Origin of the sequence: Streptomyces sp. NPDC005423 (genome assembly GCF_040606415.1) — a bacterium.
Lineage (GTDB): Bacteria > Actinomycetota > Actinomycetes > Streptomycetales > Streptomycetaceae > Streptomyces.
Genome location: NZ_JBEXET010000001.1, coordinates 478,359 through 534,283 on the forward strand (window position 1 = coordinate 478,359; position 55,925 = coordinate 534,283).

Consider the following 55,925-nt stretch of genomic DNA (forward strand, 5'->3'; position numbering starts at 1 on the left):
GCCGTGGTGGCCGGGGTCGCCGTCAGGCTCACGGCCGCGTGGACGTCCTCCCGGGTGATGACTCCGTCCGGGCCCGACGCGGTCACCGTCGCCAGGTCGACGCCCAGGTCCTTCGCCAGCTTGCGCACGGGCGGCTTGGCCAGCGGGCGCTCCGTGGCGGGGGCCGCCGCCGTGGTCGGCGCGGGTGCGGAGCCGTGGCCGTTCAGCTCGGCCTGGACGCCCTGCTGAGCGGGCGACGGTTTCCGGGCCGGTGTCTCCGCGCCCCTGCGCGGGCGGCGCTTCGTGGAGGAGACGGCGACGCCGTAGCCCACCAGTACCGGGGTACGGGTCTGGGGCTTCGCCTCCGGCTCCGGTCGCGGCGCTTCCTGGGCGGGGGCGGCCGGTGCCTCCGCCGGGGCCGCGCCTCCCGCCACGGCCACCGTGATGATGGATGTGCCCACGTCCACCGTGGTCCCCTCGGGGAACCGCAGTTCACGGACCACTCCGTCGTAGGGGATCGGCAGTTCCACCGCGGCCTTCGCCGTCTCGACCTCGCAGACGACCTGGCCGTCGGTCACGGTGTCGCCGGGCCGGACGTACCACTTGAGGATCTCTGCCTCGGTGAGTCCCTCGCCGACGTCCGGCATCTTGAACTCGCGTACGGACGCGTCAGTCATCGTCGTCACGTCCCTCTCCTCAGTACGCCAGGGCGCGGTCGACAGCGTCGAGCACCCGGTCCAGGCCAGGCAGGTACTCGTCCTCCAGGCGGGCCGGGGGATACGGGGCGTGGTAGCCGCCGACCCGGATCACCGGGGCCTCCAGGTGGTAGAAGCAGCGCTCCGTGATCCGGGCCGCGATTTCCGCGCCGGAGCCGAAGAACACCGGCGCCTCATGGACCACGACCAGGCGCCGGGTCTTCTGGACCGAGGTCTGGATCGCGTCGAAGTCCATGGGGGAGATCGAGCGCAGGTCCAGGACCTCCAGCGACCTGCCCTCCTCGGCGGCCGCGTCGGCCACCTCCTGGCAGAGCTTGACCATGGGGCCGTAGGCGACGAGCGTGAGGTCCGTGCCCTCGCGGACCACGCGCGCCTTGTGGAGCGGGCCCGGGATCGCCTCGGCGTCGACCTCGCCCTTGTCCCAGTAGCGGCGCTTGGGCTCGAAGAAGATCACCGGGTCGTCGCTCAGGATGGCCTGCTGCATCATCCAGTAGGCGTCCGACGCGTTCGACGGCGAGACGACCTTGAGGCCGGCCACGTGCGCGAAGAGCGACTCCGGGGACTCCGAGTGGTGCTCGACCGCGCCGATACCGCCGCCGTACGGGATGCGGATGACGACCGGGAGTTTGATCTTGCCCAGGGCGCGCGCGTGCATCTTCGCGAGCTGGGTGACGATCTGGTCGTAGGCCGGGAAGACGAAGCCGTCGAACTGGATCTCCACCACCGGGCGGTAGCCGCGCAGGGCCAGGCCGATGGCGGTGCCGACGATGCCCGACTCGGCGAGCGGGGTGTCGATGACGCGGCCCTCGCCGAAGTCCTTCTGGAGGCCGTCGGTGACCCGGAAGACACCGCCCAGCTTGCCGACGTCCTCGCCCATGACGAGAACCTTGGGGTCGGACTCCAGGGCGGTGCGCAGCGATTCGTTGATCGCCTTGGCCAGTGCCATGGTCTTGGATGTGGCGGTCTCCGCCATGTCACTTGCCCCCTTCTTCGTCCGTGAACGACGCCTGGTAGGCGGCGAACTGGGCTCGCTCCTCGTCGACGAGCGCATGTCCGTCCGCGTACGCGTTGTCGAAGATGGCGAAACGGTCCGGGTCCGGCATGGCGCGGACCGCTTCGCGCACTCGTCTTCCCAACGCCTCGCTCTCGACTTCGAGTTCCGCGAAAAATCCCTCGTCCGCGTGGTTTGAGGCCTCGAGGTAGGCGCGCAGGCGCAGGATCGGGTCCTTCGCCTCCCAGGACTCCCGCTCCTCGTCGGCCCGGTACTTGGTCGGGTCGTCGGAGGTGGTGTGGGCGCCCATCCGGTAGGTGTACGCCTCCACCAGCGTGGGCCCCTCGCCGTTGCGGGCGCGCTCCAGCGCCCACTTGGTGACAGCGAGACAGGCCAGTACGTCGTTGCCGTCGACCCGGACGCCCGGGAAGCCGTAGCCCTGGGCGCGCTGGTAGAGCGGGACCCGGGTCTGCTTCTCGGTCGGCTCGGAGATCGCCCACTGGTTGTTCTGGCAGAAGAAGACGACCGGGGCGTTGTACACAGCCGAGAAGGTGAACGACTCGGCGACGTCGCCCTGGCTGGACGCGCCGTCGCCGAAGTAGGCGATCACCGCGCTGTCCGCGCCGTCCTTGGTGATGCCCATCGCGTAGCCCGTGGCGTGCAGGGCCTGGGAGCCGATGACGATCGTGTACAGGTGGAAGTTGTTGCTGTTGGGGTCCCAGCCGCCGTTGTTGACCCCGCGGAACATGCCGAGCAGATTGGTCGGGTCGACCCCGCGGCACCAGGCGACGCCGTGCTCGCGGTAAGTCGGGAAGACGTAGTCGTCCTCCCGGGTGGCCCGCCCAGAGCCGATCTGAGCCGCCTCCTGGCCCAGCAGCGACGCCCACAGGCCCAGCTCGCCCTGGCGCTGGAGGGCGGTGGCCTCGGCGTCGAAGCGGCGGGTGAGCACCATGTCGCGGTAGAGACCGCGCAGCTCATCGGGGGTGATGTCGGCGACGTACTTGCCGTACGCGGCGTTCTTCGCGTTCTTGACGCGCTTGCCCTCGGGCGTCAGCAACTGGACGAGGTCGGGGTCGGCGCCCTTCTGCGCGGCGGCGCCGGCGGCACGCTGGGTGCCGGTGGTGCCGGCCTTGCCTGCGGCGCTGCGTCGCGGCTTGCGCGCGGCAGTGCTCTCCACGGTCACGTGTGCTCCTCCGTCGGTCCGGCCCCCGGGTTCGCCGGGTGCCAGTGCGGCTCACCTGTCGCCCCACGGACGCACAGGGTGGGTGCGGTTCGTCGGGAACAGGCGTGACAGGTGCCCCGGCGAGCGCCCTGCAACAGGCACGTTACCCAGTGCTCCACAATTCTGTGAAACCCCTCCTGACCTGCGATTTTGCTTGGATATCCAAGTAAATCGGCGAAGTCGGGAACAGTTGCTGGTCACAGCCTTGCAGGGGGCCGGAACAACGGCACGTTATCCCGGTCACCCCGGGCGCGGGAAGAGTGACGGGCGAGTCCGTGATCGGGCGCCAAAAGGGGAGAATTGCGGTTCTTCTTCTCGATGACCATGAAGTCGTCCGTCGCGGTGTCCACACGAGAGGCACCCCCGTGAGGGCGATTTCGAGGTGGCCGGCGAAGCCGGTACGGCGGCCGGGGTTCTCCGTTTTCCGCCTCCCCGGGTGCCCGACATCGCTTACCTGCCCACCCGGGACGCCCTGTATCACGCGGAGCGGGCCGCGCGCCGCCCGGACCGGTCTCTCTGCGAATAGAGCCCCGGTTCAGCACCCTGCACACCCCGGACGACCGTATGTGACTTCACCCTGAGCATCGGTGACTGATTGTGACAATGCCCAGTTCACAGGCCCTGTCGGTGCCCTAGCATCTGGCAGCGTGCCGCCCTTACGTGTACCACCCCTCGTGCCTCACGCGCCCCCTCTGGGCGCCCTCCTCCGCCAGTACGCCGCCGGTTCCGCCCTCACTTGCGAACCCGTCGACCAAGGGCTGCTGAACCGCGGTTACCGGCTCCGTACGACCCGCGGCCGCTACTTCCTCAAGCACCACTTCGACCCGGAGACCGCCGCTCCCGAGTCGATCGCCCGCCAGCACCGCGCCACCCAGCGCCTCGCCGACCTGGGCGTTCCTGTGGCACCGCCGCTGCCCGGCCGGGACGGCCGTACGGTCGCCGTCGTCGGCGGTCACGCCTACGCCCTGCACCCCTGGGTCGACGGCCGGCACCGCCACGGCGGCCAGCTCACCACCGCCCAGTGCGGGCGGCTGGGCACACTCCTGGGAGTCGTGCACGCGAGTCTGGAGCGGGTGATGCCCGGGCAGGGGCGGACAGCGTCCGAAGGGCACCTGTCGGACGTCTTCCCGGCGGCGCGTTCCTCGGCCGGGCGCCCGGAGAGCCCCGGGTGCGCCGGGCGTCCGGAGAGCGCGAACCCGGCCGACACCTTCGCACTGATCGACGACCTGCTCACGCAGGTCCGACGGCACCGCCCCGCCGACGCCTTCGACGAACTGGCCCGCCACCGACTGCTGGAGCGGCGGGAACTCCTGGAACGGCACGCCGACCGGCGCCCGCCGCGCGGCGGCTCCGTGGGGTGGGTGCACGGCGACTTCCACCCGTTCAACCTGCTCTACCGGGGCGACGCGCCCGCCGCGATCGTCGACTGGGACCGGCTCGGCGTACACCCGCGCGCGGAGGAGGCGGTCCGCGCCGCCGCGATCTTCTTCGTACGACCGGGCGGCACCCTCGATCTGCCGAAAGTGCGGGCGTACGCGCGGGCGTACCGGCGGACGGCGGGCGCCGCGCCCTCCGAACTGACGGCGGCCGTGCACCGCGTGTGGTGGGAGCGGCTCAACGACTTCTGGATGCTCCGCTGGCACTACGAACGCGGCGACACACGCGCCGATCCCCAGTTCCCGGCGGCCTCCGCGCTCTCCGTGTGGTGGACCCGGGAGTACGACGCGGTGTGCGAGGCCTTCGCGGACTGACCCGGGCGGGCGCGCCGGCGTTGAGCGATGTGACCCCGAGCGGACCGACCGAAGTGCGCGGGAGCGCACCCGGCGCACGATGCGCCACTCACGCCCCCGCCCGCCCCGAGGAGCGCCGAGCGGGTCAGCCGACCCCGCCGACGCCGGTCAGGCCGCCGGCGCTGCTCTCGTCGCCCGTCGGGTCACTGGAAGTCGACGGCGACGCGGGCTGACTCACCGGCGTCGACTCCTGCGGCGTGGTCACCGGGGCCGAGGGCTCGTCGGACGGCTCATCGGACGGCGTCGACGAGGGCGTGTACGACGGCGTGGAGGACGGCGTGTAGTGGGAACCGGAGTTGGAGCCGCTGTTGTCCGCCGAGGTGTCCGAGGGGCTGGTGCTCGCCTCGTCGCTCGGCGACTTACTGGTGCGGTCGTGCGTCGCGGACTTCGAGGTCGTGGGCGAGTGGGTGGTGCCCGCGTCCCCGCTGCCGCCACTCCCGGTGGTGTTCAGGGCCAGCGCGACGCCCGCCGCGATGGCGATGACCGCGAGGACGGCGAGGATCCACAGCTTGCCCCGGCCGCTGCCCTGGTTGCCGTGCCCCTCGAAGCCGCCGTCGTCGCCGTTGCCGTAGCCCGAGGGCAGGATCGGCTGCGGGATCTGGGTGGTGCCGGAGGCGTCCTGGGGCATCACGGTGGTGCCGGCGAAGCCCGCCGACGGGGTGTTCCGTCCGGCGGCCGCGGTGACGGGGCCGGTGTTCCAGGTGCCGGTGTGGCCACCCTGGTCGTAGAGCATCTGGAGGCCGTACTGGACCAGCCCGCGCATCTCCTCGGCGGTCTGGAAGCGGTCGTCCGGGTCCTTGGCGAGGGAGCGCATGACGAGGCCGTCGAGCTCCGGCGGGCAGACGCCGTCGGACGTCGTGGACGGCGGTACGGGGATGTCCTGGACGTGCTGGTAGACCACCGACAGGGGCGTCTCACCGGTGAACGGGGGCCGCAGCGCGAGGAGTTCGTAGAGCAGGCAGCCGGTCGCGTAGAGGTCGGAGCGGTGGTCGACGGCCTTGCCGAGCGCCTGCTCCGGGGAGAGGTACTGCGGGGTGCCCATCACCATGCCGGTCTGCGTCATCGTGGTGGAGGCGCCGTGCAGAGCGCGCGCGATGCCGAAGTCCATGACCTTCACGGCGCCGTTGTGCGTGATGATCACGTTCGCCGGCTTGATGTCGCGGTGCACGATGCCGTGCTGGTGCGAGTAGGCGAGCGCCTCCAGCACCCCGGAGACGATGATCAGCGCCTGCTCGGGCCCGGGCGCCTCGGCGTTGAGCAGGAGGTCACGGATGGTCCGGCCCTCGACGATCTCCATGACGATGTACGGCACGCTCTGGCCGCCCACGAAGTCCTCGCCGGAGTCGTACACGGCGACGATGGCGTGGTGGTTGAGGCCGGCCACCGACTGTGCCTCGCGGGTGAAGCGGGCCTTGGAGACCGGGTCCTCGGCCAGGTCGCCCCGGAGCAGTTTGACCGCGACCGTGCGTCCCAGGCGTACGTCCTCGGCCGCGAAAACCTCGGCCATACCGCCCCGACCCAGTCTGTGGGTCAGCCGGTACCGGCCGTCGCCGACCAGCCCGCCGTTGCCCCACAGCTCCGGCGCGTCCGACATACCGCCGCCAGTCGCCTCGGGGTCGGACGGGCCCTGAGCGCGCTGCTGCTGTGCCATCAGTCCTCGCCGTCAATTCTGCCCGCGGTACGCGCGGTGTTGTCACGGTCTCCGTCGGCCACGCTACAGCCTCCGCGCAAGCATCCGATCCGGGAAGACCGCCCGGCCCCGCCCGGGACAGACCGGCCATCAAACCGCCGGCGCACGCCCCCGTGCAAATTCGGTGTACCGCCGGTACAGCACCTGTAACGCTTCCACGACTCTTCTTTCGCGTACGGTCACGGAACGGGCACCGAGCTTGACGTGTCCGTGCCCTGGGGCAGACTTGGCCGGGAATAGCACATTCGATCACCGACGAGCGGTCGCTGGACAGTCGACGCGGGCACAGCTGCCGCTGCCGCCGGCGCCGATGGGGGACGCAGAACATGAGCCAGGACGGCGCGCAGGGCCGGTATGCGGGGCGGGCGCTCGCCGGCGGCCGCTACCAGCTGCGGGACTTGCTCGGCGAGGGCGGCATGGCCTCGGTGCACCTCGCCTACGACTCCGTGCTCGACCGGCAGGTCGCGATCAAGACTCTCCACACCGAACTCGGCCGCGAACAGGCCTTCCGTGAGCGCTTCCGCCGTGAGGCCCAGTCGGTGGCCAAGCTCACGCACACCAACATCGTCTCGGTCTTCGACACCGGCGAGGACGCCCTGGACGGCACGACGATGCCGTACATCGTCATGGAGTACGTCGAGGGCCGACCGCTGGGCTCCGTGCTCGACCAGGACGTACGGCAGCACGGCGCGATGCCCGCCGACAAGGCGCTGAAGATCACCGCGGACGTGCTGGCCGCCCTGGAGATCAGCCACGAGATGGGCCTGGTCCACCGGGACATCAAGCCGGGCAACGTGATGATGACCAAGCGCGGTGTCGTGAAGGTCATGGACTTCGGCATCGCCCGCGCCATGCAGTCCGGCGTCACCTCGATGACCCAGACCGGCATGGTCGTCGGCACCCCGCAGTACCTCTCGCCCGAGCAGGCGCTCGGCCGGGGCGTGGACGCGCGCAGCGACCTCTACTCCGTCGGCATCATGCTCTTCCAACTGGTCACCGGGCGGCTCCCGTTCGACGCTGACTCACCGCTGGCCATCGCGTACGCGCACGTCCAGGAGGAGCCGGTCGCGCCCTCCTCGATCAACCGCTCGCTGCCGCCGGCCGTGGACGCGCTGATCGCCCGCGCGCTGAAGAAGAACCCGAACGAGCGCTTCCCGAACGCCGAAGCCATGCGCGACGAGTGCCTCCGGGTGGCGGCGTCGCTCCAGGCGGCCGCCCCGAACATCGTGCCGGGCGTGCCCACGCAGAGCGGCGCGGGCGTCGCCTCGGCGGTGTTCCCGCCGGTCGACCAGGCGGCCCCGGCACCCACCGGCCCCGTGCAGACGCCCTACCAGCCGGGTCCCTACGGCGCTCCGACGCCCTCCCCGGCGTACGGGTATCCGCAGCAGCCGGGCTACCAGACGCCGGCCTCGGCCGGGTACGGACATCACGGGCAGCACAGGAGCACGACCTCGCCGCCGTACAACCTGTCACCGCAGCCAGTGACGACGGCGACGGGCGGCGGCGGGGGCCGGAGCAACAGGCCGGTGATCATCGGGTCGATCGTGGTGGCCGTGGTCGCGGTCGGCGCCCTGGTCGTGGCCCTGTCGTTGAACGGCGGCAGCAACGACGACACCAAGGGCGGCGGCAGCAGCACCAGCGGCAGTGCCTCGGCGACGGCGGTGGAGGGCCACCGCGGTCCGGACACGTCGAAGACGATCGAGACGACCGCGTGCACCGAGCCCCAGGAGGCGTACGACGACGCGGACAAGATCCAGATCCCGAACTTCCAGTTCAAGTACATCGACTCGGTCAAGTCCTGCCTCCGGGCCGCCGGCTGGAAGGTGAAGGTCAAGACCGTGGACGAGAACACCTACGGCCAGGGCGCGGTCATGGACCAGTTCCCGTCGGCCGGTACGGACGTCAGCCCCAAGGACGTGCCCGAGATCGAGCTGAGCGTCTCGACGGGCAACCCGTCCTGAGCCCGACCGTATGAGAACGGCCCGGCGGCCGAGGCCGCCGGGCCCTTGTACGTGCGTGCGGAGCTGCTGTTTCTACAGGTAGGGCCCGCCGACGCGACCGCCCGGCTGGCCTTCCTCGGCCCCGCCGCCGTCACCGACACCCGGCGGCAGCGCCCGGCGCATCTGCTCCAGCTGAGCGCGCGCCGCCATCTGCTGGGCGAAGAGCGTTGTCTGGATCCCGTGGAAGAGACCCTCCAGCCAGCCCACCAACTGGGCCTGCGCGATGCGCAGTTCCGAGTCGCTGGGGGTCACGTCGTCCATGAAGGGCAGGGAGATCCGCTCCAGCTCCTCGACCAGCTCCGGGGCGAGACCGTCCTCGAGCTCCGCCACCGAACTGCGGTGGATCTGCTTGAGCCGGGCCCTGCTCGCCTCGTCGAGAGGAGCCGCCCGCACCTCCTCCAGGAGCTGCTTGATCATGCTGCCGATCCGCATGACCTTGGCCGGCTGAGCCACCATCTCCGTCACGGGAATCTCGCGGGAACCCTCGTCCCCGCTCCCACCGAGCGCCATCCCGTCCTGTCCCACGACCAGGATCTGGGGGTTCTCCGGTGACCTTTCGTTCCTCGGCATCTCCATACGGCCATTGTCTCGCACACCCGCACCGGTCAGCGTGGTGCCCCCCGTGGAAGCTGATCATCCGCCGCCCGCCGACCGGATCCGCGCGCCGCGCTCCGCTTGGCGGAACCCGGAATGCCGGTATGCGCATCGGATGTGAGGCTTGTCCCGTCGATCCTGCCGACTCGGTTCCGGGAGGGGGTCACCCACATGACTCCATCACTGCGCGTCCCGCCCGCCCCGCGCTCACCGCGCACCACGGGCCTGCTGCTGATGCTCACGGCGGCCGCACTCCTCGGCCCGCTCGGCGGCACACCGTCCTACGGCACCCCCTCCGGCCCGCCCCCGACGCCCCCCGCCCCCGCGGCCACCGCCACCCCTCACGCCCCCTCCGCCTCCACACCCGCCTCCGCGGCCGGCCCAGCGAGGGACAAGAACGACGACTCCGCCGCTACGTCCCCCTCCGCGTCCCCGCCTCCCACCGCCTCGGCCGCGCCGTCCCGGGCCGGGAGCCGGGCCGGTGAGGGGCGGGCACGACCCGGCCGTCCGGATGATCCGGCTACGGCGGAGGAGGACCCGGCCGCCCCGGAACAGGCCGACGGCGAGATTCCGGACCCTTCCCTGCCCACCGCGCCGGAAGCCTCCCAGGAGGCCGGTACCGCGCCCTCGGCGCCCGCGCTGGGGCGCATGGGCCAGACCGTCGCCGAGCGTCCGGCCGAGCCCGCACTGAGAATCCTGCCGCTCGGCAGCGGACTGCTCCTCATCGGCCTCGGCCTGGGCTTCGCCTTCGCCGGACTGCGGGTACGGCGCGGCTAGCCGCGCTGTCCCCGGCCGCCTCAAGCGGCCCGCCGGTCAGGCCCCCGGTGCGACCAGGAGCACCTTTCCGATATGTCCGCTGTCCTCCACGACCTGGTGAGCGGTGGCCGCGTCGCTCATGGGCAGTTCACGGTCGACGACCGGACGGACGTGACCGGCGACGAGCAGTGGCCACACGTGCTCCCGCACGGCGGCGACGATGGCCGCCTTCTCGCCGAGCGGGCGGGCCCGCAGCGAGGTCGCACTGACCGCGGCCCGCTTGCCCAGGAGTACGCCGATGTTCAGCTCGGCCTTGCTGCCGCCCTGCAGTCCGATGATGGCCAGCCGGCCGTTGACGGCGAGGGCCTGGACGTTGCGGTCAAGGTACTTGGCGCCCATGTTGTCGAGGATGACGTCGGCACCGGCGCCGTCGGTGGCCCGCTCGATCTCGGCCACGAAGTCCTGTTCGCGGTAGTTGATCAGCACGTCGGCGCCCAGCTCCGCGCAGTAGTCGAGCTTCTCCTTGCTGCCGGCCGTGACGGCGATCTTCGCGCCCACGGCCTTGGCGAGCTGGATCGCCATGGTGCCGATGCCGCTGGAACCGCCGTGCACGAGCAGCGTCTCGGCGGGGCGGAGGTGGGCCACCATGAAGACGTTCGACCAGACCGTGCAGGTCACCTCGGGCAGCGCCGCGGCCTGCTTGAGATCGATGCCCTGGGGCACGGGCAGCAGCTGACCGGCGGGTACGACGACCTTCTCGGCGTAGCCGCCGCCCGCGAGCAGCGCGCACACCTCGTCCCCGACCGACCAGCCCGACACCCCGGGGCCGAGCGCGGTGATCCGGCCGGAGCATTCGAGGCCGGGGTACACGGACGCGCCGGGGGGCGGGTTGTAGAAGCCCTGCCGTTGCATGATGTCGGCACGGTTGACGGCGCTGGCCACCACCTCGACCAGGACCTCGCCCTCCGCCGGAACGGGATCGGGGACCTCGGCCCACACCAGCGCCTCGGGCCCACCAGGTTCGGGAATCGTGATCGCATACATGGAGGCGACGCTACTCCTCGTCACTCCGGCGACGGCCGCGCCTCGGGCGTGACCCGCGTGCCGGGTGAGACCCGGACGATGGCGACGAGCCGATCGTCCGGCTGGAGCGTCCCGACGGCCGGGTCGTCGTAGCCGAGCACCCGGTGGTCGCGGACGACGCTCACCACCAGGTCGTCCGTCTCGCGCGGGCCCCTGCCGACCTCGGCCGCCGCGACCGGCCGTTCGATCATGTCGAGGCCGCTGCCCTGCTGGATGAGGTCCTCCATGACCATGCCGGCGACGGGGCTGAGCACGGAGAGGCCGAGCAGCCGGCCGGCCGCGCCGGAACTGGTGATCACGGCGTCGGCGCCGGACTGCTTCAGCAGCGGCGCGTTCTCCTCCTCACGCACCGAGGCCACGATCTTCGCGCCACGGTTGAGCTGCCGGGCCGTCAGTGTCACGAGGACGGCCGTGTCGTCGCGCTGCGTCGCGATGACGATCTGCCGCGCCCTGTGCACCTCGGCCCGCTTGAGGACATCGCTGCGGGTGGCGTCCCCGACGACTCCCGCGTACCCCTCCGCGGCTGCCGCCTCGATCACCTTCTCGCTGGGGTCGACCACGACGACCTGTTCCTTCCTCAGGCCGGTCGCGCACACGGTCTGGACCGCGGACCGCCCCTTGGTGCCGAAACCCACGACGACGGTGTGATCTCGCAAGGTGGATCTCCAGCGGTTCAAGGCACCCGTTAATTTACGACATGCGTGCGTGCAGTGCTTCTGGCCGAAACTTGATGTCAGCCAGAAGCACTGCACGCCTAAAACGGGCGCGCGAGATCGGCGCGGTCAACCGTAATGCTCATGGTGAACTGTTCAGTCCCCGGACGGCTGGGTGACGACGATCCGCCAGATCACCGAATTGGCCGCTGAGAACTTCCACGCCAGTTCGCGCATCTTGGCGTGCGGTATCTCGGCGGTGAACACGCCGCTCCCGTCACCGCACTGAGAACCGATGAGGGACTTTCCAGCGGCGATTACGTTGAACTTGGAGGGACCGGCGCATGTCCACATCACCGCGACGGATGAGGCTTTCCCCGCCGACGCCGGAAGCGTGACGCCGCCCGCACCATGTCCCGACCCCGTGTACAACGTCTTCGACCCGACAGGGAGTGACGACTGGACCGGATTGGGAAGGCGGTCCGGACTCGTCGGGGTCTGCGCCGAAGAGGGGGTGGTCGCGTCGGACCCCCTCGTCACTTTCGCCGGTGATGACGTCGACCCGTGGGTGGCAGTCGCCTGGGAATGTGAGCTGCCGGAACAGGCCGAAACCAGGGCCAGGGCCGACAGGGATGCGGCCAGCAGAGAGCGCTTCATCAGATCGTCCTCAGCTCACGAGTGGGCGATGTAGGGCGAGAGCGCCGGGAGCTTGGCGGTCCCGTGGTTCGAGACGATCCATTTGCAGCCACCGTTGTAAGAACCGTGCTCCCAGTTGAAGGAGTAGCCCTTCGAACCAAGGGCAAGCCATCCATCCGCCTGGTTCGCGGGAACCTTCCACGACCCGCCAAGGGTGACGGTGGTGGTCTTGGCGTAGGAGATCGAGGCGCTGATGGTCTCCTCGGCGGACGCGAAGAGGATCCCCTCACTGAACTTGGTCGCATACGTGACGGTGCCGGTCCAGGTGTGCCCCTTGGCCACCGAGACCGAGAGCAAAATGCCGGACTGTCCATAGACGGTCTTGGACTTGTCACCGACGAACGTGCTCTTGACCTTGGAGAAGGAGAAGCCCGGGTCGGCCGGGCAACCGTCCGGGTGGACCGAACCATCAACGTCGGCGTCGGCCGGCGCTTGCGGAATCGGGTTCCCGTCCTGGTCTGCATTGTCGGCATTGACCGTCGTCGGCGCGTCCTCCGCGAAGGCGGTGCCCGCTCCTCCCACTCCTAAAGCGAGAAAGGCAGTCAGTACAGCGGCTGTGCATGCGCGAGTGAGCGTGGCGTTCATGGTTCCCTCCGTTTCGCCCCCTCCGGGAGCGGCATGGACAGAACAATCGTCGAGCGCCTAGTTGATCGTCAAGGAAAATCGAACATTCTGAGCGAGACTTGAGCTTGACGATTCACTCGGGGGTTACTTTTCATGCTGCGCCGCTTGCGAGCAAGTAAGCAGAATCCTCCGGACCTTCGACACAGCTCGACCACGCACGCGTGAAAATATTGCCTTTCCCATCCCCTCTTTACTCAATCAAGGAAATCAAAGGGTTGATCCTTGGTTATCCGATGGTGATTAAGGAGTCGATCGTGGCCCAGCGAACGCCGCCGCCTTGAGCATCAATCCCGGCCGGGCACCTTGTGGTACATCCGCCAAATCCTTGACTCCAGCGGTTCAAGCGCCATTCCTCCCGGGTGCGTTCGGTGAGGACCTCAAGGGTGGTGCCGACGAGGACGATCAGGAACAGCACACGCAGAGGGGTGATGACGAAGATGTTGGTGAGTCGGGCACCGTGACTGACCGGGGTGATGTCGCCGTAGCCGGTGGTCGAGAGGGTGACCGTCGCGTAGTAGAAGGAGTCGAGGAGGCCGACCGAGCCGTCCGCGTTGTCGTTGTAGCCGCCGTGGTCGGCATAGACGATCAACGCGGTAGCCACCAGTAGGAACAGGGCGACCGAGAGTCGTTTGGCGACCTGCCGGAAAGGATGGTCCACCACCCTCCGCGGCAGCTTCACCCGATGGGTGACCAGGTGTTCGTCCGCTTGGCGGGCGATCGCGTCCTGGCCCGGTTGTTTCACGTGAAACACACCCCGCTCGCGTCGGCGGCGGAATGTTTCACGTGAAACACACCCCGATCCCGTCGGCCGCCCACGGCAGATCGAGCAGCTCGGTCTCCTGGCCCGGCCGCACACCGCCGGGCGGCACGATCACGAGAGCGTCGGCCGCCGCGATCCCGCGCAGCATGGCCGGTCCGTTGTAGTGCAGCGCCACGGCCCGGTCCCCACGCAGGACGGCGGGAACGAGGCGGGTGTCGTGACTGTGCCCGCGCACCCCCTCCGCGAGGGGCAGCGTGTACGGCTGTCGAGCGGGGCGGCCCGCCAGGGTGCGCAGCAGCGGCTCGGCGAGCGTGAGCAGGCCGGAAACGGCCGCGAGGGGATTGCCGGGCAGCCCGACCAGGTGCTGGTCCTCCTTGGTGCGGGCCAGCAGCATGGGGTGGCCGGGGCGCACCGTGACGCCGTCGACCACGATCTCGGCGCCGATCCCGCGCAGGGTGGAGTGGACGTGGTCGACCGGGCCGGAAGCGGTGCCGCCGGTGGTGACGATCAGGTCCGCCGCACTGCCGGTGACGGCCTTGCGCAGCGCCTTGGCGTCGTCACCGAGCCGGCGCACCTTGACGACCTCGGCACCGAGCGCGCGCAGCCAGGACGGCAGCATCGGGCCGAGGGCGTCCCGGATCAGTCCGTCGTGGGGCAGCCCCTCGGTGAGCAACTCGTCGCCCAGGACGAGGACTTCGACCCGCGGGCGGGGTACGGCGGTGAGGGTGTCATATCCGGCCGCCGCCGCCAGGCCGAGTACGGCCGGGGTGACGAGGGTGCCGACGGGCAGCAGACGGTCGCCGCTGCGGCACTCCTGGCCGCGGGGGCGGATGTCCTGGCCGTGTCCCACCTCGCGCACCGCGTGCAGACGGTCTTTGCTGTCGGTGCGGCCGTGTTCGCTGCGGAGCACGGCGGTGGTGTCGGAGGGCACGCGGGCACCGGTCGCGATGGGGACGGCCTCGCCGTCGGTCAACGGCTCGGGCCGGGCATGCCCGGCGAGCAGCCCGGCCGGCCGCACGTCCCAGGGGCCGGGGCCTGCCACCGCCCAGCCGTCCATCGCCGAGGTGTCGAAGGAGGGCAGGTCGGTGAGGGCAGCCAGGGGCGCGGCCAGTACGAGCCCGAGGGCCGCGTCGAGCGGCACCGAGACCGGGGGACGGTGGCCTCCCGAGCGGGCGGCGCGTGCGGCGACGGCCCGGGCCCCGGGCCAGGGCGTCGCCGTGGGGGTGCTGTCCGTTGGACGAGCGGTGTCGTCGGCCGGGGGGCCGCCGCCCTGTATGCGGGGAGTGCCGGCGGCGCCATTGCGTTGGGGGCCCTCGTGTTGCTGGGACCGGGCACCGCTCGCTCGCACCAGGGCGAGGGCTTCCTCGACGTCGAGATCCTCGGCGTCCGGGCTGCCGCGGGTGCCGCGCCCGGTCATCCGGCGTCCGGGGCCGGGACGGACGGGCCGCCGGCCGCGTCCTCCTCCGCCCAGCGCAGGGCGAGAGCGGCGGCCTTGCGCGCGGCCTCGGCGACGGCTTCGGGGCCGCCCTCGGCCCGCGCGGCGGCGTAACCGACCAGGAACGTGGTCAGCGGGGCGGCAGGTCTGGCCACGCCGTGGGCGGCGTCGCGCGCGAGGTCGAGCAGCATCCCGGTGTCGACGTCTAGGTCGATGCCGAGTTCGTCCTTGACTGCGGAAATCCATTCATCCAGCACGTGCCCATGCTCCCTGATGCGTGCCCTGGCGGCGGCGAGGTCGTCCCAGGTGTCGCAGTCGAACGACGCGACGGGGTCGGGGACGCGGACGAGATCGAGCGTGGCGGTCAGCCGGCGCAGCGGCAGCCCCGCGAGGCCGCCGTGCCGTTCGGCGAGTACGGCCAGCTCGCGGCGGAGCGCGGACGTACGGTACGCGGCGACGAGGGGCTGGTCGCGGCCGTCCGCGTCGCTGAGCAGCACGCCCTCGGCTCCCCCTCGCAGACCGGCCAACAGCCGCGTCACGGTGGCCGCTTCGAGGAACGGCAGGTCAGCGGAGAGCGCCACGACGGACGCGGCCGTGGTGTGACGCAGCCCGGCGTCGAGGGCTGCGACGGGTCCGGCGCCGGGCGGGTCCTCACGCGCCCAGCGCACCGGTCGCGCGGTGGGTCTGCGGCCGGCGACCACCACCGTCGTCCCGGCGTCGGCGCAGGCCGCGAGCACGCGGTCGAGCAGCGCGCGCCCGCCCACCCGGAGGCCGGGCTTGTCCACGCCCCCGAGCCGCCGGGCGGCTCCGCCGGCCAGCACGACGGCGTCGTACGCGGGGCCGGGGCGGTCGGGGGGCTCGGGGACGGTCATCCCCCGAGTATGCGGGCCGCCCTGAGCACACGGAACGCGTCCGCGCCGCCGTGCTTACAGGTTGCGCAACAGGACCGCCGGCTGTTCCACACAGTCGGCCACATACCGCAGGAAACCGCCCGCCGTGCCTCCGTCGCACACCCGGTGGTCGAAGGTGAGCGAGAGCTGGACGACCTGCCGGACGGCCAGTTCACCCTCGTGCACCCACGGCTTGGGGACGATGCGGCCGACGCCGAGCATGGCCGCCTCGGGGTGGTTGATGATCGGTGTGGAGCCGTCGACGCCGAAGACCCCGTAGTTGTTCAACGTGAAGGTGGATCCTGTGAGTTGGCCGGGCGTGAGGGTCGCGGTCCTGGCCGCCTCGGTCAGCCGGGCGAACTCCGCGCTCAGCGCCTCCACGTCCCGTGTGTGGGCGTCGCGGACGACGGGGACGACGAGCCCGCGCTCGGTCTGCGCGGCGAAGCCCAGGTGGACCCGGTCGAGGCGGACGATCTCCCGGGCCTCCATGTCGACGGTGGAGTTCAGCTCGGGGAAGCGGAAGAGCGCGGCCGTGCAGATCCTCGCGAGGAGGGCGAGCAGCGAGATCTTGGGATCGCCGGCCGCGTTCATCGCCGTACGCACCCGCAGGAGTTCCGTCGCGTCCGCGTCCACCCAGCAGGTCGCGTCCGGGATGTCGCGACGGCTGCGGGAGAGCTTGTCGGCGACGGCTCCCCGGATACCCCGGAGCGGGATGCGGGTGGCGCCGGAGGGGGTGTCGGGCTTCGGCGCGGAGAGCGTGGGGGGCGGGAGGAGGGTCGCGTCCTGGGCGGTGGCCTCCTGCGCCGCGGCCGTCCGCAGCGCCTGCTCGACGTCCGTCCGCAGGATGAGACCGTCGGGCCCGGAGCCCGTCAGCCGCCGCAGCTCCAGCCCGTTCTCCCGCGCCAGCCGTCGCACGAGGGGCGAGATCACCGGTACGGGTCCCTCGCCGTCGCGGCCCCCGTCGGCGGGGGCGTTGCCGTTGCCGTGGGGGGTCGTCGCGGGTTGCGGCGGCCGGACTCTCCGTCGGCGGGCCGGGGGTGCTCCCGTGCCGTATCCCACGAGCACGTTGCCCGAGCCCTCGGAGTCGGCGGCGGAGGCCGAGGAGCCCACCGCGACCGTCAACAGGGGTGCGCCGACGGGCATTTCGGTGCCCTCGTCGCCGTAGCGGGCCGTGACGACGCCGCCGTAGGGGCACGGCACCTCGACCATCGCCTTGGCCGTCTCGACCTCGACGACCGGCTGGTCGATCGCGACGACGTCACCGACCTGGACCAGCCAGCGCACGATCTCCGCCTCGGTGAGGCCCTCGCCGAGGTCGGGCAGCTTGAACTCCAGCACCTGTGCCATCAGTTCCCGGCCTCCCACTGGAGTCGTCCCACGGCGTCCAGGACGCGGTCGACGCCGGGCAGATGGTGGCGCTCCAGCATCGGCGGCGGATACGGGATGTCGAACCCGGCGACCCGCAGCACCGGTGCCTCCAGGTGGTGGAAGCAGCGCTCGGTGACACGGGCCGCGATCTCCCCGCCCGGGCCGCCGAAACCGCCCGACTCGTGGACGACGACCGCCCGCCCGGTGCGCCGAACCGACGCGGCGACCGTCTCGTCGTCGAACGGCACCAGGGAGCGCAGATCGATGACTTCGAGGTCCCAGCCCTCCGCCACGGCGGCCTCGGCGGCCTCCAGACAGACGGGCACGGACGGGCCGTAGGTGATGAGCGTGGCGGTGCGGCCGGGGCGGCGGACGACCGCGCGGCCGATCGGGTCGACGGGGGAGGGCTCGTCCGGGTTCCAGGAGTCCTTCGACCAGTACAGCCGCTTGGGCTCCAGGAAGACGACCGGGTCGTCGGAGGCGATCGCGGCGCGCAGCAGCCCGTAGGCGTCCGCGACGGTCGCGGGGAGTACGACATGGAGCCCCGGAGTGGCCATGTAGTACGCCTCGGAGGAGTCGCTGTGGTGCTCGACGCCGCCGATGCCGCCGCCGTAGGGAACCCGGATGGTGATCGGCAGGGGCAGCGCGCCGCGGGTGCGGTTGCGCATACGGGCGACGTGGCTGACGAGCTGCTCGAACGCCGGGTAGGCGAACGCGTCGAACTGCATCTCCACGACCGGGCGCAGTCCGTACATCGCCATGCCTACGGCCGCCCCCAGGATGCCCGCCTCGGCGAGCGGGGTGTCCGTGCAGCGGTCCTCGCCGAACTCCTTGGCGAGTCCGTCGGTGACCCGGAAGACACCGCCGAGGGTGCCGACGTCCTCGCCCATGACGTGCACGGCGGGGTCGGCGGCCATGGCGTCCCGCAACGCGCGCGTGAGGGCCTGCGCCATGGTGGCCGGCTTGAGAGCGACGGTGGTCATCGCTGCTCCCCCTCCTGCTCGGCCGTCAGCTCGGCCCTCAACTGGGCTTCTTGTTCGCGCAGTTGTGGGGTGGGCTCGGCGTAGACGTGGGCGAACAGGTCCATGGGGTCGAGCACCGGGTCCTGGTTCATCCGCTCGCGCAGGTCGGCTGCCATGGCCTCGGCCGCGTCCCGCGCGGCGCCGACGCCGTCCTCGTCGAGCAGCCCCCGGGTGGTCAGTTCGTGCTCCAGGAGCGCGATCGGGTCGTGCGCCCGCCAGGCCTCGACCTCGGCGTCGCCGCGGTAGCGGGTGGCGTCGTCGGCGTTGGTGTGGGCGTCGACCCGGTAGGTGACCGCTTCGACGAGCGTGGGGCCGCCGCCCTCGCGCGCGTGTCGTACGGAGTCGCTCAGCACCTGGTGCACGGCGACCGCGTCGTTGCCGTCGACCAGGCGGCCGGGCATCCCGTAGCCGACGGCCTTGTGGGCCAGCGACGGGGCCGCGGTCTGCTTGGCGAGCGGGACGGAGATGGCGAAGCCGTTGTTCTGGACGAGGAAGACGACCGGTGCCTGCCAGACAGCGGCGAAGTTCAGTGCCTCGTGGAAGTCGCCCTCGCTGGTGCCGCCGTCACCGACCATGGCGAGCGCCACCACGTCGTCACCCCGGAGGCGGGCCGCGTGGGCGAGGCCCACCGCGTGCGGCAGCTGGGTCGCGAGCGGGGTGCACAGGGGCGCGATGCGGTGCTCGCGCGGGTCGTAGCCGGTGTGCCAGTCGCCGCGCAGCAGGGTGAGGGCCTCGACGGGGTCGAGGCCGCGGGCGACGGCGGCGAGCGTGTCGCGGTAGCTGGGGAAGAGCCAGTCCTGCTCATGGAGGACCAGCGCGGCGGCGACCTCACAGGCCTCCTGACCGGTACTGGAGGGGTACACGGCGAGCCGGCCCTGCTTGGTGAGGGCGGTGGCCTGCGTGTTGTACCGGCGCCCGCGCACCAGTTGGGCGTAGAGCCGCCGTAGCAGCTCCGGATCGGCCTGCGCCGCCGCCTCGGTGCCGAGCACGCGGTACGGCGTCGCGTCGGGCAGCAGCGGCGCGGGGTCCGTGCGGGGCTGCCAGGCGGGCGGCGGTGCGGGCCGGTAAGCGCCCCGCTGCTCCATGACCGTCATGACGGCGCCTCCTCGTGGGAGTGGCTCGAAGAGGCACATCCGGATGTGAGGCGCCCCACCTACCGATTGTTCGGTCGTCGGCACAATTTGGCTACTGACACCTCCAGCCTGTGGACAAACGGTTCTCCACAGCCCTAAATGAACGCAGGACGTCCATGGTAGGGAGGCGGGGGGACATGGCACCTGAACAAATGGCCGAGGGCCCGGCCTCGGTGAGTGCCCTGCCGCCCCCGCGTCCGCTCGACGCCATCGACCAGGACATCCTGCGGATGCTCCAGGCGGACGGCCGCGCGTCGATAAGGTCGGTCGCCGAACGGGTGCATGTCTCGCGTGCCAACGCCTACGCCCGTATCAACCGTCTCGTCGAGGACGGCGTCATCCGCGGTTTCGGTGCCCGCGTCGACCACGAACGCGCCGGTCAGGGGACCTCCGCGTACATCACGTTGAAGATCGTGCAGAACTCCTGGCGCACGGTCCGCGAGCAGCTCCGGGAGTTGCCGGGCGCCTCGCACATCGCGCTGGTGGGCGGCGACTTCGACGTTCTGCTGCTGGTGCACACCCCGGACAACAGGGCACTGCGCGAGGTCGTCCTCACCCGGCTCCAGGCGATCCCCGAGGTGCTCAGCACCCGCACGCTGCTGGTCTTCGAGGAGGAGGACCTGGAGCCCCAGGGCTGACCCGGCGGCCCCGGTCCTCACAGGGCCCCGCGCCACGACCCTACGGCTGGTTCCGCAGCCCTTCGAAGACCAGGTGCACCACGGCGTCGGCCACCTCCCGCTCGCCCATGCCGCGGCCGTCGGGCCGGTACCACTCCACGATCGAGTTGATCATCCCGAAGACCAGCCGGGTGGCGAGCCGCACCTCCACGTCACCGCGCACCTCACCCTCGGCCGCCGCGGCCTTCAGCAGTTCGGCCACCCGGTGGTCGAAGTCACGGCGCCGCTCCAGCGCCCACCGCTCGGTGTCCGTGTTGCCGCGCACGCGCAACAGCAGTGTCACGTAGGGCAGTTCGGAGGTGAGCACCTCGACCATGCGCCGTACGACGTACTCCAGGCGCCCCTCGGCGCTCCCCACGCGCGCGTGCTCCTCGTCGAGGATTCCGAAGAGTCCGTCCAGGGCCCTGCTGACGGCCCGGCGCAGCAGTTCCTCCTTGCCGGTGACGTGGTGGTATATCGACGACTTGGAGATGCCCGCCGCCTTGGAGAGGTGCTCCATGGAGGTGCCGTCGTAGCCGCGCTCGATGAAGACCTGGACGGCGACCGACAGCAGGGTCTCCGGGGTGTACGTGTCGCGCTTCGGGGCGGTCATGGGGTGCCCTCCCGCTTCTCGGTGGCGTACGCGTGGCGGTAGAGCGCGAGAGACGGCGCGTACCGCCCGGAGGGGTCGCGCAGATGCAGGTCGTCGAGGACGTCGTAGGCCCAGCTGCGGCCGAGCTGGCGGCTCCATTCGAAGGGCCCCAGAGGGTAGTTGACGCCCAGGCGCATCGCGGTGTCGATGTCCTCCTCGGTGGCCACGCCCTTGGCGACGGCGTCGTGCGCCAGGTCGACGACCCGGGCCACCGTGCGGGCGACGATCATCCCCGGGACGTCACCGATGACGCTGACGTCCTTGCCGAGCGCCTGGAAGAGGCCGATGGCCTCGGAGAGGGTCTGCGAACCGGTGTCCTGGGAGGCGGACAGGGCGATACGGGTGGCCCGGCGGTAGTCGAGCGCGAGGTCGAAGTAGACGACGTCTCGGAACTCGACGGAGGTCTGGCCGTCGGTGAGGACCAGTTGGCCGCCGCTGGGCAGCACCAGGCGGGTGCCGTGGTCCTCGTCCTCCTCGCGTACGCCGATGCCCGCCTCGCGGATCAGCGCGAGCACCTCGGCGGCCGGGCCCAGGTCGCCCTCGGCGACGACGTAGGCGGGCGGCTGGGCGGGCTCCGCGGTGTGTGGCTCGGGGCGCTCGGCGTCGGCCCCGTGGTCGAACCAGCCGTGTCCGGTCTTGCGGCCCAGGCGGCCGGACTCCACGAGGCGGCGCTGGGCGAGCGAGGGCGTGAAGCGCACGTCCTGGAAGAACGACTGCCACACCGAGTGCGTGACGGACTCGTTGACGTCCTGGCCGATCAGGTCGGTCAGCTCGAACGCGCCCATCCGGAAGCCGCCCGACTCGCGCAGGACCGCGTCGATGGTGGCCGGGTCGGCGGCCTGGGCCTCGTGGACCGCGAAGGCCTCGGCGTAGAACGGCCGGGCGATGCGGTTGACGATGAACCCCGGAGTGTCCGCACAGGCCACGGGGGTCTTGCCCCAGGCGCGGGCCATCTCGTACGCGCGCGTGGCCGACGTGACGTCGGTGGCGAACCCGGAGACGACCTCGACCAGCGGCAGCAGCGGTGCCGGGTTGAAGAAGTGCAGGCCGACGAAGCGGCCGGGGTTGCGCAGGACGGCGCCGATGGCGGTCACCGAGAGGGACGAGGTGTTGGTGGCGAGCAGACAGTCCTCGTCGACGAGGTCCTCCAGGTCACGCAGGAGCTGCTGTTTGACGTCCAGCCGCTCCTGTACGGCCTCGACGACCAAGGCACAGTCCGCGAGCTCGGCGAGGTTCCCGGCGGGCAGCAGCCGGGCGCGTGCGGCGTCCCGGTCGGCGCCGGACAGCCGGTCCTTCTCGACGAGCCGGTCGAGGCGGGCGCCGATCGCGTCGGCGGCTTCCCGGGCGCGTCCGGGCACGGCGTCGTAGAGCCGCACGAGGTGGCCGGCGACCAGCGCGACCTGGGCGATGCCCTGGCCCATGGTGCCGGTGCCGACGACGGCCACGGGGCTGCTGAGGTCGATTCCTGTCATGCGCGCGATCCTCCCGCACGGGGTTTTCCACAGATGCGGCGGACCCCCTTGTCCCGACCGATCGTTCGGTTACTCTAACTCTGTCCGGCTGTTTCCGCCCAGGTCATGAGCTCGAAGAAGAGTTCCTGAGACGAGGAGTTGGTCCCGCATGGCCGCCGAACTGACCGCGCACGAGCTGATCGCCCAGCACCGGCCCACGCTCGACCAGGCCCTGGAAGCGATCCGCACGCGCGCGTACTGGTCACCGCACCCCGAACACCCCAAGGCGTACGGCGAGAACGGCAGCCTGGACGCGGCGGCGGGCAAGGCCGCCTTCGACGCCCTCCTCGGCAGCCGGCTCGACCTCGGCCAGCCCGGCACCGACGACTGGGTGGGCGGCGAAGTCTCGCCCTACGGAATCGAGTTGGGCATCACCTACCCGCACGCCGACCTCGACGTGCTGCTGCCGGACATGCGCGCCGGGCAGCGTGCCTGGCGGGACGCGGGCGCCGAGGTCCGGGCCCTGGTCTGCGTGGAGATCCTCAAGCGGATCGGCGACCGGACGCACGAGTTCGCGCACGCTGTCATGCACACCAGCGGCCAGGCCTTCATGATGGCGTTCCAGGCGGGCGGCCCGCACGCCCAGGACCGCGGCCTGGAGGCGGTGGCCTACGCGTACGTGGAGCAGGTCCGCACCCCGGACAGCGCGGAGTGGGCCAAACCCCAGGGCAAGCGCCCGCCGCTGGCGATGAACAAGCAGTTCACCCCGGTGCCGCGCGGGATCGCCCTGGTGATCGGCTGCAACACCTTCCCCACCTGGAACGGCTATCCGGGCCTGTTCGCCTCCCTGGCGACCGGCAACGCCGTGCTGGTGAAGCCCCACCCGCGCGCGGTACTGCCGCTCGCGCTCACCGTGCGGATCGCCCGCGAGGTGCTCGGCGAGGCCGGCTTCGACCCGAACCTGGTGGCGCTGGCCGCCGAGCGCCCCGGCGAGGGCATCGCCAAGACGCTGGCCACCCGCCCCGAGATCCGCATCATCGACTACACCGGGTCGACGCAATTCGGGGACTGGCTGGAGGCCAACGCCCGCCAGGCACAGGTCTACACGGAGAAGGCCGGCGTCAACACGGTGATCGTGGAGTCGACCGACGACTACCGGGGCATGCTGGCCAACCTGGCGTTCTCCCTGTCGCTGTACAGCGGCCAGATGTGCACCACCCCGCAGAACCTGCTGATCCCCCGGGACGGCATCCGCACCGACGAGGGCCCCCGGTCCTTCGACGACGTGGTCGCCGACCTCGCGCGCGCGGTCGACGGTCTCCTCGGCGACGACGCGCGCGCCAACGGGCTGCTCGGCGCGCTGGTGAACCCGGACGTGAAGGCCCGCCTGGACGCCGCGGCAGGCCTCGGCGAAGTCGCCCTCGCCTCACGGCGGATCAACAACCCGGAGTACCCCGACGCGGTCGTCCGTACGCCCGTGATCGTGAAGCTGGACGGCGCCAAGCCCGACGACGAGGCCGCCTACACCAGCGAGTGCTTCGGCCCGGTCTCCTTCGCCGTCGCGGTCGACTCCGCGGCCCACGCGGTGGACCTGCTGCGGCGGACGGTCCGGGAGAAGGGCGCCATGACGGTGGGCGCCTACACGGCCGACGAGGAGGTCGAGCGGGCCGTCGAGGAGGTCTGCCTGGAGGAGGCCGCCCAGCTGTCGCTGAACCTCACGGGCGGGGTGTACGTCAACCAGACCGCAGCCTTCTCCGACTTCCACGGCTCCGGCGGCAACCCGGCGGCCAACGCGGCCCTGTGCGACGGCGCCTTCGTCGCAAACCGCTTCCGGATCGTCGAGGTACGCCGGGACGCGTAGCGCGCGCAGCGCCTCCCGGTGGTACTAGGAGGCGGGTGGTGCGCCCCCGGTGGCGCTCCAGTGGTACAGCGTCATGGCCACACTGGTCGCGAGGTTGTAGCTGGAGACCTGGGGGCGCATCGGCAGCGCCACCAACCGGTCGGCGCGCGACCGGAGTTCGGCGGAGAGACCACTGCGCTCGGAGCCGAAGGCGAGCACTGCGTCGTCCGGAAACTCCAGCCCCCGGATGTCCTCACCCTCCGGGTCGAGGGCGAACACCGGCCCGGACGGCAGCTCGTCCACGGCCAGCCGCTCCACGGCGGTCGCGAAGTGCAGCCCGGCCCCGCCGCGCACCACGGTCGGATGCCACGGGTCGAGCGTGCCGGTGGTGACCACCCCGGTCGCCGCGAAGCCGGCCGCCAGCCGGATCACCGCGCCCGCGTTCCCCAGGTTGCGCGGATGGTCGAGAACCACGACAGGCGCACTCCGGGGCGTGCGCCGGAGCCGCTCCAGATTGCCCTCCCTGGAGGGACGTACGGCCAGGGCCGCCACCCCTGTCGGATGCGGACGCGGCACCAGGGAGCGGTACGTGTCCTCCGCGACCTCGGTCAGCAGGGCGTCCAGGGTGTCCCGTACGTCCGGGGCCAGTTCGTCGGCGAGGGCGAGGGTGGCGCGCCGATCGGTGGTGACCGCCGACGTGACCTCGGCCCCGAAGCGCACCGCGTGCTTGAGGGCGTGGAAGCCGTCGAGCAGCACCGAGGTGTCGGCCGGCCGGTGCCAGGCGCTTGCCGCGGGATCGCTCATGCCGATGAGCCTACGTGGCCGGTCTCGGGGTTCTCCGGGATGCGCGGCGGTCCCCCGGGGGCGCCCGGCAGCGTACGGCCGGCCCGGGGAAACAGCCGTCCACGCGCGCGTGCCGTCCAGCCGCCCAGGAGCAGCAGGAACGCCGTCGGCAGGAACACGGCGTCCGCCGAGATCATCGCCAGCGAGAAGAACGGCAGCCCGAGGACCACGGCGATCACCGCGTGCTCGGTCATCATCACGGCGAGCAGCACGTTCTTCACCCGCCGGTTGAACAGCGTGAACGGGAAGGCGACCTGCACGATCACCGTCCCGTAGGTCACCAGCAGCACCATCGTGCCGCTGGAGGACAGCAGATCGGCGAGGCCGGGCCAGGGCGAGAAGGAGTCGAGGTGCAGCGGGTAGTAGACCGCCGTACCGTCCTGCCAGCGCGACCCCTGGATCTTGTACCAGCCGGCCGTGGCGTAGATCAGGCACGCCTCGGCCGCGATCACGAACAGCGCGCCGTTGTGGAGCACGTTCGCGGCGACGTCGAGCAGGATCCTGGGCTCCGCCGTACGCGTGCGCCGCATCACCACCCACCGCAGGGTCTGCGCCCCCCACACGGCCCACAGGAGCGCGGGCACGAACCAGTCGCCGTCGAACGCGCCTCCCGCCGTCACCGCCGTCAGCACCGCGCCGGACACGATCCACAGACCGGGACCGACCCGGTCCGCGGAACGCTCCCCACGCGCGCGTGCCGCCGCGACCCGGGCCCGCCGGGCGTCCAGGGACCAGACCTGGCCGCAGCGCGTGAAGACCAGGTAGAGGGACATCAGGTGCAGGACGTTGTCGCCGCCGTCCCCCACGAAGATGCTGCGGTTCTGCAACGAGAGCACGCCCACCATGAAGAGCACGGACAGGGTGCGGGTGCGCCAGCCGAGCAGCAGCAGGACGCTCGACAGAAGGGCCAGCGCGTAGACCGTCTCGAACCAGAACCGGCCGTCGGACCACATCAGGACCGTGAACGCCCCGTTGTCCGCCGTCAGTTGACGGGCCAGGTCCCAGCTCCACGGTCCGTCGGGGCCGTACAGCTCCTGGCGGTGGGGCAGCTCGCGCAGCAGGAACAGCAGCCAGGTGGCGCTGAAGCCGATACGGATCACGGCGGCCTGGTGGGGGCCGAGCGCCGACTCGGTGACACGGGCGACGCCCCGGGAGACCGACAGGGCGAAGCGGTTCACCGGACACCTCCCCGGGCCTCGTCGGCCGGAACGGACCACCAGGGCAGCACGCGGTACACGGGCGTGGGGGACACCTGCTCGTCGCTCCAGTCGGGCGGGGGCACGTTGGTGGTGACGGAACGGACCTGCACGCGCGCGACGGCACCCCCCGCGCCGGCCGCGTCGTCACGGCCGAGGCGCAGCACGACGATCCGCCGCAGATACTGCTCCGCGAGCGAACCCCGCAGCCCGGCCGGGCGGTTGTCGGCGTCGTGCGTGGCGAGGTAGAAGTCCAGGGACCGGCGCAGCTCGTTCTGCTGGGTGTGGGACGGCACCAAGTTGCCGTCGATGGACCGGCCGTCCTCGGCCGACAGGTCGTACCAGCCCGTCGTACTGCTCACACCGGCCGCGGAGCGGACCTGGGCGCGGACCTGGACCGCGATGTTCTGCTGCAACGGGTTCGGCGCGAAGAGCTTCCAGTTCTGCTCGAACTCCGGGTAGACCCACTCCTCTATCGCCTTGCCGTGCTGCTTGGTCACCGTGTTCGCCGGTGCCACATGCAGGAACACCATCCCCAGATGCACCACGACCACGACAGCCACGACCGCGACCGTCAGCGCGGCACCGATCTGATAGCGCAGGGAGAGGGCTGCGATCACAGGCCGGGGCGCGGGAGTCAGAGCGGGGACAGGCCCGACGGCCGAGGTGGGAGCGGCAGGGGGCACGGGAGAGGGCCAGGGGGACCGGGACTGGGGCGGGACGGACCTGTCCAACCTGTCCGGTGCGGCCGACATGTCCGATCCGGTCGATGTGTCCGGTCCGGTCAGCGTGCTGGGTAGCGCCGGTGTGCCGGTGTGGCCCGGCGTGTGCGTGTCACGTGGCGCGCCCGGCGTGGGCGGCACGGTCGGAGCAGTGGGCGCGGGAGGGGCGTCCGAGGCGTCCGGCGCCTCCGCAGGAGCCGCAGAGTCCGCGGGGGCCGAGGGTTTCGCTGGGCCCGAGGGTTGCGCTGGGTCTGCCGCGTCCGTCCGGCCCGGCTTCCGCGGAGCGTTCGGGCCCCCGTCGTGCGCGTCCATTCCGCTCCGCCTCGTCTCCCGATGCCGCTCGTCCTTCCGGCTCCCGGACGGACGGAGGGCGTCGAATCACCCCCGCGCCACCGTTCGACGACGCTCGCACGGGGGAACCGTACTCAGACCGGTCGGCCCGGCACAGCCCCGACGGCACAGGCGTTCCTCCGGTTGTCCACAGCCGACGCCCGCAGGTTATCCACAGCGGTTGACACTTTACGGCGCCCCGCCTCACCATTGAATCGCCGAACCGAACGATCGGTCGGGAGAGTGTTCAGGCAGAGCCCGAGGTCAAGGGGGACCGCATGGCGACAGCAGCCGCGCACCAGACGGCCCGTACACAGGCGTACGGCGCACAGGACGACGTCGACACCGACGGCTACCAGCGCGCCTTCGACGCCGCCGTGGCCGCGGACGAGCGCATCGAGCCCCGCGACTGGATGCCCGACGCGTACCGCGCCACACTCGTCCGGCAGATCGCCCAGCACGCGCACTCCGAGATCATCGGCATGCAGCCGGAGGCCAACTGGATCACGCGCGCACCCTCCCTGCGCCGCAAGGCGATCCTGATGGCCAAGGTCCAGGACGAGGCCGGCCACGGTCTGTACCTCTACAGCGCCGCCGAAACGCTCGGCACCGGCCGCGACGAACTGCTCGACAAACTGCACAGCGGCCGCCAGAAATACTCCTCGATCTTCAACTACCCGACGTTGACCTGGGCGGACGTCGGCGCCATCGGCTGGCTGGTGGACGGCGCCGCGATCACCAACCAGGTCCCCTTGTGCCGCTGCTCCTACGGGCCCTACGCGCGGGCGATGGTCCGCGTGTGCAAGGAGGAGTCCTTCCACCAGCGCCAGGGATACGAGCTGCTGCTCGCCCTCAGCCGCGGCACCCCCGAACAGCACGCGATGGCGCAGGACGCGGTCGACCGCTGGTGGTGGCCGTCCCTGATGATGTTCGGGCCGCCCGACGACGAGTCCGCGCACTCGGCGCAGTCGATGGCGTGGAAGATCAAGCGCCATTCCAACGACGAACTGCGCCAGCGCTTCGTCGACATCTGCGTCCCCCAGGCCGACTCCCTCGGCCTGACCCTGCCCGACCCGGACCTGAAGTGGAACGAGGAGCTCGCCAGACACGACTTCGGGGCGATCGACTGGACCGAGTTCCACCAGGTCCTCAGGGGCAACGGCCCGTGCAACGAACAACGGATCACCCAACGCAGGCGCGCCCACGAGGAGGGCGCCTGGGTACGCGAGGCGGCCGCCGCCTACGCGGCCAGGCACGCCGCGACAACGGGACACACCGGGACGACAGCGCCCGGCGGGGCAGAAGGAGAGCAGGCATGACCGACAACGACTGGCCTCTGTGGGAGGTCTTCGTCCGCTCACGCCGCGGCCTCTCCCACACCCACGCCGGCAGCCTGCACGCACCGGACGCGGAGTTCGCCCTGCGCAACGCCCGCGACCTGTACACCCGGCGCGGCGAGGGCGTCTCGATCTGGGTCGTCCCCTCGGCCGGGATCACCGCCTCCTCGCCCGACGAGAAGGACCCGTTCTTCGACCCGTCCGCCGACAAGCCCTACCGCCACCCGACGTTCTACGAGATCCCGGAGGGGGTGAAACACCTGTGACCGCCCCCGACCCCACCACCACGGCCCCTACGACGGCCGCCCTCGCGCTGGGTGACGACGCCCTGGTGCTCTCCCACCGCCTGGGGGAGTGGGCCGGCCATGCCCCCGTCCTGGAGGAGGAGGTCGCCCTCGCCAACATCGCGCTGGACCTGCTGGGCCAGGCCCGCGTCCTGCTGTCGATGGCCGGCGACGAGGACGAACTGGCGTACCTGCGCGAGGAGCGCGCCTTCCGCAACCTCCAACTGGTGGAACGGCCCAACGGCGACTTCGCCCACACCATCGTCCGCCAGCTGTACTTCTCCACCTACCAGCACCTGCTGTACGCCGAACTGGCCGCAGGGCACGGCCCGTTCACCCCGCTCGCCGCGAAAGCCGTCAAGGAGGTCGCCTACCACCGCGACCACGCCGAGCAGTGGACGCTGCGGCTCGGCGACGGCACCGACGTCAGCCACGCGCGCGTGCGGCAGGCCTGCGAAGCCCTGTGGCGGTACACCGGCGAGATGTTCCAGCCCGTCGACGGAGTGGACATCGACTGGAAGACCCTGGACGCGGTCTGGCTGGAGTCCGTCGAGGACATCCTGCGCCGGGCCACCCTGACCCTCCCCGAAGGGCCCCGGTACGGCGGATGGGCGGCCGGCGCCGGCCGCCAGGGGCTGCACACCGAGCCCTTCGGGCGGATGCTCGCCGAGATGCAGCATCTGCACCGCAGCCACCCGGGGGCGTCATGGTGACGATCACCCCGCTGGAGGCGGAGCTGCTGGAGGTCGCCGGTTCGGTGCCCGACCCCGAGCTGCCCGTGCTCACCCTCCAGGAACTGGGCGTCGTACGCGCGGTGCGGGTGCACGACGCCGACACGGTCGAGGTCGAACTGACGCCGACCTACACCGGCTGCCCCGCGATCGAAGCCATGTCCTCGGACATAGAGCGGGTCCTGCACGCCCACGGCATACGGGAGGTCACCGTCCGCACGGTGCTCGCCCCCGCCTGGTCCACGGACGACATCTCCGCCGAAGGGCGCCGCAAACTCAGGGAGTTCGGCATCGCGCCACCCCGCCCGGGGCTGGTGTCGTCGGGACCCGTCGCGCTCGACCTGGGCCCGACGCGCACGGCCGCCGCCGAGCCGGACCCCGTGCGCTGCCCGTACTGCGACTCGGCCCGGACGGAGCTGCTCAGCCGGTTCTCCTCCACCGCGTGCAAGGCGCTGCGGCGCTGCCTTGCCTGCCGCGAACCGTTCGACCACTTCAAGGAGTTGTGATGGCCCGCTTCCACCCGCTCCCGGTGGCCGCGGTCGACCGGCTCACCGACGACGCCGTGGCCCTGACGCTGACCGTGCCACCGGAGCTGCGCGAGGAGTTCCGGCACGCGCCGGGCCAGCATCTCGCCCTGCGGCGCACGATCGACGGCACGGAGATCAGGCGCACCTACTCGATCTGCTCCCCGGCCCCCGCCGCCGACGGCCCGCACACCCTGCGGATCGGGGTGCGGCTGGTCGAGGGCGGCGCCTTCTCGACGTACGCGCTCAAGGAGATCGCCGTCGGGGACGAGCTGGAGGTGATGACCCCGGCCGGCCGTTTCACCCTGGAGCCCGCTCCCGCGCTGTACGCGGCGATCGTCGGCGGCAGCGGCATCACACCGGTGCTGTCGATCGTCACCACCTTGCTGGCGAGCGAGCCCCGGGCCCGGTTCTGTCTGCTCCGCAGCGACCGCACGGCCGCTTCGACGATGTTCCTGGAGGAGGTCGCCGACCTGAAGGACCGGTATCCGGAGCGGTTCCAGCTGGTCACCGTGGTCTCCCGGGAGGAACAACAGGCAGGACTGCCGTCCGGCCGGCTCGACCGGGAGCGGCTGACCGAACTCCTGCCGGCGCTGCTGCCGACGGCGGCCGTCGCGGGATGGTTCCTGTGCGGGCCGTTCGGACTGGTGCAGGGCGCGGAACAGGCGCTGCGGGAACTGGGAGTGCCGCGTACGCGCATTCACGAGGAGATCTTCCACGTGGACCCCGCACCCGTCGTCACCACCGCGATACCCGCCCACAGTACGGTGACCGCCCGGCTCGACGGACGCGGCGGGACCTGGCCCGTACGGGAGGGCGAATCCGTGCTGGACGCCGTGCTGCGCAACCGGCCCGACGCGCCCTACGCGTGCAAGGGCGGCGTCTGCGGCACCTGCCGGGCCTTCCTGGTCTCCGGCGAGGTCCGCATGGACCGCAATTTCGCGCTGGAACCGGAGGAGACGGCGGCCGGCTACGTACTGGCCTGCCAGTCGCGTCCGGCGACGGAGCGCGTGGAGGTGGACTTCGACCGGTAACGGCGACAACCGGCCTACGCGAACCACGGACCCCGGGCTGCGACCCGTTCCCTTCTCCTAGAACCTGTTCTATCTTGACGCTCCGTCAGATCTGGTCGGGGACCGGGGTGTTGACCGGTGTGCGCGTGGGAGGACAGGGACCGTGGACTTCACCTTCACCGAGGAGCAGCAGGCGGCGGCGGAAGCGGCGAAGGGGGTGTTCGCGGGGGTCGCGCCGGACGGCGTGCCCAGCCCGTCGGACACCACGGGCGCCGTCGCCGACGACTTCGACCGCCTCCTGTGGACCAAGCTCGCCGACGCCGACCTCCTCAGCCTGCTGCTCGACCCGCAGTACGGCGGAGCGGGGCTCGACGCCATCGCCCTGTCCCTGGTCCTGCGCGAGTCCGCGACGGTACTGGCCCGGGTGCCGCTGCTGGAGCACAGCGCCGCCGCGGCGACCGTACAGGCCTACGGCGACGCGGAGTTGAAGTCCCGGATCCTCGCCCGTGCCGGCCGCGGCGAACTCGTACTGACAGCCGCCGCCCACGGCCGCACAGGCCACGATCGGGCCGAACTCGCCGTCACCGCACGGCGGGACGAACCGCAGGAGCGGGCAGGAGACGGAGCCGACGAGGGAAGCCGCGAGAGGGATGAAGGGGAGGTCGGAGACAGGACTGGGGATGGGACAGGGGACAGGTCTCGGGACGCGGCTGAGAACGGAACTGGAGACGGCGCCGGATGGGTGCTGGACGGCGTACAGACGGCCGTCCCGTGGGCGCACAACGCCGACTTCACCCTCGTACCGGCGCACACGGACAGCGGCCGGACGGTCCTCGCGCTGGTCGCTCCGGGCCACCAAGGCGTCGTACTGGCCGAGCAGATCTCCACGACCGGCGAGCGGCTCGCCGAAGTACGCCTGGAATCGGCCCGGATCGACGCCGTCGACGTCATCGAGGCGGACGGCGCCTGGGAGTGGATGCGCGCCCTGCTGGCCTGCGGCACGTGCGCGCTGGCACTCGGACTGGGGTCCGCCGTCCTGCGGATGACGAGCGAATACGTCGGCAAGCGGGAGCAGTTCGGGTTCCCGGTCGCCACCTTCCAGGCCGTCGCCGTACAGGCCGCCGACCGTTACATCGACCTGCGCGCGATGGAAGCCACCCTGTGGCAGGCGACATGGCGCATCGCCTCGGGAGCACAGGGCGCGCTGCCCGCCGCCGCCGACATCGCCGTGGCGAAGATCTGGGCCTCGGAGGGCGTACGACGAGTCGTGCAGACGGCACAGCATCTGCACGGCGGCTTCGGCGCCGACACGGACTACCCGCTGCACCGGTACCACGCCTGGGCCAAGCACCTTGAACTGTCCCTCGGCCCGGCGGCGGCACACGAGGAAGCCCTGGGAGACCTGTTGGCCGCCCACCCGCTGGGCGGCTGAGCCGAGCGAGCAAAGGGGGGGACAGGCCTGGGTCCGGACAGGACTGGGGTTAGGACAGCCCAGGTCCAGGCAGGCAGAAGTGCGGGCGGACAGGGGCGTGTGCGACGGAGGTGCGAGCGGAAACGGGCCGAGACAGCCGAGAGTCCAGGCGGATAAAAGCCCAGACGGATGCCGGCCCAGGCGGACTAGATGACGATGCCCGGCTGTCCCTCGTCCGTCACTACGGGGCGGCCCGCGGCCTGCCACACCTGCATACCGCCGTCGACGTTCACGGCGTCGATGCCCTGCTGGACCAGGTACATCGTGACCTGAGCCGAACGCCCGCCGGAGCGGCAGATCACATGGATCCGCCCGTCCTGCGGCGCCGCCTCGGTCAACTCGCCGTACCGGCCCACGAATTCGCTGATGGGGATGTGCAGTGCCCCTTCGGCGTGGCCCGCCTGCCACTCGTCGTCCTCGCGAACGTCCAGCAGGAAGTCGCCGTCCTTGAGGTCCCCGACCTCGGCCGTGGGCACACCAGCTCCGAAACTCATGCCCCGACGCTACCCGACGGGTCAACCGGCCCGGCCGGAGTGTCCGAACCCTCCGGCGTCCCCGGCGCTCCCGGGACAACCGACGCGTCCGAGCCGTCCGGTCCGTTAGGCACGCCCGATCCGTTCGGCACGTTCGAGACGTTTCCGGCGTCCGCTGCACCCCCGACGCCGGGGACGTCCGTCGCGCCCGTCGCGTGCGCGACCCCGGGGGCATACGCGTCGGCGGGGGCCTCCCGGTCCGCGAGCAGCGCCGCGAGTTCCGCCTCGCGCTCGGCGACCTGGGCGAGGAGTTGTTCGGCGATCTCGTCGAGCAGCCGGTCGGGGTCGTCCGGAGCGAGCCGGAGCATCCCGCCGATCGCGCCCTCCTCCAGTTCCCGGGCTACGTAGCTGAGCAGTTCCTTGCGCTGGGCGAGCCACTCGAGGCGGGCGTACAACTCCTCGCTGGGGGTCGGGCCCCGCTCCTCGGGCGCCGGCCCCGCCGCCCACTCCTCGGCCAGCTCGCGCAAGAGCGGCGCGTCGCCACGGCTGTAGGCCGCGTTGACCCGGGTGATGAACTCCTCGCGCCGCTTGCGTTCCCCGTCGTCCTGCGCCAGGTCCGGGTGGGCCTTACGGGCCAGTTCGCGGTAGAGCTTGCGCGCCTCCTCACTCGGGCGCACCCGCTGCGGGGGCCGAACCGGCTGCTCGGTGAGCATCGCGGCGGCCTCCGGGAAGAGTCCGTCGCCATCCATCCAGCCGTGGAACAGTTCCTCCACTGCGGGCATCGGCATCACCCGGGCCCGAGCCTCGTCCGCCTTGCGGATGTCCTCCGGGTCACCGGTGCGGGCGGCCGTCACTTCCGCGATCTGGGCGTCCAGCTCATCGAGCCGGGAGTACATCGGGCCGAGCTTCTGGTGGTGCAGCCGCGAGAAGTTCTCGACCTCGACGCGGAACGTCTCCACCGCGATCTCGTATTCGATCAGTGCCTGCTCGGCGGCGCGCACAGCCCGCTCCAACCGCGCTTCGGGCCGCGGCGCCGCACTCTCCTCGGGCGCCGACGGCGTCTCCGCGTCGACCGCGTCAACCCCCGGCTCAGCTCCGCCGGCGGACGCGGTCACGCCGTTCTCGGCGCCCACCTGCTCCCGCACCGGTTCATCAACGGGCGCGGAGGGAAACTGCTCTTCCGGGGTCGTCACCCGCCCAGCCTAGGCCACACGCCGATGCCGACCGGTGCCGCCTGGTGGGGCTGTCAGAAGACGGAGACCGGCACGCCGACCCGGAAACGGTCTGCGTCCGCTAGGGGCCCCTCCCCCTCCCCCCTCCCTCCGTCCTCCGTCCCCCTCCCCCATCGTCAGCTCCGCGCCCACCAGAACGGCCGACCCCGCCACAACGGCTGTCTCACCCTGACGGCTGCCCCCACCGGAACAACTCCCATGCAACGCAGCCCCCCGCCCCGCTCTCCGCCCCGCTCAGACGCCCAGCTCGGCCGCGATCCGGCCGGATCGCACCGCTGTCACGAGTTCCGCGTGGTCCGCCTCCGTGCGGTCGGCGTAGGCGACGGCGAACTCGGCTATGGCGTCGTCGAGTTCCTCGTTCTTGCCGCAGTAGCCGGCGATGAGCCGCGGGTCGGCGCTGTGGGCGTGGGCGCGGGCCAGCAGGGCGCCGGTCATCCGGCCGTAGTCGTCGATCTGGTCGGCGGCGAGGGCGGCCGGGTCGACGCTGCCTTTGCGGTTGCGGAACTGCCGTACCTGGAACGGCAGTCCGTCGACCGTGGTCCAGCCCAGCAGGATGTCGCTGACGACCTGCATGCGCTTCTGTCCGAGGACCACGCGGCGTCCTTCGTGTTCGACGGACGGCGTGTCGAACCCGGCGGTCGCCAGATGCGGTACCAGGGCGGAGGGGCGGGCCTCCTTCACTTGGAGGACGAGGGGTTCGCCGCGGTGGTCGAGGAGCAGGACGACGTAGGACCGGGTGCCCACGCTGCCGGTGCCGACGACCCGGAAGGCGACGTCGTGCACGGTGTGGCGGGCCAGTAGCGGGAGGCGGTCTTCGGAGAGCGTGGCCAGGTAGTGCTCCAGGGAGGCGGCCACCGCCGCCGCCTCCGTGTCGGGTATGCGGCGCAGCACCGGTGAGGCGTCGACGAAGCGGCGCCCGCCGTCCTCGACGGCTTCGGTCGACTTGGCGGCGAAGCGCCCGCTGGTGTTGGCCCGCGCTTTCTCCGAGACCCGTTCCAGCGTGCCGAGCAGGTCGTGGGCGTCGGTGTGGGAGACGAGTTCCTCGTCCGCGATGGCGTTCCACGCGTCCAGTACGGAGAGTCTGGCCAGGAGTCGCATCGTGCGGCGGTAGGCGCCGACCGCGCCGTGCGCCGCCTGGCGGCAGATGTCCTCGTCCGCGCCCGCCTCCCGGCCCGCGAGCACCAGCGAGGCGGCGAGCCGCTTGAGGTCCCATTCCCAGGGGCCGTGGACGGTTTCGTCGAAGTCGTTGAGGTCGATGACCAGGCCGCCGCGCGCGTCGCCGTAGAGGCCGAAGTTGGCCGCGTGGGCGTCGCCGCAGATCTGGGCGCCGATCCGGGTCATGGGGGTGCGCGCGAGGTCGTAGGCCATGAGGCCGGCGGAGCCGCGCAGGAAGGCGAACGGTGTGGCCGCCATTCTGCCGACCCGGATCGGGGTGAGTCCCGCTATGCGTCCGCGGCCGGATTCCTCGACGGCGCTCACCGCGCCGGGGCGGGAGCCGTCCGTGTCGAGCGCCGCGTGCGAGCGGCGCGGGATCCGGGCGCGCAGTGCCTTTCCCTCTTCCTTGGGCGACCCCTCGACGGGCCATTCGGCGAAGCCCCGCACCTTCGGCAGCCGCCGTCTCACATCCGCGTGTACACCGACCTCGGTCATGACGACCGCCTCCCCCGTGAGCCCAGCGCACAGCTGGACGAACATCAACTGGCCATGACGGTACAGCCGGTGGTGGATGCGCGTCAGACCCTGTGGACAACTCCACAGCTGTGGAAAACCGGGTGCCGCGACGGCAGCCGCGCCCTGCCGTCAACCGCGGCCCCGGCGGGACAGATCAACAGCTCCCCGGCTGCCGTCCTTCGGGCAGATGCGCCTTCGCCCACTCGCCGAGTTCGCGGAGCGCCGGTTCCAGGGCGGTTCCCGACTCCGTCAGGCGGTAGCAGACGCGCAGCGGCGGGCCCTCGTCGACCTCGCGCACCAGCAGGCCCGCGGCGCCGAGTTCGGTGAGCCGGTCGGAGAGCATGCGCTCGCTGATGCCGGGGATGGCTCTGCGCAGATCGGCGAAGTGCACGGGCTCGCCTTGCAGCACGGCGACGATCGGGCCGGTCCAGCGCTTTCCGAGCAGCTGGAAGACACGGGTGATGCCGTCGTCGACCTTCTTGCACACACCGATGCCATGTCCCTGCTCGACCGCCATGGCTTCAGAGTACTGCCCTACCCCATAGGGATGAAAAAAAGTAAGTACCTGTGTTATCCATAGTCGAGTACGAATCTTTAGCCCCTGCCCGGCCTCGTTCCCACGAGGCTTCGCCCCGCTGCGCCCTTTTCCGGAGACCCCCATGGCCACGCTTCTGCACATCGACTCCTCCGTGTCCCCCGCCGGCATTTCCACCTCCCGCATCGTCGCCGACGCCTTCCGCGCGGCCTGGGAGGAGCAGCACCCGGAGGGCACGGTGATCCACCGCGATCTCGACGCGCACCCCGTCCCCCACATCACCGCCGACGCCCACAGCGCCGGTTTCGCCGACCCGGCCACCCACACCCCCGAGCAGGCGGCGGCCTTCGCCGAGCGTGTGCGACTGATCGAGGAACTGGAGCAGGCGGACGCGGTGTTGATCGGCGCCCCCATGTACAACTTCACGATCCCCTCGACCCTGAAGGCATGGCTGGACAACGTGATCCTGATAGGACGCACCGCCGCCACCGAGGAGTCGAAGGTCAAGGGGACCCCGGTCACCGTGATCGCCAGCCGCGGCGGCTCCTACGCGCCGGGCACCCCGCGCGAGGGCTCCGAGTACGTCCAGAACTACCTGCGGACGATCCTCGCCGACGCCCTCGGCGCGGACGTGCACTTCATCGTCCCGGAACTGACCATGGCCCCTCACAACCCGGCGATGACCGACCTGATCCCGCTCTTCGAGGCCTCCCGCCAACGCGCGCTCGACGACGCCACCACCAAGGCCAAGGAACTCGCCGAACGCCTCGCCGCCTGACCACCTCACGCCGGCCCGCACCGGCCGCGCCGCCCCGGCGCGACGCCTCGACCCCTGAGACCTTCCTCACAAGGGGCGGGCACCAGCGACTCACGCCGGAACACCCGGCACACCCGGCACGGCAGCGCGACCGGAAGTCAGCACCTGAGAGAAACGGGACCGCCGTAGGCCCGATCCCGACCCTCGGCGGCCCCGCTCTCCCGCAAACACAGGACACGAGCGCCACAGTGAGCACAACAAAACGGTCGGCATCGTGATCACGATGCCGACCGTTCGTCGTTGCTGCCTGAGCACCAGCTTCGGTGCTCCGCTGTGCGCGAGGGGGGAGTTGAACCCCCACGCCCTTTCGGGCACTGGAACCTGAATCCAGCGCGTCTGCCTATTCCGCCACCCGCGCATTGGGTGTGTCCTCGGGCCCTTCCCCCTTGCGGGCTGGCGCCTTCCGACATGCAGAAGATTAGCACGGTGGATGGGGTGGGTTCACATCCCTTATCCGCCCCCCGCCCGGGGCCTCGGCCCCCTGCCGCGCGGGGCCCGCCGGCCGCCGTCCGAACCCCCTCGCGCTCCCTCGCACCCCCCGTCACCTGCACCGCCCCGCGAAGCGGTCCGGTGGAAGAGCTCCTCCGGGTGGCCGCCCGGAACAGCGCTGGGGACGCCCGGGACGCCCCGGACCGCCGTTGAACCGCCGGCGGCTCCGGATACGTGACGAGGAGTACTGCTTCACGTATCAACCTCGTACCGGTCCGGGCCATCTCACCAGGAGGCGGGCAAGGTCCACAGTCAGGTGCGGGACACTGGTCTGCGGCCACCTCTACGATCCTGGGCAGGAGTAGTGCTGAAGGAGTTCGAAGAGGCCCCGCGGAGGGAACTCCGCAGGCGTCGACACCGTTCGACCGGGCCGACGAGGGGGAACCAGCCGATTTACCGGCGCGTGGATACGATCAGTAAGCAGTACCAGGGAAACGACGGAGGAGGTGCCCCATGGGAGTCCTGAAGAAGTTCGAGCAGCGCCTCGAAGGTCTGGTCAACGGCACCTTCGCCAAGGTGTTCAAGTCCGAGGTCCAGCCCGTGGAGATCGCCGGCGCGCTCCAGCGGGAGTGCGACAACAACGCGACCATCTGGAACCGCGACCGGACCGTCGTACCCAACGACTTCATCGTGGAGCTGAGCACGCCGGACTTCGACCGGCTCAGCCCCTACTCCGGCCAGCTCGGCGACGAGCTCGCCGGCATGGTCCGCGACTACGCCAAGCAGCAGCGCTACACCTTCATGGGACCCATCAAGGTCCACCTGGAGAAGGCGGACGACCTCGACACCGGTCTGTACCGGGTGCGCAGCCGTACGCTCGCCTCCACCGCCAACCAGCAGGCTCCCGCACCCGCGGGCCCCGGCCCCGCCGCCCCGGTCGCGGGCCGTCCCGGCGGCTACGGCTACCCGCCGGCCGCCGCCCCGCCCATGCCGGCCGCACCACCGCCGGCGGGCGCCCGCGGCGGCTCCGCGCCCTACCTCCAGCCCGTCCCGGCCGCTCCGGCGGCCGGCGGACGCACCCGCTACTGGGTCGAGATCAACGGTGCCCGCCACCAGATCTCCCGCCCGACGCTGGTGATGGGCCGCAGCACCGAAGCCGACGTGCGGATCGACGACCCCGGCGTATCGCGCCGGCACTGTGAGATCCGGACCGGAACGCCCTCGACGATCCAGGATCTGGGGTCCACCAACGGCATCGTGGTGGACGGACAGCACACCACCCGCGCTACGCTCCGCGACGGCTCGCGGATCGTCGTGGGCAGCACCACCATCATTTACCGGCAAGCCGAAGGGTGAAGCGGGGGCAATGTCAGAGCTGACCCTCACGGTCATGCGGCTGGGTTTCCTGGCCGTACTGTGGCTGTTCGTGATCGTGGCCGTGCAGGTCATCCGCAGCGACCTGTTCGGAACGCGTGTCACACAGCGCGGGGCCCGACGGGACGCGGGACGGCCGCAGCAGGCCGCCCGGCAGCAGACGCCGGCGGCGGCACCCCCGCCCCAGCGCCAGCAGTCCGGCGGCGGCCGCCAGCGCCGCGGCGCCCCGACCAAACTCGTCGTCAGCGAAGGCACCCTGACGGGCACGACGGTCGCCCTCCAGGGCCAGACCGTCACCCTGGGCCGGGCGCACGACTCGACGATCGTGCTGGACGACGACTACGCCTCCAGCCGTCATGCCAGGATCTACCCGGACCGCGACGGCCAGTGGATCGTCGAGGACCTCGGATCCACCAACGGCACCTATCTGGACCGGTCCCGGCTGACGACCCCCACACCGATTCCGCTGGGCGCGCCGATCCGCATCGGCAAGACCGTCATCGAGCTGCGGAAGTAGTACCACGTCATGAATGAGCGCGAGCGGAGCGAGCACGCAGCGGCGGACCGCCTGACGGGCCCCGGCGCGCTCCCGACCGGAGGGTGGGCACCGTGCGGATGTACCCGGAGCCGACGGGCGAGGTGCGCATGAGTCTGTCACTGCGCTTCGCCGCCGGATCGCACAAAGGCATGATCCGCGAGGGCAACGAGGACTCCGGCTACGCCGGTCCCCGGCTCCTCGCGATCGCCGACGGCATGGGCGGCCAGGCCGCCGGTGAGGTCGCCTCCTCCGAGGTGATCTCCACCATCGTCTCCCTCGACGACGACGTGCCCGGCTCCGACATCCTCACCTCGCTCGGCACCGCCGTGCAGCGGGCCAACGACCAGTTGCGCATGATGGTCGAGGAGGACCCCCAGCTGGAGGGGATGGGCACCACGCTCACCGCCCTGCTCTGGACCGGCCAGCGCCTCGGCCTCGTGCACGTCGGCGACTCCCGCGCCTATCTGCTGCGCGACGGCGTCCTCACCCAGATCACCCAGGACCACACCTGGGTGCAGCGCCTCGTCGACGAGGGCCGGATCACCGAGGAAGAGGCCACCACCCACCCGCAGCGCGCCCTGCTGATGCGCGCGCTGGGCAGCGGCGACCACGTCGAACCCGATCTGTCGATCCGTGAAGTCCGCGCCGGCGACCGGTACTTGATCTGCTCCGACGGGCTGTCCGGAGTCGTCTCCCACCAGACGATGGAAGACACCCTGGCCAGTTACCAGGGCCCCGAGGAGACCGTGCAGGAGCTGATCCAGCTCGCGCTGCGCGGCGGCGGCCCCGACAACATCACGGTCATCATCGCCGACGTCCTCGACCTCGACACCGGGGACACCCTCGCCGGGCAGCTGTCCGACACGCCCGTCGTGGTCGGCGCGGTCGCCGAGAACCAGCTCCACGCGAACGACAACAACATCATGCAGACCCCGGCCGGCCGCGCCTCCGGCCTCGGCCGCCAGGTGCCCGGACAGGGCGGCGGGGGCGGCGAGTTCGGCCCGCCCGGCTCCGGCGACACCACCGGTTACATCCCGGCGGGCAGTTTCGGGGACTACACCGACGACGACTTCGTGAAACCGCGCGGCGGCCGCAAGTGGCTGAAGAGATCCTTCTACAGCGTGCTCGCGCTCGCCGTCATCGGCGGCAGCCTCTACGGCGGCTGGCGGTGGACGCAGACGCAGTACTACGTCGGCGCCAACGGGGAGCACATCGCGCTCTACCGGGGCATCAGCCAGGACCTCGCCTGGGTCTCCCTCTCGAAGGTCGAGACGGACCACCCCGAGATCGAACTCAAGTACCTGCCCGCGTACCAGCAGAAGCAGGTCAAGGCGACGATCGCCGAGGGCGGACGCACCGATGCCCAGACGAAGATCGGCGAACTCGCCGTACAGGCCTCCGCCTGCAAGAAGGAGGCCGAGGTGAGCAACAGCCCGAAGACGGACAAGAAGAAGACCACGGGCACCACGGGAACCACCACCACCTCCCTCACGTCCAAGGCCTCGCCGACCCCGAACCCCTCGGCGTCGGGCTCCACCCCGTCCCCGTCCTCGTCCACCTCCCCGTCCCCCTCCGCCACTCCCAGCCCCGGCCCCAGCCTCTCGGACGAAGAGCAGAAGGTCGTCTCGCAGTGCAGCAAGCAGTAGGCAAGCCGTGAGAGGCCCTGTCACACGATGAGCAGTACTTCCAACACGTCGACGCACCACACGTCCACGATCGGTTCCATCGGCACGCCGAGCCGGCGCAACACCGAGCTCGCGCTGCTGGTCTTCGCGGTCGTCATCCCGGTGTTCGCCTACGCCAACGTGGGCCTCGCCCTGAACGGCTCGGTCCCCGCCGGTCTGCTGAGCTACGGCTTCGGCCTCGGCCTGCTGGCCGCCGTCGGTCACCTGGCCGTACGGAAGTTCGCGCCGTACGCGGACCCGCTGCTGCTGCCGCTGGCCACCCTGCTGAACGGGCTCGGTCTCGTCATCATCTGGCGGCTGGACCAGTCCAAGCTGCTCCAGTCCATCCACCAGGCGGGCACCGCGGCGCCGCGTCAGCTGCTGTACACGGCGATGGGTATCGCCCTGTTCATCGTGGTGCTGGTCTTCCTCAAGGACCACCGCGTCCTGCAGCGCTACACGTACATCTCCATGGTCGGCGCGCTCGTCCTGCTGCTGCTGCCGCTCGTGCCGGGCCTCGGCGCCAACATCTACGGCGCGAAGATCTGGATCTCGATCGCCGGTTTCTCCATCCAGCCCGGTGAGTTCGCCAAGATCGTCCTCGCGATCTTCTTCGCCGGCTACCTGATGGTGAAGCGGGACGCGCTCGCGCTCGCCAGCCGCCGCTTCATGGGCCTTTACCTGCCGCGCGGCCGTGACCTCGGACCGATCCTGGTCGTCTGGTTCATCTCGATCCTGATCCTGGTCTTCGAGACCGACCTCGGAACGTCGCTGCTCTTCTTCGGCATGTTCGTGATCATGCTGTACGTCGCCACCGAGCGGACCAGCTGGATCGTCTTCGGTCTGCTGATGTCGGGGGCCGGCGCCGTCGGCGTCGCCAGCTTCGAACCGCACGTCCAGCAGCGTGTACAGGCCTGGCTCGACCCGATGAAGGAGTACGCGCTCAGCCAGCAGGGCGTGGCCGGCCACTCCGAGCAGTCGATGCAGGCCCTGTGGGCGTTCGGTTCCGGTGGCACCCTCGGCAGCGGTCTCGGCCAGGGCCACTCCGACCTCATCCGCTTCGCCGCCAACTCCGACTTCATCCTCGCCACCTTCGGCGAGGAACTCGGCCTGGCCGGCATCATGGCGCTCCTGCTCATCTACGGCCTGATCGTCGAACGCGGTGTCCGCACCGCCCTCGCCGCCCGCGACCCCTTCGGCAAGCTCCTCGCCGTGGGCCTCTCCGGCGCCATGGCGCTCCAGGTCTTCGTGGTCGCCGGCGGCGTCATGGGCCTGATCCCGCTGACCGGTATGACGATGCCCTTCGTGGCGTACGGCGGTTCGTCCGTCATCGCCAACTGGGCCCTGATCGGCATCCTGATCCGGATCAGCGACACCGCCCGCCGCCCGGCCCCCGCGCCCGCCCCCAACCCCGACGCCGAGATGACCCAGGTGGTCCGCCCGTGAACAAGCCCCTGCGCCGGATCGCGATCTTCTGCGGCCTGCTGGTCCTCACGCTGCTCGTCCGCGACAACTGGCTCCAGTACCTGAAGGCCGACAGCCTCAAGGACGACCCGAAGAACCGCCGCGTCACCATCGCCCGCTACTCCACCCCGCGCGGCGACATCATCGTGGACGGCAACCCCATCACCGGCTCCGCCCAGACCAGCACCTCCGGGCTGAACGACCTCAAGTACAAGCGCACGTACAAGAACGGCGCCATGTGGGCCCCGGTCACCGGCTACGCCTCGCAGGCCTACGGCGCCAACCAGCTGGAGTCCCTCGAGGACGGCATCCTCACCGGCAACGACGACCGGCTCTTCTTCCGCAACACCCTCGACATGATCACCGGCAAGCCGAAGTCCGGCGGCAACATCGTCACCACCCTCAACGCGGCCGCCCAGAAGGCCGCGTACAACGGTCTGAAGTCCCAGGGCGGCAAGGGCGCCGTCGTCGCCCTCGACCCCTCCACCGGCAAGATCCTGGCGCTCGCCTCCTACCCGTCCTACGACCCGTCGGTCTTCGCCGGGACATCGAACACGGACGCCGCCGCCTGGAAGAAGCTGCAGAAGAAGTACGACCCGAACGACCCGATGCTCAACCGGGCGCTGCGCGAGACCTACCCGCCAGGCTCCACCTTCAAGATCGTCACCGCCTCGGCCGCGCTGCAGAACGGGCTGTACTCCTCCGCCGACGAGGCCACCGACTCCCCGCTGCCGTGGACCATGCCGGGCACCACGACCCCGCTGAAGAACGAGGGCAACCTCCCCTGCAAGAACGCCACCCTGCGGGAGGCGCTGCGGGTGTCGTGCAACAGCGTCTTCGGCAAGATCGGCGCCGACCTCGGCAACGACAAGATGCTCGCCGAGGCGAAGAAGTACGGGTTCGGCTCCGAGCAGTTCACCCCGATCCGCTCCAACGCCTCGGTCTTCTCCGACAACATGAACGCGTCACAGACCGCGCTCTCCTCGATCGGCCAGTACAACACCGCCGCGACGCCGCTCCAGATGGCCATGGTCGCCTCCGCGGTCGCCAACGACGGCAAGCTGATGAAGCCGTACATGATCGACAAGCTTCAGTCCTCGAACCTCGACACCATCGCGCAGACCGAACCGCAGGAGCTGAGCCAGCCGCTGTCGTCGAACAACGCGCAGATCCTGCAGTCGATGATGGAGACGGTCGTCCAGAAGGGCACCGGCACCAGCGCGAAGATCAACGGCGTCACCGTCGGCGGCAAGACCGGCACCGCCCAGCACGGCGTCGACAACAGCGAGAACCCGTACGCCTGGTTCCTCTCCTACGCCAAGACCTCCGACGGCAGCTCTCCGGTCGCCGTGGCCGTGGTCATCGAGGACGACAACGCCAACCGTGACGACATCTCCGGCGGCGGCCTCGCGGCCCCCATCGCGAAGAGCGTGATGGAGGCGGTCATCAACAACAAGTAGTGACCCCGATCACGTCCCCCATGTATCGCCGCACGTAGCGATACCGGTCCTGTATCGGGTGACGGGCTTGGCCAGGTCACACAGAGCCAGCCGGGTACGGTAGGCCCGGACGGCAGCCTCCGACCGCACACCCGTGCCGGTCGGGACCGACGGAGAGGGCTGGTAGGGAACTATGGAAGAGCCGCGTCGCCTAGGCGGCCGGTACGAGCTGGGCCACGTGCTCGGACGTGGTGGCATGGCCGAGGTCTACCTCGCGCATGACACCCGCCTCGGCCGCACCGTGGCGGTGAAGACGCTGCGCGTCGACCTCGCGCGCGACCCTTCCTTCCAGGCCCGGTTCCGCCGGGAGGCCCAGTCGGCCGCCTCGCTCAACCATCCCGCGATCGTGGCGGTCTACGACACGGGCGAGGACTACGTCGACCAGGTCTCGATCCCGTACATCGTCATGGAGTACGTGGACGGCTCCACGCTGCGCGAACTGCTCCACAGCGGCCGCAAGCTGCTGCCGGAGCGCTCCATGGAGATGACCATCGGCATCCTCCAGGCCCTGGAGTACTCCCACCGCAGCGGGATCGTCCACCGCGACATCAAGCCGGCCAACGTCATGCTGACGCGCAACGGCCAGGTCAAGGTGATGGACTTCGGCATCGCCCGCGCCATGGGCGACTCCGGTATGACGATGACCCAGACGTCCGCGGTGATCGGCACCGCCCAGTACCTCTCGCCGGAGCAGGCGAAGGGCGAGCAGGTGGACGCCCGCAGCGACCTCTACTCCACCGGCTGCCTCCTCTACGAACTCCTCACCGTACGGCCGCCGTTCGTCGGCGACTCCCCGGTCGCGGTGGCCTACCAGCACGTGCGGGAGGAGGCGCAGCCGCCTTCCGTCTTCGACCCCGAGATCACGCCCGAGATGGACGCGATCGTGCTGAAGGCGCTCACCAAGGACCCCGACTACCGCTACCAGTCGGCCGACGAGATGCGCCTCGACATCGAGGCCTGCCTCGACGGCCAGCCGGTCGCGGCCACTGCGTCGATGGGTTCGGCCGGCTACGGCGGCTACGGCGACGACCAGGCGACCACGGCCCTGCGCTCGGACGCCGGCGCCACCTCGATGCTCCCCCCGATGAACCCCGACGACGGCGGCTTCGGCTACGACGACCGCCCCGACCGGCGGCGCCAGAAGAACCAGAAGAAGTCCAACACCTCCACGATCCTGCTGGTGGTGGCGGCGGTACTGGTGCTCGTCGGCGCGATCCTCATCGGCATGTGGGCGTTCGGCGGCAACGGCGGCGCGAGCAAGGACACGGTCAGCGCGCCCAACTTCAAGGACCTGACCCTCGCCGAGGCCCAGACCAGGGCGGACAACATCGGCGTGAAGCTGTCGCCCACCAGCAAGCCCTGCGACAACGAACCCAAGGGCAAGATCTGTTCGCAGGACCCGGCCGCCGCCACGTCGGTCAAGAAGGACTCCACCATCAACGTGGTGGTGTCGACCGGGGCGCCCAAGGTGGCCGTACCGAGCGTGCTCGGCCAGAGCATCGACGACGCCAGGACCCAGCTCGAAGGCGACAAGTACAAGTTCGTCGTGAAGACCGAGCAGAAGGTCTCCGGCGAGGACCCGGGCACCGTCCTGCAGCAGGACCCGGCGCTCGGCACCGAGGTGGAGAAGGGCACCACGATCACCCTCACGGTCGCCAAGGCGGAGGAGAAGTCCACCGTCCCGGACGTCAGCGGCAAGAGCTGTGACGACGCCAAGACGCAGATGACGCAGAACAACCTCGTCGGCAACTGCACCGAGGTCGACACCACCGACGCCAATCTGGTGGGCAAGGTCGTCGCCACCTCACCGCAGGCCAACACCAAGGTCGACAAGAACTCCACGGTGACCATCCAGATCGGCAAGTCGACCCAGGTCCAGGTGCCGAGCGTCATCGGCCAGAACGTCAAGGACGCCAAGAAGGCGCTTCAGGCGGCCGGCTTCAACAACATCCAGTTCGCCAACGGCAGCGACCAGAGCGACAACGCGACCGTCGCCCAGCAGGACCCCGGCGCCAACACGGCGGCCGACCCCGGCAGCGCGACGATCACCCTCACCACGGTGAGCGTCGGGAACAACAACAACGGAGGCAACGACAACGGCGGCGGCTTCTTCGGCGGCCTCACCGGAACCGCCTTCCGCACGGAGGAGTAGCCACCCCGCGCCTACGACGGAGCCCCGGCATCCCGACATTCGCGGGGGTACCGGGGCTTCGTCGTGGGGCGGCAGCTGCGGCATCAGGCGGCCGTGGCCGTCCCCGCCCCGGCCTGCTGACGCCGCCCGGGCACTGCCGGACCCAGTGGCCCGGCCCTGGCCTAGCCCAGTTCCTTCGGCGGGGTGCGCTTGCTGTCGACCTTGTCCACCCGGACCAGCTCGCCCCAGACCACGTACCGGTACCGGGAGGTGTACACCGGCGTGCAGGTGGTCAGGGTGATGTAGTGGCCGGCCTTCTTCCGGCCGGACTCCCCGGGGATCCGGGTGAGGACCTTCACGTCGAACTTCGAGGTCTCGGGAAGGATGTCGTAGACCTTGTAGACGTACCACTTGTCCTTCGTCTCGAAGACGATCGGGTCGCCGGTCCTGATCTTGTCGATGTTGTGGAACTTGGCGCCGTGGCCGTCGCGGTGGGCGGCGAGGGCGAAGTTGCCGTCCTTGCCGGTGGTGGGGAGGGCGGCCTTGACGGGGTCGGTGTAGTAGCCGGCGACGCCGTCGTTGAGGACGGCCGTGGACGTGCCCTTCTTGACCAGGACCTCGCCGTTCTTCATCGCCGGGACGTGCAGGAAACCGATGCCGTCCCTGGTGTCCAGCGCGCCGGGCCCGCTGCCGCCGGCGCCGCCGTGGGCCCAGTCGTCGCGCACCTTGTCGGCCTGTCTGCCGGCCGTGCGGTCGGCGACGACGTTCGTCCACCACAGGGAGTAGACGACGAACAGCCCCAGGACCAGGCCCGCCGTGATGAGGAGTTCACCGAAGACGCCGACCGCCGTGGAGAGCGGGCCCGGCCGGCGGCGCCCGGCGGGCGTGGGGGCCTCGTCCGTCCCGGTCCGCTCCTCGTGTTCGGTGTGGTCGGTGTCGCCGGCGGTCGCTGCCACGTTCATCTGTCCCTATTCGACGAGCGCATCCGGCTTGCCCTTGCTGCGCGGCCGTTCCTCGACCATCTTGCCCCAGACGATCAGCCGGTACTTGCTGGTGAACTCCGGGGTGCACGTGGTGAGGGTGATGTAGCGGCCCGGCGCGGTGAAACCCGATCCCTTGGGGACGGGATCGAGCACGCTCGTGTTGCTCGGCGCCGTCACCGGCAGCATCGACGTCATCTTGTAGACGAAGTACGTGTCCTGTGTCTCGACGACGACCTCGTCGCCCGGCTTCAACTGGTTGATGTACCGGAACGGCTCGCCATGCGTGTTGCGGTGCGCGGCGAGCCCGAAGTTGCCCGTCTTCGCGTCCGGCATCGCGGTCTTCAGCGCGCCCTCCGCGTAGTGCCCCACCATGCCCTTGTCGAGCACCTTCTTGTTGCTGACGCCCTCCGCGATCGGCGCCACCACGTCCAGCTTCGGAATGTGCAGGATGGCGAAGCCCTGGCCGGGCTCGAACTCCCCCGGGTTGCGTTTGCCGGTCGCCCAGTCGTTCTGCAACTGGTTCGTCTCGCTGCCCGCCTGCGCGTGCGCCCGGACGTTCGTCCACCACAGTTGGTAACTGACGAAGAGCAGCATCAGGACACCCGTCGTGATGAACAGCTCGCCGACGGCCCGGCTGACGAGCACCGCCGCGCCCGGCTTGCTCGCCCGCGCCTGCCGCCGCGCCTCCAGCCGTGACATCGGGGCCCCGGCACCCGCATCCGTCAGGGAATCCGGTGCCTCCTCGAAGTCCGCAGCCTTCGCCACGCCCCCATGACGCCCGTGCCGCCCCTTGGCCGCCTTCCTGCGGGCCGCGCGGCCGCCAGGGGTGGCACCGGTGACGGACGAGGCGGACGGGGCGTCAGAAGCCGATCTGGACCCGGCGTCGCCCAGGCGCGGCCCGGGTGTGAGATCGGCGAGCCGCAGCGCCACGGTCTCGTCGTCGAGGGGACGTGCGGGCGGTGCCCCGGGACCGCCCGGGGCCGGACCGCCGTGCCGCTCCTCGAACGCGCCCGACGCCCCGTACGCCTGCTCCCCGTACGAGGTACCGGACGCGCGCTCGGGGCGCAGTGCGGTCACGCCGTGGCCCTGCCCACCACCGGCGCGAGCCCCGCCGACCTCGCCACGGCACCCTGGTCGCCGCACTCCACCAGCCAGTTGGCCAGCATCCGGTGTCCGTGCTCGGTGAGCACCGACTCCGGATGGAACTGCACGCCCTCGACGGGCAGTTCGCGGTGGCGCAGCCCCATGATGATGCCGTCGTGCGTCCGGGCGGTGACGTCCAGCTCGGCCGGGACCGTTCCCGGCTCGGCCGCCAGCGAGTGGTAGCGGGTCGCGGTGAAGGGCGACGGCAGGCCGGCGAAGACGCCCTGGCCGGCATGTTCGACGAGCGAGGTCTTGCCGTGCAGCAGCTCGGGCGCCCGGTCCACGACGCCGCCGTACGCCACCTGCATCGACTGCATGCCGAGGCAGACGCCGAAGACGGGCACTCCGGTCGAGGCGCAGTGGCGCACCATCTCGACGCAGACCCCGGCCTCCTCGGGGGTGCCGGGGCCGGGCGAGAGCAGGACGCCGTCGAAGCCGTCCTGCGCGTGCGCCGTCGACACCTCGTCGTTGCGCAGCACCTCGCACTCGGCGCCGAGCTGGTACAGGTACTGAACCAGGTTGAAGACGAAGCTGTCGTAGTTGTCGACGACGAGAATCCGCGTGCTCACTGGTTGTCCACCGTCACATCGTTGAAGGGAAGCAGCGGTTCGGCCCAGGGGAAGACGTACTGGAAGAGGACGTAGACCGCGGCCAGGAACAGGACGAGCGAGATCAGGGCCCTGATCCACGCGTTCCCCGGCAGATGCCGCCAGATCCAGCCGTACATGCCGTCCCTTCCGTCGTGCCACGGCACCGGACTCACGCCGTACGGCACCAGACTAACGGCGGAGGGCCGCTGGTTTACCGGCCTCCACAGGCTGTGTGGAGTCGAGATGGGCCCAGACGATCAGCCGGTGGCTGTGGCCCCACTCCGGATCGCACGTGGTCAGCGTGAGATAGCGGCCCGAAGCCGTGTACCCCGACTTACGTGGGACAGGATCGATCACCTCAATGTCGGTGGGAACGGTTTTGTAGGGCCCTTTGTCGATCCGATACGTGAACCAGGTCGTCCCGTCCGTCAGTACGACCGCGTCCCCCCGCCGCAGCCGGGGAAAGTCCTCGAACGGATCGCCGTAGGTGCGCCGGTGGCCGGCGACCGCGAAGTTGCCGACCTGTCCCAGCTTCGCGGTACCCGTGTAGTGGCCCAGCCCCTTTTTCAGGGTGGCGACGGCGGTGTCCTGGAGGACGGGCTTGTTCCACGTGAAACCAAGCCGCGGGATGTACATGATCGCGAACGGCTTGCCGTTCCGGTACGGCACCGGCCCGCGGGGGGCGCCGGTGGGCTTCGCCGCCGCCGTCGCCTTCGGCCGGGCGGTCTGCCGCGACCACTGGCTGTGCAGCTGGTCGATCTGGTCGTCCATGGAGTGGTCGGCCTGCACACCGGTCCAGAACAGCACATACGCCACGAACAGCACGATCAGGCCGCCCACGGTGATGCAGAGTTCACTGACGGTCCTGACGATCACGCGCACCGGCAGCTCCTGTACGGACGCCTACTCCACGGGCTTCGCGTAGTGCAGATCCACTGTGCCCGAGTAGCCGGGCAGAGTCACCGCCCCGTCCTCGGCGACTTTCCAGCCGAGCCCGTAGACGTTGACGTACACCATGTAGTTCTGGATCGCCTTGGACGCGGCGAGCGCGTTCTTCAGCTTCTCCGGGTCACCGACCGCCGTGATCTTGTACGGCGGTGAGTAGACGCGGCCCTGGAGGATCAGGGTGTTGCCGACGCAGCGCACCGCGCTGGTCGCGATCAGCCGCTGGTCCATGACCTTGATGCCCTTGGCGCCGCCCTGCCAGAGGGCGTTCACCACGGCCTGGAGGTCCTGCTGGTGGATGACGAGGTAGTCGGGCTGCGGCTCGGGGTAGCCGGGGAGCTTGGCGGTGGCGTTGGGCGGCGCGTCGTTGAGGGTGACCGAGACGGCCTGCCCCTTGAGTCTCTGCGTGCCCGCGCTCAGCTCCAGCCCGGCGAGCTTCTTGTCCTCGGCCCGCGTGCTGCCGTCGTCCCGCTCGGCGAGGGACTCCACGTCGTCGCGCAGGACGCCGTTGGACTCGTCCAGCTGACCATTCTTGTGGCTGCGCTCCTGAATGAGGTCGGACAGCTTCAGCAAGGACGAGTCCGTACGGATGTTGGTGCCCTTGGCCGTGTCGAAGCTGGTGAAGAAAATGAGCCCGGCCAGAGCGAACACGGCGGCCGTGAGGATCCGTACGGGCCGGAATCGGCGGGTTCGGGCGGGACTGGCACCCGTCCCGGGGGAGTCGGCGGAATTGCTCAACGTACCCTTATCTCCTTCGGCGCCGCGGAAGCACTACGCTAACGGACGCCCGGGGGAGCACTCAGTGTCCCCTTGTACGCTGCCCCGGAGCCCGCCCCAGTTCCCTGCGCGGCCACGCAGCGCATCGACAGGAGAGACCCTCGTGCCGAAGTCACGTATCCGCAAGAAGGCCGACTACACGCCGCCGCCGGCGAAGCAGGCGACCGCCATCAAGCTGAACAGCCGCGCCTGGGTCGCCCCGGTGATGCTGGCCATGTTCGTCATCGGCCTGGCCTGGATCGTCGTCTTCTACGTCACCGACGGTTCCCTGCCCATCGACCAGCTGGACAACTGGAACATTGTCGTGGGCTTCGGCTTCATCGCCGCCGGGTTCGGCGTCTCCACCCAGTGGAAGTAGCTCTGCCCAGGGCTATCCACTGAGTTATCCACAGGTCTGGGCCTTCTTTCCACACAGTGGGGAAAAAGAACGACGATCTGTGGATAACTCATCGGAGGTTGACGCCGGTATGACTGACACACCGGTTCCGACGAACCAGCAGGCCCCCTGCCTGACCTGCGCGAACACCGGTCAGCGGCAGGGGGCACAGCTGTTCCCGCACGGTATGCACAAGATCCGGCACTCGCTGTGGACAACAGCGGGGTCTCAGCTGAGCTGACCCGTCCTGATCAGCGTCATGACCACGACCGCGACCAGGAGCACCGCGCAGGTGCCCCACTGGACCAGCGCCCGGCGCTCCCGCGGGGCGTGGACCATCGCGTAGCCCAGCACGACACCGGCGACGAGCCCGCCGATATGGGCCTGCCAGGCGATGCCTGACCAGCCGAAGGTGAGGATCAGGTTGATCACCAGCAGCGCGATGATCGGCCGCATGTCGTAGTTGAGCCGACGCATCAGGACGGCGGTCGCGCCGAAGAGGCCGAAGATGGCGCCGGACGCGCCCAGCGAGGGCTGGTTCGGCGCCGCGATCAGGTAGGTGAGCGCGCTGCCCGCGAGGCCCGAGACGAAGTACAGGGCGAGGTAACGGACCCGGCCGAGGGCGGCCTCCAGGGGGCCGCCGATCCACCAGAGGCTGAGCATGTTGGCGATGATGTGCATCGGGCCGGCGTGCAGGAACATCGCGGTCAGCAGCCGGTAGGGCTGCCCCTGGGCGATGCCCTCGACCGAGCCGGAGGACGGGACGTACGCCTGGCCGAGGAGGTCCAGGCGGTCGGTGAAACCGTCCCCCACCTTCAGCTGGACCAGGTAGACGGCGACACAGACGCCGATCAGGATCTTGGTCAGGAGCCGGGGGTCGGCGGCGAGGGAACCGCCGGCCAGGGTACGGGGCTGGGCCGCGGCCGGGGGATGACCCGTGCCGGAGCCCTTACGGACGCATTCGGGGCACTGGAAGCCGACCGAGGCGCTGATCATGCACTCGGGGCAGATCGGGCGCTCGCAGCGGGTGCAGGTGATGCCCGTCCCGCGGTCCGGGTGGCGGTAGCAGCCGGGCAGGCTCGGCGCCTGCGCGGGGCGCTGCTCCTCCGGCCCCTGCGGGCTGCCTGACGCCTGGTCCATGGGGTCCCCTCATTCTCCGTACGCACAATGCACCGCCCCGCCCATCCCTACGGACGAGCGGGGCGTTTGGTTCCCTAGCGGGTTTCGACGACGACCGACTCGATCACGACGTCCTGGAGGGGACGGTCGGTGCGCGGGTTGGCCGGGGTGGTCGCGATGGCGTCCACGACCTTCTGGCCGGCCGGGCCGGTGACCTCGCCGAAGATGGTGTGCTTGCGGGTCAGCCAGGCCGTCGGGGAGACGGTGATGAAGAACTGCGAGCCGTTGGTGCCGGGGCCGGCGTTGGCCATCGCCAGCAAGTAGGGCTTGGTGAAGCCGAGTTCGGGATGGAACTCGTCCTCGAACTGGTAGCCCGGGCCGCCGGTTCCGTTGCCGAGCGGGTCGCCGCCCTGGATCATGAAGCCGCTGATCACCCGGTGGAAGACCGTGCCGTCGTAGAGCCTGGCCGTGGACTTCTCCCCCGTGGCGGGGTTGGTCCACTCTCGCTCACCCGTGGCGAGCTCGACGAAGTTCCGGACCGTCTTGGGCGCGTGGTTCGGCAGGAGCCGGACTTCGATGTCGCCGAGACTGGTCTTCAGGGTGGCGTAAAGCTGCTCAGCCACGGTCTGCCTTCCGTTGTGCGCCTGTGACGCCAGAATCCTCGCACGGTCGGCGGCATGCGTCGCCCGGCGGCCGCTTCCGGGCCGCGTCCCGGGGTTTAGCCCGCGCGATCCGGCCGAGTGGATACAGGACAGGGGCGTGGAGCGACGATCCGTGGCATTGTCGATGACAAGCCCCTGTTACCGCTTGTTCATCCTTTATCGCACGTGATTGTGACCCGGATGCCCGCCCGCACATGCCACTTGGCCCGTTGCCAGGCATGATCCGTACTTGGGTGGAAAGACGAATTACCGTACGCCACCGAGGAGGAGGAACCCGTGACCCGCATCGACAGCGTGCGCGCCGCGACCGGCTCGGCGAAGGAGAGCGTGCTGCACGCCGCGGAAGTGGTGGCGCCCTACGCCGACACGGCCAAGGACAGGGCCGCTCACTACGCCAACGAAGCACGCGTACGGCTCGCGCCCAAGGTGTCGCAGGCGGCCGGCCAGGCGCTTGTGCAGTATGGCGCCTACGTCGCACCGCGCGTGGAGCAGGCCCGCACGCACGTACCGCCGAAGGTCGACCAGGCCGCCCATGAGGTGGCCGTCCGTACCCGTCAGGCGGCCCGGCAGGCCGCCGACTACTCAAAGCCGAGGATCGAGCAGGCCGTTGCCGCGGCCGGCCCGGTCAAGGACGAGGCGGCCGCGCGAGGTGTGGCCGCACTGGCCGCGCTGCGTGGGCAGGTCTCGCCCGCCGAGATCCGGAAGCTGGTCCGCAAGCACAACCGGCGGGCCAGGGCCGGACGGCTCGCGAAGGGCCTCGCCGTCGCGGGACTCCTCGCGGGCGGCGCCTACGCCGCCTGGAAGTGGTGGGACAAGCAGGCCAACCCCGACTGGCTGGTCGAACCGCCCGCCGCGACGGAGGTGCCCGAGCCGGGCCGGCTGGAGTCGGTAGACGGCAGCGACCAGGCCGTGCTCGACGCCCAGGCGCCGGGACTCGACCCCGAGGTCGCGGCCAAGCAGGCCGAAGAGGAGGCCGCCGAGCGCGACGAGCGTCTCTGACGTCTCCGACGCCCAGCACTCCGCAGAACAGCAAGTCGCCGTGGGGCGGAAGACCTTGAGGGGTCTTCCGCCCCACGGCGCTGTTTCACGTGAAACATGCGGGCGGCGGAAGACACCTTGAAGACACGCGGGCGTCAGGGCGCTCACTCGACGAGAGCGGTCTTTCCCGGAGCAAACAGATCGGCGTCTTCCGCGGTTCCCCCGGCCGTCGAAATGGCCCCCGAGGTGATCTTCACGTTCACCCACGCAATGGCCGACCCGCAGCCGGACCGCCGCCGCCCCCGCCGTCCCGCGATCCGAAGGGGCGGCGCACTGCCCGCCCGGGCACGGCAGTCCGGGTGCCGGCCGGGTGGGGCGTGGGAAGGCGGGGCGGCGGGAGGGTTGGGCGTACGGCATAGAACCCGCCTCCCAGCGCTTGAACCGTCGGAGCCGCCTTGCAAGGAGCCGGGGCGTCCCGCGGCCGTCGACGTGGGTTCCGGGCCCGTGCCTGGCCGTGTTCTCCCGCCGTGTCCCCGGGAGCGGTCCACTGCCTCCCTCGCGGGGCGAGGGGCGCACGAAAAACCCCTCCGCCCACGTTTCCGCAGGTCGAAGGGGTTCTGGGAGTGGAGCCTAGGGGAGTCGAACCCCTGACATCTGCCATGCAAAGACAGCGCTCTACCAACTGAGCTAAGGCCCCTCATGAGAAACGTCCGCCGGAGAAAGCTGATCCCGGTGGGCGCCGCACACCAGAGTACCGGGTCACCCGGGGGTTCTCGCAAAAAGATGGGGGTCCCGGTGGGCGACCACTCTCCGTAAGATGCACGGCGTGGTTCGCTGGAGCGAACCACGGTTTTGGGGAAGCGATGGGGAGACGCAATGGACGCCGCACAGCAGGAAGCCACCGCCAGAGCGCGGGAGCTGCAGCGGAACTGGTACGGGGAGCCTTTGGGGGCGCTCTTCCGTAAGCTCATCGACGATCTTGGGCTCAACCAGGCTCGTCTCGCGGGGGTACTGGGACTGTCCGCACCGATGTTGTCGCAGCTGATGAGCGGTCAGCGGGCGAAGATCGGCAATCCCGCGGTGGTCCAGCGGGTGCAGTTGCTCCAGGACCTGGCGGGGCAGGTCGCGGACGGCAGCGTGAGCGCGGCCGAGGCGACCGAGCGCATGGACGAGATCAAGAAGTCGCAGGGAGGCTCGGTACTGAGCAACACCACGGCCACGACGAGCAGTTCGGGGGCGCCCACGGTCAAGCGGGTGGTCCGCGAGATCCAGTCGCTGCTGCGTTCCGTGGCCGCCGCGGGAGACATCATCGACGCGGCCGACACTCTCGCACCGACCCACCCCGAACTGGCAGAGTTCCTCCGGGTGTACGGCGCGGGCCGTACCTCCGACGCGGTGGCGCACTACCAGTCCCACCAGAGCTGAGCCGCACGGTACCGCCGCCGACGGGGGGTTCGGCGACCGGGACCGGCGGCCGGTGCGTGACGCGAGGGGGTCGCGTCACGCACCGGAGAGCACAAAGGGGAACGAGGGGGAGTCGGACCGCTCGTCGCGGGGGAAGCAACGGGGGTACCCGAAGGGGGAGGAGCGACGCACAGCCATGGGTGAGGTCTTCGCCGGCCGGTACGAACTGGTCGATCCGATCGGACGCGGTGGAGTCGGCGCCGTCTGGCGCGCCTGGGACCACCGCCGCCGCCGTTATGTGGCCGCCAAAGTCCTGCAACAGAGCGACGCGCACTCGCTGTTGCGCTTCGTACGGGAGCAGGCGCTGCGGATCGACCATCCCCACGTGCTCGCGCCCGCCAGCTGGGCCGCCGACGACGACAAGGTCCTGTTCACCATGGACCTGGTGGCGGGCGGTTCGCTGGCCCACGTGATCGGGGACTACGGTCCGCTGCCGCCCGTCTTCGTCTGCACCCTCCTCGACCAGCTCCTGTCGGGACTCGCCGCCGTCCACGCGGAAGGGGTCGTGCACCGTGACATCAAGCCCGCCAACCTTCTCCTGGAGGCCACCGGCACGGCCCGGCCCCGGCTGCGCCTGTCCGACTTCGGCATCGCGATGCGGCTCGGCGA

Annotated in this window: 51 protein-coding genes, 2 tRNA genes and 4 pseudogenes (2 of these 57 cut by a window edge); 24 read left to right on the forward strand and 33 right to left on the reverse strand. The window is 70.6% G+C overall.

Annotated features, from left to right (window positions below; genetic code table 11):
* The 3 genes in view from ABZT12_RS02130 to pdhA (ABZT12_RS02140) are tightly spaced (at most 10 nt apart) and all read right to left on the reverse strand, a layout consistent with a single transcriptional unit that may run on beyond the window.
* Positions 1-665: the 5' portion of a dihydrolipoamide acetyltransferase family protein gene (locus tag ABZT12_RS02130; protein ID WP_356375783.1), read on the reverse strand. 769 nt of this gene lie to the left of the window's left edge; only the first 665 of its 1,434 coding nucleotides appear in the window; the start codon lies at positions 663-665; the stop codon falls past the left edge of the window.
* Positions 666-675: 10 nt separating this feature from the next.
* Complete coding sequence (locus tag ABZT12_RS02135) at positions 676-1,668, reverse strand: alpha-ketoacid dehydrogenase subunit beta (RefSeq protein ID WP_356375786.1); 993 nt, start codon at positions 1,666-1,668, stop codon at positions 676-678.
* A gap of 1 nt (position 1,669) precedes the next feature.
* Positions 1,670-2,869 (reverse strand): pyruvate dehydrogenase (acetyl-transferring) E1 component subunit alpha, encoded by a 1,200-nt coding sequence (gene pdhA, locus ABZT12_RS02140; RefSeq protein WP_356375790.1) that lies wholly within the window; start codon positions 2,867-2,869, stop codon positions 1,670-1,672.
* A 317-nt stretch (positions 2,870-3,186) separates the two neighbouring features.
* On the opposite strand from pdhA (ABZT12_RS02140), the pseudogene ABZT12_RS02145 reads away from it, so the two are divergent.
* Together ABZT12_RS02145 and ABZT12_RS02150 are read left to right on the forward strand one after the other, a co-directional pair.
* A pseudogene (locus ABZT12_RS02145) lies at positions 3,187-3,317 on the forward strand (DNA-binding response regulator); the annotation flags it as partial.
* A gap of 265 nt (positions 3,318-3,582) precedes the next feature.
* Positions 3,583-4,659 carry a phosphotransferase gene (locus ABZT12_RS02150; protein ID WP_356375793.1) on the forward strand — a complete coding sequence of 359 codons (1,077 nt, stop codon included), beginning with the start codon at positions 3,583-3,585 and terminating at the stop codon, positions 4,657-4,659.
* Between the two features lie 124 nt (positions 4,660-4,783).
* Here the strand turns inward: ABZT12_RS02150 and ABZT12_RS02155 are convergent, their stop codons facing one another.
* A complete protein-coding gene (locus ABZT12_RS02155; RefSeq protein WP_356375796.1) occupies positions 4,784-6,349 on the reverse strand; it encodes a protein kinase in 1,566 nt (521 codons plus the stop codon).
* Positions 6,350-6,714: 365 nt separating this feature from the next.
* Between ABZT12_RS02155 and ABZT12_RS02160 the strand changes: the two genes are divergently transcribed.
* Complete coding sequence (locus ABZT12_RS02160) at positions 6,715-8,349, forward strand: protein kinase (protein WP_356375799.1); 1,635 nt, start codon at positions 6,715-6,717, stop codon at positions 8,347-8,349.
* A gap of 72 nt (positions 8,350-8,421) precedes the next feature.
* On the opposite strand, the gene ABZT12_RS02165 is transcribed toward ABZT12_RS02160, so the two are convergent.
* The gene (locus ABZT12_RS02165) at positions 8,422-8,964 is read right to left on the reverse strand and encodes a bacterial proteasome activator family protein (protein WP_356375803.1); all 543 of its coding nucleotides are present in this window, start codon (positions 8,962-8,964) and stop codon (positions 8,422-8,424) included.
* A 189-nt stretch (positions 8,965-9,153) separates the two neighbouring features.
* Between ABZT12_RS02165 and ABZT12_RS02170 the strand changes: the two genes are divergently transcribed.
* The gene (locus ABZT12_RS02170) at positions 9,154-9,759 is read left to right on the forward strand and encodes a hypothetical protein (protein ID WP_356375806.1); all 606 of its coding nucleotides are present in this window, start codon (positions 9,154-9,156) and stop codon (positions 9,757-9,759) included.
* Between the two features lie 36 nt (positions 9,760-9,795).
* Here the strand turns inward: ABZT12_RS02170 and ABZT12_RS02175 are convergent, their stop codons facing one another.
* On the reverse strand, positions 9,796-10,782 hold the full coding sequence (locus ABZT12_RS02175; protein ID WP_356375809.1) for an NAD(P)H-quinone oxidoreductase: 987 nt from the start codon (positions 10,780-10,782) through the stop codon (positions 9,796-9,798).
* A gap of 20 nt (positions 10,783-10,802) precedes the next feature.
* Positions 10,803-11,498 (reverse strand): annotated as a pseudogene (locus ABZT12_RS02180) (NAD(P)-binding protein); the annotation flags it as partial.
* Between the two features lie 271 nt (positions 11,499-11,769).
* Between ABZT12_RS02180 and ABZT12_RS02185 the strand changes: the two are divergent.
* Positions 11,770-12,165, forward strand: a complete 396-nt coding sequence (locus ABZT12_RS02185; protein WP_356375812.1) for a hypothetical protein — start codon at positions 11,770-11,772, stop codon at positions 12,163-12,165.
* On the opposite strand, the gene ABZT12_RS02190 is transcribed toward ABZT12_RS02185, so the two are convergent.
* The 7 genes and pseudogenes from ABZT12_RS02190 to pdhA (ABZT12_RS02220) all read right to left on the reverse strand — a co-directional run bounded on the left by ABZT12_RS02190 (position 12,147) and on the right by pdhA (ABZT12_RS02220) (position 19,363).
* Positions 12,147-12,755, reverse strand: coding sequence for a hypothetical protein (locus ABZT12_RS02190; RefSeq protein ID WP_356375816.1), 609 nt, complete (start codon positions 12,753-12,755; stop codon positions 12,147-12,149). The genes ABZT12_RS02185 and ABZT12_RS02190 overlap by 19 nt on opposite strands.
* 370 nt (positions 12,756-13,125) lie before the next feature.
* A pseudogene (locus tag ABZT12_RS02195) lies at positions 13,126-13,536 on the reverse strand (potassium channel family protein); the annotation flags it as partial.
* A 37-nt stretch (positions 13,537-13,573) separates the two neighbouring features.
* Entirely contained in the window at positions 13,574-14,971 is a 1,398-nt protein-coding gene (locus ABZT12_RS02200; protein WP_356375819.1) for a molybdopterin molybdotransferase MoeA, read from the reverse strand.
* Complete coding sequence (locus ABZT12_RS02205; RefSeq protein WP_356375822.1) at positions 14,968-15,861, reverse strand: NTP transferase domain-containing protein; 894 nt, start codon at positions 15,859-15,861, stop codon at positions 14,968-14,970. The genes ABZT12_RS02200 and ABZT12_RS02205 overlap by 4 nt, the downstream gene beginning before the upstream one ends.
* 54 nt (positions 15,862-15,915) lie before the next feature.
* Positions 15,916-17,226 (reverse strand): dihydrolipoamide acetyltransferase family protein, encoded by a 1,311-nt coding sequence (locus tag ABZT12_RS02210; RefSeq protein ID WP_356375825.1) that lies wholly within the window; start codon positions 17,224-17,226, stop codon positions 15,916-15,918.
* The gene (locus tag ABZT12_RS02215; protein ID WP_356375828.1) at positions 17,226-18,230 is read right to left on the reverse strand and encodes an alpha-ketoacid dehydrogenase subunit beta; all 1,005 of its coding nucleotides are present in this window, start codon (positions 18,228-18,230) and stop codon (positions 17,226-17,228) included. Before ABZT12_RS02215 ends, ABZT12_RS02210 begins: the two co-directional genes overlap by 1 nt.
* A complete protein-coding gene (gene pdhA, locus ABZT12_RS02220) occupies positions 18,227-19,363 on the reverse strand; it encodes a pyruvate dehydrogenase (acetyl-transferring) E1 component subunit alpha (RefSeq protein WP_356375830.1) in 1,137 nt (378 codons plus the stop codon). Before pdhA (ABZT12_RS02220) ends, ABZT12_RS02215 begins: the two co-directional genes overlap by 4 nt.
* A gap of 191 nt (positions 19,364-19,554) precedes the next feature.
* Here pdhA (ABZT12_RS02220) and ABZT12_RS02225 point away from each other — a divergent pair, with 191 nt between their 5' ends.
* Complete coding sequence (locus ABZT12_RS02225; RefSeq protein WP_356376694.1) at positions 19,555-20,040, forward strand: Lrp/AsnC family transcriptional regulator; 486 nt, start codon at positions 19,555-19,557, stop codon at positions 20,038-20,040.
* A 40-nt stretch (positions 20,041-20,080) separates the two neighbouring features.
* On the opposite strand, the gene ABZT12_RS02230 is transcribed toward ABZT12_RS02225, so the two are convergent.
* Together ABZT12_RS02230 and ABZT12_RS02235 are read right to left on the reverse strand one after the other, a co-directional pair.
* Positions 20,081-20,671: a TetR/AcrR family transcriptional regulator gene (locus ABZT12_RS02230; RefSeq protein ID WP_356375833.1), complete on the reverse strand. Its 591-nt coding sequence runs from the start codon at positions 20,669-20,671 to the stop codon at positions 20,081-20,083.
* The gene (locus ABZT12_RS02235; RefSeq protein WP_356375836.1) at positions 20,668-22,182 is read right to left on the reverse strand and encodes a 3-hydroxyacyl-CoA dehydrogenase; all 1,515 of its coding nucleotides are present in this window, start codon (positions 22,180-22,182) and stop codon (positions 20,668-20,670) included. Before ABZT12_RS02235 ends, ABZT12_RS02230 begins: the two co-directional genes overlap by 4 nt.
* Before the next feature lie 148 nt (positions 22,183-22,330).
* On the opposite strand from ABZT12_RS02235, the gene paaN reads away from it, so the two are divergent.
* On the forward strand, positions 22,331-24,022 hold the full coding sequence (paaN, locus tag ABZT12_RS02240) for a phenylacetic acid degradation protein PaaN (protein ID WP_356375839.1): 1,692 nt from the start codon (positions 22,331-22,333) through the stop codon (positions 24,020-24,022).
* 24 nt (positions 24,023-24,046) lie between these two features.
* Here paaN and ABZT12_RS02245 read toward each other — a convergent pair whose 3' ends face one another.
* The 3 genes from ABZT12_RS02245 to ABZT12_RS02255 are packed head-to-tail and all read right to left on the reverse strand — an operon-like array spanning position 24,047 to position 27,074.
* Positions 24,047-24,805 (reverse strand): TrmH family RNA methyltransferase, encoded by a 759-nt coding sequence (locus tag ABZT12_RS02245; protein WP_356375842.1) that lies wholly within the window; start codon positions 24,803-24,805, stop codon positions 24,047-24,049.
* Complete coding sequence (locus ABZT12_RS02250; RefSeq protein ID WP_356375845.1) at positions 24,802-26,022, reverse strand: HTTM domain-containing protein; 1,221 nt, start codon at positions 26,020-26,022, stop codon at positions 24,802-24,804. The genes ABZT12_RS02245 and ABZT12_RS02250 overlap by 4 nt, the downstream gene beginning before the upstream one ends.
* Positions 26,019-27,074 carry a DUF5819 family protein gene (locus ABZT12_RS02255; protein ID WP_356375848.1) on the reverse strand — a complete coding sequence of 352 codons (1,056 nt, stop codon included), beginning with the start codon at positions 27,072-27,074 and terminating at the stop codon, positions 26,019-26,021. Before ABZT12_RS02255 ends, ABZT12_RS02250 begins: the two co-directional genes overlap by 4 nt.
* Positions 27,075-27,370: 296 nt before the next feature.
* Here ABZT12_RS02255 and paaA point away from each other — a divergent pair, with 296 nt between their 5' ends.
* The 6 genes from paaA (at position 27,371) to ABZT12_RS02285 (ending at position 32,413) form a co-directional block, all read left to right on the forward strand.
* Entirely contained in the window at positions 27,371-28,411 is a 1,041-nt protein-coding gene (gene paaA, locus ABZT12_RS02260) for a 1,2-phenylacetyl-CoA epoxidase subunit PaaA (protein ID WP_356375850.1), read from the forward strand.
* Positions 28,408-28,695, forward strand: coding sequence for a 1,2-phenylacetyl-CoA epoxidase subunit PaaB (paaB, locus tag ABZT12_RS02265; protein ID WP_356375854.1), 288 nt, complete (start codon positions 28,408-28,410; stop codon positions 28,693-28,695). Before paaA ends, paaB begins: the two co-directional genes overlap by 4 nt.
* Positions 28,692-29,426 (forward strand): 1,2-phenylacetyl-CoA epoxidase subunit PaaC, encoded by a 735-nt coding sequence (gene paaC / locus ABZT12_RS02270; protein WP_356375858.1) that lies wholly within the window; start codon positions 28,692-28,694, stop codon positions 29,424-29,426. The genes paaB and paaC overlap by 4 nt, the downstream gene beginning before the upstream one ends.
* Positions 29,420-29,950, forward strand: a complete 531-nt coding sequence (gene paaD / locus ABZT12_RS02275; protein ID WP_356375861.1) for a 1,2-phenylacetyl-CoA epoxidase subunit PaaD — start codon at positions 29,420-29,422, stop codon at positions 29,948-29,950. Before paaC ends, paaD begins: the two co-directional genes overlap by 7 nt.
* A complete protein-coding gene (locus ABZT12_RS02280; protein WP_356375864.1) occupies positions 29,950-31,002 on the forward strand; it encodes a 2Fe-2S iron-sulfur cluster-binding protein in 1,053 nt (350 codons plus the stop codon). Before paaD ends, ABZT12_RS02280 begins: the two co-directional genes overlap by 1 nt.
* A gap of 142 nt (positions 31,003-31,144) precedes the next feature.
* The gene (locus ABZT12_RS02285; protein WP_356375867.1) at positions 31,145-32,413 is read left to right on the forward strand and encodes an acyl-CoA dehydrogenase family protein; all 1,269 of its coding nucleotides are present in this window, start codon (positions 31,145-31,147) and stop codon (positions 32,411-32,413) included.
* Between the two features lie 185 nt (positions 32,414-32,598).
* Here the strand turns inward: ABZT12_RS02285 and ABZT12_RS02290 are convergent, their stop codons facing one another.
* From ABZT12_RS02290 to ABZT12_RS02305, 4 genes and pseudogenes are all read right to left on the reverse strand, one after another.
* The gene (locus tag ABZT12_RS02290; RefSeq protein ID WP_356376697.1) at positions 32,599-32,928 is read right to left on the reverse strand and encodes a rhodanese-like domain-containing protein; all 330 of its coding nucleotides are present in this window, start codon (positions 32,926-32,928) and stop codon (positions 32,599-32,601) included.
* A gap of 260 nt (positions 32,929-33,188) precedes the next feature.
* Positions 33,189-33,938, reverse strand: a pseudogene (locus ABZT12_RS02295) (J domain-containing protein); the annotation flags it as partial.
* Positions 33,939-34,391: 453 nt separating this feature from the next.
* On the reverse strand, positions 34,392-35,807 hold the full coding sequence (locus ABZT12_RS02300) for a DUF2252 domain-containing protein (protein WP_356375870.1): 1,416 nt from the start codon (positions 35,805-35,807) through the stop codon (positions 34,392-34,394).
* A gap of 175 nt (positions 35,808-35,982) precedes the next feature.
* Positions 35,983-36,345, reverse strand: coding sequence for a helix-turn-helix domain-containing protein (locus ABZT12_RS02305; protein ID WP_356375873.1), 363 nt, complete (start codon positions 36,343-36,345; stop codon positions 35,983-35,985).
* A gap of 142 nt (positions 36,346-36,487) precedes the next feature.
* Here ABZT12_RS02305 and ABZT12_RS02310 point away from each other — a divergent pair, with 142 nt between their 5' ends.
* On the forward strand, positions 36,488-37,141 hold the full coding sequence (locus ABZT12_RS02310; RefSeq protein WP_356375876.1) for an NAD(P)H-dependent oxidoreductase: 654 nt from the start codon (positions 36,488-36,490) through the stop codon (positions 37,139-37,141).
* A gap of 313 nt (positions 37,142-37,454) precedes the next feature.
* Here ABZT12_RS02310 and ABZT12_RS02315 read toward each other — a convergent pair.
* Positions 37,455-37,538, reverse strand: a tRNA-Leu gene (locus ABZT12_RS02315).
* Positions 37,539-38,122: 584 nt separating this feature from the next.
* On the opposite strand from ABZT12_RS02315, the gene ABZT12_RS02320 reads away from it, so the two are divergent.
* The 6 genes from ABZT12_RS02320 to pknB all read left to right on the forward strand — a co-directional run bounded on the left by ABZT12_RS02320 (position 38,123) and on the right by pknB (position 46,300).
* Positions 38,123-38,965: a DUF3662 and FHA domain-containing protein gene (locus ABZT12_RS02320; protein ID WP_356375879.1), complete on the forward strand. Its 843-nt coding sequence runs from the start codon at positions 38,123-38,125 to the stop codon at positions 38,963-38,965.
* Positions 38,966-38,975: 10 nt separating this feature from the next.
* Positions 38,976-39,500 (forward strand): FHA domain-containing protein, encoded by a 525-nt coding sequence (locus ABZT12_RS02325; RefSeq protein ID WP_356375882.1) that lies wholly within the window; start codon positions 38,976-38,978, stop codon positions 39,498-39,500.
* A gap of 128 nt (positions 39,501-39,628) precedes the next feature.
* On the forward strand, positions 39,629-41,167 hold the full coding sequence (locus ABZT12_RS02330; RefSeq protein WP_356375885.1) for a Stp1/IreP family PP2C-type Ser/Thr phosphatase: 1,539 nt from the start codon (positions 39,629-39,631) through the stop codon (positions 41,165-41,167).
* Between the two features lie 27 nt (positions 41,168-41,194).
* On the forward strand, positions 41,195-42,631 hold the full coding sequence (locus tag ABZT12_RS02335; RefSeq protein WP_356375888.1) for an FtsW/RodA/SpoVE family cell cycle protein: 1,437 nt from the start codon (positions 41,195-41,197) through the stop codon (positions 42,629-42,631).
* Positions 42,628-44,109 (forward strand): penicillin-binding protein 2, encoded by a 1,482-nt coding sequence (locus ABZT12_RS02340; RefSeq protein WP_356375891.1) that lies wholly within the window; start codon positions 42,628-42,630, stop codon positions 44,107-44,109. Before ABZT12_RS02335 ends, ABZT12_RS02340 begins: the two co-directional genes overlap by 4 nt.
* Before the next feature lie 172 nt (positions 44,110-44,281).
* Positions 44,282-46,300: a Stk1 family PASTA domain-containing Ser/Thr kinase gene (gene pknB / locus ABZT12_RS02345; protein ID WP_356375894.1), complete on the forward strand. Its 2,019-nt coding sequence runs from the start codon at positions 44,282-44,284 to the stop codon at positions 46,298-46,300.
* Positions 46,301-46,461: 161 nt separating this feature from the next.
* Here pknB and ABZT12_RS02350 read toward each other — a convergent pair whose 3' ends face one another.
* Genes ABZT12_RS02350 through ABZT12_RS02375 form a run of 6 tightly spaced genes read right to left on the reverse strand, consistent with a single transcriptional unit; the run spans position 46,462 to position 50,678 of the window.
* Positions 46,462-47,241, reverse strand: a complete 780-nt coding sequence (locus ABZT12_RS02350) for a class E sortase (protein ID WP_356375897.1) — start codon at positions 47,239-47,241, stop codon at positions 46,462-46,464.
* 6 nt (positions 47,242-47,247) lie between these two features.
* The gene (locus ABZT12_RS02355) at positions 47,248-48,339 is read right to left on the reverse strand and encodes a class E sortase (protein WP_356375900.1); all 1,092 of its coding nucleotides are present in this window, start codon (positions 48,337-48,339) and stop codon (positions 47,248-47,250) included.
* A complete protein-coding gene (locus tag ABZT12_RS02360; protein WP_356375903.1) occupies positions 48,336-48,974 on the reverse strand; it encodes an aminodeoxychorismate/anthranilate synthase component II in 639 nt (212 codons plus the stop codon). The genes ABZT12_RS02355 and ABZT12_RS02360 overlap by 4 nt, the downstream gene beginning before the upstream one ends.
* Positions 48,971-49,168: a hypothetical protein gene (locus ABZT12_RS02365; protein WP_356375906.1), complete on the reverse strand. Its 198-nt coding sequence runs from the start codon at positions 49,166-49,168 to the stop codon at positions 48,971-48,973. Before ABZT12_RS02365 ends, ABZT12_RS02360 begins: the two co-directional genes overlap by 4 nt.
* A 16-nt stretch (positions 49,169-49,184) precedes the next feature.
* Entirely contained in the window at positions 49,185-49,877 is a 693-nt protein-coding gene (locus ABZT12_RS02370) for a class E sortase (RefSeq protein ID WP_356375909.1), read from the reverse strand.
* Positions 49,878-49,898: 21 nt separating this feature from the next.
* Complete coding sequence (locus ABZT12_RS02375; protein WP_356375911.1) at positions 49,899-50,678, reverse strand: DUF881 domain-containing protein; 780 nt, start codon at positions 50,676-50,678, stop codon at positions 49,899-49,901.
* A gap of 142 nt (positions 50,679-50,820) precedes the next feature.
* Here ABZT12_RS02375 and crgA point away from each other — a divergent pair, with 142 nt between their 5' ends.
* Positions 50,821-51,075: a cell division protein CrgA gene (crgA, locus tag ABZT12_RS02380; RefSeq protein ID WP_356375914.1), complete on the forward strand. Its 255-nt coding sequence runs from the start codon at positions 50,821-50,823 to the stop codon at positions 51,073-51,075.
* 246 nt (positions 51,076-51,321) lie between these two features.
* Here crgA and ABZT12_RS02385 read toward each other — a convergent pair whose 3' ends face one another.
* On the reverse strand, positions 51,322-52,233 hold the full coding sequence (locus ABZT12_RS02385; protein ID WP_356375917.1) for a rhomboid family intramembrane serine protease: 912 nt from the start codon (positions 52,231-52,233) through the stop codon (positions 51,322-51,324).
* Positions 52,234-52,307: 74 nt separating this feature from the next.
* Positions 52,308-52,835 carry a peptidylprolyl isomerase gene (locus ABZT12_RS02390; RefSeq protein WP_356375920.1) on the reverse strand — a complete coding sequence of 176 codons (528 nt, stop codon included), beginning with the start codon at positions 52,833-52,835 and terminating at the stop codon, positions 52,308-52,310.
* A 315-nt stretch (positions 52,836-53,150) separates the two neighbouring features.
* On the opposite strand from ABZT12_RS02390, the gene ABZT12_RS02395 reads away from it, so the two are divergent.
* Positions 53,151-53,873, forward strand: coding sequence for a DUF5324 family protein (locus ABZT12_RS02395; RefSeq protein ID WP_356375923.1), 723 nt, complete (start codon positions 53,151-53,153; stop codon positions 53,871-53,873).
* Between the two features lie 603 nt (positions 53,874-54,476).
* Here the strand turns inward: ABZT12_RS02395 and ABZT12_RS02400 are convergent.
* A tRNA-Ala gene (locus ABZT12_RS02400) sits at positions 54,477-54,549 on the reverse strand.
* Between the two features lie 179 nt (positions 54,550-54,728).
* Between ABZT12_RS02400 and ABZT12_RS02405 the strand changes: the two genes are divergently transcribed.
* Together ABZT12_RS02405 and ABZT12_RS02410 are read left to right on the forward strand one after the other, a co-directional pair.
* Positions 54,729-55,277, forward strand: coding sequence for a DNA-binding protein (locus tag ABZT12_RS02405; RefSeq protein ID WP_356375926.1), 549 nt, complete (start codon positions 54,729-54,731; stop codon positions 55,275-55,277).
* A 175-nt stretch (positions 55,278-55,452) separates the two neighbouring features.
* Positions 55,453-55,925, forward strand: partial view of a protein kinase gene (locus ABZT12_RS02410; RefSeq protein WP_356375929.1) — the 5' portion only. Its footprint extends 1,015 nt past the window's final position; the window shows 473 of its 1,488 coding nt (coding positions 1-473); it begins with the start codon at positions 55,453-55,455; the stop codon falls past the right edge of the window.

Excerpts from the sequence above, each read along its gene's own strand:
- ABZT12_RS02300 (WP_356375870.1), bottom strand. The coding sequence starts at position 35,807 with ATGACCGAGGTCGGTGTACACGCGGATGTGAGACGGCGGCTGCCGAAG.
- ABZT12_RS02155 (WP_356375796.1), bottom strand. The coding sequence starts at position 6,349 with ATGGCACAGCAGCAGCGCGCTCAGGGCCCGTCCGACCCCGAGGCGACT.
- ABZT12_RS02135 (WP_356375786.1), bottom strand. The coding sequence starts at position 1,668 with ATGGCGGAGACCGCCACATCCAAGACCATGGCACTGGCCAAGGCGATC.
- ABZT12_RS02185 (WP_356375812.1), top strand. The coding sequence starts at position 11,770 with ATGAGGGACTTTCCAGCGGCGATTACGTTGAACTTGGAGGGACCGGCG.
- pdhA (WP_356375830.1), bottom strand. The coding sequence starts at position 19,363 with ATGACGGTCATGGAGCAGCGGGGCGCTTACCGGCCCGCACCGCCGCCC.
- ABZT12_RS02405 (WP_356375926.1), top strand. The coding sequence starts at position 54,729 with ATGGACGCCGCACAGCAGGAAGCCACCGCCAGAGCGCGGGAGCTGCAG.
- ABZT12_RS02330 (WP_356375885.1), top strand. The coding sequence starts at position 39,629 with ATGAGTCTGTCACTGCGCTTCGCCGCCGGATCGCACAAAGGCATGATC.
- ABZT12_RS02335 (WP_356375888.1), top strand. The coding sequence starts at position 41,195 with ATGAGCAGTACTTCCAACACGTCGACGCACCACACGTCCACGATCGGT.
- ABZT12_RS02215 (WP_356375828.1), bottom strand. The coding sequence starts at position 18,230 with ATGACCACCGTCGCTCTCAAGCCGGCCACCATGGCGCAGGCCCTCACG.
- ABZT12_RS02170 (WP_356375806.1), top strand. The coding sequence starts at position 9,154 with ATGACTCCATCACTGCGCGTCCCGCCCGCCCCGCGCTCACCGCGCACC.
- paaA (WP_356375850.1), top strand. The coding sequence starts at position 27,371 with ATGGCGACAGCAGCCGCGCACCAGACGGCCCGTACACAGGCGTACGGC.
- paaN (WP_356375839.1), top strand. The coding sequence starts at position 22,331 with ATGGCCGCCGAACTGACCGCGCACGAGCTGATCGCCCAGCACCGGCCC.
- ABZT12_RS02205 (WP_356375822.1), bottom strand. The coding sequence starts at position 15,861 with ATGACCGTCCCCGAGCCCCCCGACCGCCCCGGCCCCGCGTACGACGCC.
- paaB (WP_356375854.1), top strand. The coding sequence starts at position 28,408 with ATGACCGACAACGACTGGCCTCTGTGGGAGGTCTTCGTCCGCTCACGC.
- ABZT12_RS02190 (WP_356375816.1), bottom strand. The coding sequence starts at position 12,755 with ATGAACGCCACGCTCACTCGCGCATGCACAGCCGCTGTACTGACTGCC.
- ABZT12_RS02320 (WP_356375879.1), top strand. The coding sequence starts at position 38,123 with ATGGGAGTCCTGAAGAAGTTCGAGCAGCGCCTCGAAGGTCTGGTCAAC.
- ABZT12_RS02325 (WP_356375882.1), top strand. The coding sequence starts at position 38,976 with ATGTCAGAGCTGACCCTCACGGTCATGCGGCTGGGTTTCCTGGCCGTA.
- ABZT12_RS02350 (WP_356375897.1), bottom strand. The coding sequence starts at position 47,241 with ATGAACGTGGCAGCGACCGCCGGCGACACCGACCACACCGAACACGAG.
- ABZT12_RS02225 (WP_356376694.1), top strand. The coding sequence starts at position 19,555 with ATGGCCGAGGGCCCGGCCTCGGTGAGTGCCCTGCCGCCCCCGCGTCCG.
- ABZT12_RS02280 (WP_356375864.1), top strand. The coding sequence starts at position 29,950 with ATGGCCCGCTTCCACCCGCTCCCGGTGGCCGCGGTCGACCGGCTCACC.
- paaD (WP_356375861.1), top strand. The coding sequence starts at position 29,420 with ATGGTGACGATCACCCCGCTGGAGGCGGAGCTGCTGGAGGTCGCCGGT.
- ABZT12_RS02235 (WP_356375836.1), bottom strand. The coding sequence starts at position 22,182 with ATGACAGGAATCGACCTCAGCAGCCCCGTGGCCGTCGTCGGCACCGGC.
- ABZT12_RS02210 (WP_356375825.1), bottom strand. The coding sequence starts at position 17,226 with ATGGCACAGGTGCTGGAGTTCAAGCTGCCCGACCTCGGCGAGGGCCTC.
- ABZT12_RS02305 (WP_356375873.1), bottom strand. The coding sequence starts at position 36,345 with ATGGCGGTCGAGCAGGGACATGGCATCGGTGTGTGCAAGAAGGTCGAC.
- ABZT12_RS02245 (WP_356375842.1), bottom strand. The coding sequence starts at position 24,805 with ATGAGCGATCCCGCGGCAAGCGCCTGGCACCGGCCGGCCGACACCTCG.
- ABZT12_RS02310 (WP_356375876.1), top strand. The coding sequence starts at position 36,488 with ATGGCCACGCTTCTGCACATCGACTCCTCCGTGTCCCCCGCCGGCATT.
- ABZT12_RS02255 (WP_356375848.1), bottom strand. The coding sequence starts at position 27,074 with ATGGACGCGCACGACGGGGGCCCGAACGCTCCGCGGAAGCCGGGCCGG.
- pknB (WP_356375894.1), top strand. The coding sequence starts at position 44,282 with ATGGAAGAGCCGCGTCGCCTAGGCGGCCGGTACGAGCTGGGCCACGTG.
- ABZT12_RS02160 (WP_356375799.1), top strand. The coding sequence starts at position 6,715 with ATGAGCCAGGACGGCGCGCAGGGCCGGTATGCGGGGCGGGCGCTCGCC.
- ABZT12_RS02165 (WP_356375803.1), bottom strand. The coding sequence starts at position 8,964 with ATGGAGATGCCGAGGAACGAAAGGTCACCGGAGAACCCCCAGATCCTG.
- ABZT12_RS02175 (WP_356375809.1), bottom strand. The coding sequence starts at position 10,782 with ATGTATGCGATCACGATTCCCGAACCTGGTGGGCCCGAGGCGCTGGTG.
- ABZT12_RS02200 (WP_356375819.1), bottom strand. The coding sequence starts at position 14,971 with ATGACCGGGCGCGGCACCCGCGGCAGCCCGGACGCCGAGGATCTCGAC.
- ABZT12_RS02385 (WP_356375917.1), bottom strand. The coding sequence starts at position 52,233 with ATGGACCAGGCGTCAGGCAGCCCGCAGGGGCCGGAGGAGCAGCGCCCC.
- ABZT12_RS02230 (WP_356375833.1), bottom strand. The coding sequence starts at position 20,671 with ATGACCGCCCCGAAGCGCGACACGTACACCCCGGAGACCCTGCTGTCG.